This window comes from Nostoc sp., assembly GCF_036916975.1.
Lineage (GTDB): Bacteria > Cyanobacteriota > Cyanobacteriia > Cyanobacteriales > Nostocaceae > Nostoc.
The window spans coordinates 115343-164635 of record NZ_JBALFF010000036.1 but is presented as its reverse complement, the minus strand read 5'-3'; the positions used below and the strand labels follow the sequence as shown (position 1 = coordinate 164635).

The window sequence follows — 49293 nt, the reverse complement described above, 5'->3', positions numbered from 1 at the left end:
GATAAATTGCTCTAGCTCGTACATGGCTAGGCTTCTAGCTCGAACTAGCTTTGATGAGATTTTTTGTTTAGTCATTGGTTATTAGTCATTGGTCATTGGTCAGACGCGATGGCGTAACCGCCCAGCGTAGCTGATCGCACAAATCCCCCCATCCCCCCAGCCGCGATCGCACAAATCTCCCCATCCCCCCACCCGCGATCGCAAAACAAAACCGTCCTTACCACATCAGGCAGGACGGTTTTATTCAGATTCTTCTGGTTCACTGGGTCGCTGAGACTTACCCTCACTCGAAACTAAATTGTAAATTTCTTCCTCAAGCTCTTGAAGTTCTTTTCGGAACTCTTGCTGTTCCTCCTTAACATGATCAAGTTGAGATTCTAGGAGATGTTGATGAGCTTTGAGATGTGAAAGATGTCTATCCTCAATGCGCTTCAGGCGCTCTACGATTTTCCCAGGAGGATCGACTCTGCGTTTATTTGCTCTCCCAGAGATATCTTGCGTTGAGCAATCAGCCTGATTAAGTCTGATCTGTTCAATCCCATTGATTGCGCCTGAAGCTTGAAGTCCTCCCAATCTTTCTGACTGATCAAAAATGTCGCTCGAATTGAGTCTTCTGCTAGTTTCTTGGGTCTGGCCATTTTCGCATATCACAACAATACCCTCATTTTATTGTATGAACAAAACCTTTTTATATGAATAAAACGCTTGACAGGTTTCATTCATATAATATACTAAAAACAGTTATATATGAAAATAACTCGATTGACAAGACAGCTCCCCCCTGCGACCTTGCAGGGCATCCCAATAAACCGGAGCCAGCACCCGCGCCTTGTCCTTGCGCGGACACACCCTGTAATCACCTTGAACCGGGCGCGGAAACGAGTTTTCCGTGCGGTAATCTTTGATGTCTGCACACTTACCTAGAAAACAAAATGATCAAGGAAATATACAAATGAGTAAGCCCGTGGGATATTTCACGAGTTACACCCTAAATGATGGCTCCTTGCTGGAATCCCTCCAGGAGCAGTACGGTAGCACATTTGAATTGATGACCAGACACGAAAAGCTGTTTTTAATTTCTACTCTGGCGGCCCAATTGTGCGACGAGTCTCCCGGTAGATGCCGCGATGACATTTATGTGGTCGGTCATCAGATCAACAGTTCTTTACCTTTGTCCGACAGAGAAGGATTGCTTGAAGCGCTGACGGGTCAAGTCCGATGGGGTCGCAGTCTTAATGATACGGAGGTAGTGCCTATGGGATAATCCGCTCCTAAACACTGTGTACATGATTTTGATAGGGAATAACCAGCGTGACTGGTAACATTTGCGCTGGTGTTTTTTACACAATTAGGAATTTTATTTTATGAATTACCGGGATGAATTAAGACCGTGGGCAATTTTTCAACGCCTGCCCAATGGTCAAAGTGCTTGTGTTTATCGATTTCGTACCCGCACTGATGCCGATGCTTACACCAGCATCCTTCGTCAGGGAGGGGGGATATTTGAGGTAGTGTTCGATCAACCCCAGGGAGTTACCCAAGGATAGCTTAAATCAACTGCGATCGCGTTTTTGGGGCGCGATCGCAATTGATTAATCGATTCCAACAAGTAAAAAATAGCACATAGATTAACCGCCTGATGAATTGCAATTGATATTGCGATCGCGCTTGCCACGGCGCGGGCTACTTGACACAGTAGCCGAAACGGTGGAATCAACCACCGTCGCGGATTGTGTCCAAAACAATCAGCAAGTTAATTAGAGAAATTGCAGTGTTCAGAATGAATTGCGCCTTTAATATAAGGCGTTCCTCCCTTCATGCGCGGCACAACTCTAGTTAATTCCCCGAATGCGTTTACTCCTGAATCGCGCCCCTCTTATGGTGGGGCGTTAGGGTGATTCGTGCGCTATTAAGTTCGGGCTACTCAAGGGATGCCAGTCCCCAAAAAGCATCACTCATATCTCGCAGAACCATGAAAATAGAATTAACAATTTTGGGAATTGATGTTAGTAAATCAAGTGTAACAACTCACATTTTAACACAGTATCCCAAGGGAGGATTGCAAGCATATTGGAATAAAACAAGAAATAAAGCATCTACTTTATATCCGGCTTTTTACTCCAATCCTGATGCTAAGAATCAGCAAAAATCAGCTTTTGACTTTGCCGATTACCTAGCAGAAATTAAACCAGATTATGCAATCTTAGAACCAACAGGAAACCACTATTCAAGACTGTGGGCATCTATCCTCAATAAGTTAGAAATCAAAATGTTGTGGGTGGGTCATGTCGAATTGCGGCGTTATCGCGGAGGTAAAATTTACCAAATAAAAGTGACCCAGCTGATGCTTTAGCAATGGCCGCCTACGGTCACGATCCAGATCACCGACTGGAGACTGGCGAATTAAATCTGAGGTATTTCCTCATGCACCGCCCCGAACCGATTGATGAACTCCGCGATCTGTGCCAGCAACTTGAACACCTTAACCGGGTGCAATCGCCAATTGTGAACTATGCTAGACAGCTTCTGGCTTGGCAATTCCCAGAAGTGGCGCACACTAAAAGCGCATCTGGCAAGACTGGATTTTTACCGCCCCTTTGGGGATGGTTAGCTAAAAGGCTCGAAATTTCGCCCGCCGGGAAAACCCGAATCGAAAATCGCTATAAAATATCCATTGCCAAAGACTACGGAATTGAGATTGACCCAATCTTGGAACTACACGCCGAATGGATGTGTGATATCTCACTTTACGAGCAGCGCTTGGAAGCAAGAATCAGTGAAATGCTTTCCTGTTCAGCATTTACTCCTTACATGAGCGTGTTTAATAAGTTCGGTTTTGGTTTACGAGTGCGATCGCGTTTACTTACCAGGATTTATCCTTTTGAGTCCTTCCTGGGTGTTAACGGTAAGCCCGTTATTGAGTACGAGGTTCGGGAGGTAAAGAAAACGGAGCGGGAGCGCAAAGACGCACAAACCACTGTCCGGCGATTAGCCGGTGATACCAAGCGAATTAAACGCAACCGCAGCCGCGACACTTTCAAAATGCGTTTGGGTATGGGAACCGTTCTAGAACAGTCCGGGGATGGACTTGTTGAAAAACCAAGCGGTTCATCCTTGTGTAGAATTAGCCTCTGGCAGTATGTCCTAACTGGTGTAGAAACTGGAAGACTGCCAAGCAATGACCTAACCAAGGAATTGATTAACTATCGTGACTCACTCAAAGCTCACGTCACTGAGCAAGGTGAGAAACTGCTAGGTGGTAAGCACATCCAAGGCAAGCTGATGAGTAAAGTAGTAAACTTACTGTTCCAAGAATTATGTAAAATGACTCCCGTAGAGTGATGCGATTACCCCTTCATATAAATGAAGGGTTTCTAAATCTCTTAACTTTCAGTTACCCTGAATTTAATGTTTTTTGTAGCTGGGGTTGCAGTGGGCGATCGCTTTGTAAAACTATACCAGGGTGTTCCCAATTGATTACCTCTTGTTCTCCTGGTGAGGAAATATTTGGCCACATTATCCAGCGACTGCCTTGAGGAAGAGTAGCAAGGCTCAGGGAGTTTTGAGTTAGCCAAATCAAAGGATGGCTTTTAGGAATTACTGAACTGGCATCTTCTAGAGCGGTGGTTGCTGCTAAGGTTTCTAGAACAAAGCGTAGACCTCCGGGCTTGCCGTAGGCATCGCCTTTGATTAAATCTGTAGATGCTGTCCATAGTTGCACCTGTAATTGCTGTTGCTGTGCATAAAAGTACAGCGAAGCTGCGGCAATTACTGCTTGTTCAAAGTTTTCTTCTTCCCAATTGCTAGCACTGTCAAGGGCAATAACTATTTCTTGTCCACCTGTAACCATTTCTAACTCCCGTACCCTTAATTCCCCATAACGGGCGCTAGTCCGCCAGTGGATTAGACGGGTAGGATCTCCTACACGATAAGGGCGGAGCGATCGCACCAGCCCTGTTGTCGCTGTCTGCAAAGGTTTACCACGAGGATCGCCCCTTTTGCTTTCTTCTTGCCCCATTTCGTCTACTAGGGGGCAGGTAGCCAAGGGTAATACTGTAGGATAGACGATCGCTGTGGCAGCAGAATCACGCTGACGGCGACACCAAAATAATCCCAAAGGCGCACCAGAACCCAGTTCAACTGTGTGCCAACGATAAACTCCTCGGCGCACAGTAGGGTGGTAATATACCCAACGGTAACTACCTTTACTAGGAATTGTCTCGATGGCCTTTTGTACTGGTTTTCCTAAGACGAAGGGCAACATATCCTCAACTTGCAATAAGCTCACAGGCTGCTGTGTCTGATTGCGGATTTCTAATTCCACAGTTAGATCGTCGCCTGCTGACACAGGTTGAATGGGACGGCGGGTGATGGATAGATTTGTGAGCGATCGCGGCGGTAAGATGGCTGCTACACCCAAAAGGGCAAAACTGATGCCGCTAATGGCGTACAGCCAACCAGCCATCGTATTAATACCTGCGCCAAAAAAACAAATAGCCGTTGCTGCTAGTACCCAGCCGCCATAAGCAGGGGCACTGGCGCGGGTTTCTAACCAATTGGTGATGGGTTTGATAAAATTCATGTTTCTTTTTTAACCCAACACCAGCCTAAATTCACAGTGTCTCAGGAGTTTGCTAAAAAAGCTTTTTCAACGTTAGTTTGAGCAAAGTAGTCGGCAATTTCATTGATATCTCGGCTGGCAAGAATGTTGATGACGTAGCGACTCATGCTTGCGCCTGATGTCGTTGTCGAAACCGCTCTAAAATTTGGTTTACGAATGTCTCTCCATCAATAGGAGGCGTTTGATCTGAAGCTAAAATCGCCGCATCAATTTTTTCTCGCACATCTTCCACCCATTCAGCATCAGTGCGATCGTATTCATCAAGCAAACCGTAAGGCAATTTCAAGGGCTTCTTCTGCGGAGCGATATTTCCCAGACTGGAGCTTGGTTTGAATAAAGCGTTCTTGATCGGGTGTGAGACTGATGCTCATAGAAAACCTCTATTCAGATTATTCACCATTTTAAGTCAAAAAACGCACCCTGCTTTTTCGTTCAGTATTCAGGAAAAGCTTCGTAGTTACTGCCCAAGGCATCAATCACTACAACTAAACGTTTTTGCAATTTTGGTCGTTTGCATCTAGAAATTTATAATTGTATATCATTCAATTATGGAATGTAGGTAGAAGGTAAAAATATGACAATGACTACCAACTTAAAACAACTCTATGAAACCGATGATAATTTATGGTTAGAAGAAACTATTGAATTCTTAAAACAAAAACAGTTTCACCAACTTGATTTAGAAAACCTAATTGAGGAATTAATCAGTTTGGTTAAAAGAGATTTAGCTAAAGCCAAAAGTCTTTTAAGGCAAATTATTATTCATATATTATTACTCCAATATTGGCAGGTGGAATATGAAAGAAACTATCGTCATTGGATTGGAGAAATTAAAACCTTTAGATATGACTTAAATAATCATTTAACGACGAATTTAATAAACAAGTTGCAGGATGATTTAGAAAATATTTATCAAAGTGCCGTTGATTTTGTGAAAATTAAAACCGATTTAACTGTTTTTCTAGAAAAATGCCCTTACACTCTTGTACAATTATTAGATGAAAATTATTTACCTGAACTATAAAAATTGCTTTTTCTACACTAAAGGAATATGTCAATTTTTCCGATGTAACCAACCAAAAACTTCATCAGCAGAGAGGATAAAATTCAAATCTTTTAACACTGGTAATATATCTTGTCCTGCTAACAAATCTGGTAAAGAATTAGGCTGATAGACTAAAATACAGCGTTCACTTGGATCAATCAACCATCCTAGCTGACTGCCATTTCTCAAACAGTGTAAAATATTGCCAGTTACTTTAGTTTGACTTTGAGCAGGGGAAAGAATTTCTATTACCCAAGGGGGTGCAAAATCAATACCACTGCTAATAATATCACCGCTTTCATCCAGTGGTATTTGATTTGTGGAGATAACAACCACATCAGGAACTACCGAACGATTACCGCAGGTACAGCGCAATTCAGGAAAAGCTTCGTAGTTACTGTCCAACGTATCAATCACAGCAACTAAACGTTTTTGCAATAAACTGTGTTTGCCTCCTGCCATTGGTTTCTGAATTGCCTCTTTGTTAAGATATTCCCAAGCTGGTGACTCATCAATGTATGGAAGTTTTAAGAATTCGTCTAGAGTCGTACTTTCTGGAACTGTAATTTTTCCTTGCGTCAACCCAATATTTTTCATAATTCCGTTATAATCCCAAGTGGCTCGGCCGTTGGAACAAGTAGCATTTTGAGATCAAGATTGTTCATAGCGTTGTGTTGGGCTGCTGGCGCTGGGCGACCTGGATTAACAACCTTAATGCCTCATTAACTGCTTTATCGTTGGGAAAAGCTTGGGCAACATCGGGAGCTAAAAGTACTAGGTTGGTTTTTGTACGATACCGTTCAACATATTTACCTCTAACCCCGCTTGCCATTTGAGCGAAGTCGTACTCAGGACGTAATTCATCTTCCATTTCGTTTTCAACTTCCTTGTTCATAAAACCTCTTCTCTTGGCGAGTAGCATTTCGGCAATGGCGATCGCCGAATAGCCTATCGTAGACATCGCTTTCTGTAAGAATGCCTACTGGTTAGCGATGTCTATGCATTAAATCTCTCGACGAAATGCTCTAATAGCTTCTCCAGCATCAGTCTGAGCCATCAAAATGTAGCGTCTGAGTAAATCCAAATTGAGGTCATTGAGTCCGGGCAGTTGGCTGCGATCGACGCGTTCATAGCTGCCGTCATGGAGATGATAGAGCGTTAACAGCCCATCTTCCCAAAACCAGACTTCCAGTACTCCCAGAACTTTATAGCGTTCTAACTTGCTGATACCACCACTGGTAAAAACGACTTCGATGGACAAATCTGGAATCGATTTAACGCTACCAATGCAGTAGGACTCGTCGGCTTGAACGGAGACAACCCCTTCTTTTTCCTGGGTCATCGATCGGGTTGGCTGAAAAAAAATGCCTTTTTCGACGAGAAAGGTTGTCACTAAATAACCGATGATACTGGCAAAAATTTCATGTTCGCGTCCCGGCATGAGAATCTCGATTGTATCGTCATAGTAAAACAGTCGCACACCAGGAGAACCGTCAAAACCTTTTTGGATGAACTTGAACTGTTCCCACGTCCCATAATGGACAATGCGTTGGTCGGTAGTTCGGTCGAGTAGTGGGGGCATCGCGTTCACCTCTAGCAATCCCTGCCTGAATTATGACATACCCTTTGCCAGCATCACTATTATAAGCTTTGAAAATAATTGATTTGTTTGCGATCGCTCTTTCATGATTTGCTTTATTGCGACGCCGAATAGCCCGTCGTAGACATCGCTTTGTCTAAAAATGTCTGCTGGCTAGCGATCTGTCTTTACCAATAACTTGAGGATCTAACTTGACGCGGCGTTGATTATGCTGATTATAGATGAGTGACCGGAATTTGTTCGGTTATTTCAGGGGGTTTGGCTCCAGTTGCAACAGCATGAACCGCATGAAAAATATAGGCAGAATAGTACCGATTGTCACAGGTATCACAAACACCAATCGTCACATCTTCGAGGATGACAAATCCATCTCTATGTTTAAATGCCTCGCGCTTGACAATTCTAGGTTGAACAGTTCCTTCGCAATACTCGCATCTATATCCATACATACGGCTAGCCTTGAGCTTCAGTGACTTCATTATTATTCGCTTTCCTCGTTCTCACCTTCCTCAATTTCAACTTCTTCCAGAGACTGCCCATTACTACTGAGTAACTGCCAAATATCACGATAAAATAGATTGTCAATGGTCTGGATGTGTTGTGAAAGCAATCCATCCGTAATCATATTCGGACGAATATCGCAGTAATATACACCATCAAGTGGATTTAGTTTGATAGTGTAAGCTTTGAAGTGTCCTGGCAAAAACGTTGCATTAATGCCATAACGATTTTGCTGCTTTGCTTTTTTTCTCTGCACATCGTTCAAGAAAATTGCAATGTGAGGCAAAGCAGTGCTGGTTAGCTTGTTGTATAAAAACTTATCTACAAAAATTTTATCAATACGGTCTTTACTCGAAGTTTTAACCGAACCAATTATCTTGAGTTCGTCGTCTTTACTAATCAACAAGTCATGCTGATAGCTAGTATGAAATAAGATTGAGCCGTTCTCATCTCTAACCGGAACTTGTACTGTTCCAGAAACACAATCTACGTTGAGAGATACAATCAAAAGTCGAATTAGACGCTCGAAAAGATCCCCATTGACTTTACGAGCTTGGTTAGACTTTCCAGAAGGTAATGCGTCGAGGGCAGCCCCAATAGCTTGCTGAACTGTATAGATGGTAGAAATGAAAACCTGCCTCAATGAGTCATCAGGTAACTGCCTCTCTCGCAACTGCTCAAGAGCTTGTAAAAACTGATTAGAAGCAATATCAAATGTTTCTGACTCATACATTAAGTTAGTATTTATCGGGCGAGTAATGTTGTAATAACCATCATTTTGATATTGATAAAACTGGTAATGATTTTCATTTTGTGAAACAATTCTGGCTTGCAAGCCCTTCGTTATAAATTGTAGATAATTCCTACAAAAGGTAATGTAGTCTTGAATAGTTTGAAAACGTTGTTTGTCTACTGCGTGATTTACCAAATCCTGTAGACTCATCGGATAGACTCTCTTCTTTCTGCATTTTTACGATCAAAGGCTATCCATTCTTCCTTTGTCATACGACGGACATTTTCTAATCGTCTAGTTGCCCAACAGTTGTACTCAATATTTAGATCACAGCCCATCCAGCGACGGTTAAGTTGCTCTGCAACCACAAGAGTTGTTCCTGAACCTGAAAATGGGTCAATGACCAAATCTCCTTCTTTGGATGATGCAAGAACAAATTTTCTCAATAATTCTTCTGGCTTTTGAGTTGGATGGGGTGTTGTCTCACCCATACCATTACAAGTAGTAGGAATCTCTATAACGTCTTTGGGCTTTGCACCTTTTGGGTTAGGTGTCCAGTTATTATGTTTCTTGATTGCTCCCTTTCCGTAGGCGCTTGTCTCTGCTTGTGGGTGAGATGGATATTTTAATGTATGTGCGCCATAAGGAATTCGCACATCGTCAATACTTAGTTTAACGGCATCAGATTTACGAAAATGAATGATGCTTTCATGAGAACGTCCCCAATCACTACCTAAGTTAGCCTTGTTTTTATAGTGCCAAATTAACCAACGACAATTTTTGAAATATTTTGATGCTGGATGCTTTAAATCAGCCAAGATTTCGGAAAAACCACAAATATAAAAAGAGCCAGTTGACTTGAGGATACGTGAAGCTTGACTAATCCATTGAATTGACCACTCAATATATTTCTCTTGGTTCTCAAAGTTGTCCCAATCAGCTTTCTTAATGTTATAAGGTGGGTCAGCAAAAACTAGATCAACGCTTTGAGTATCAAGCGATGTAAGCCAATCAATTGAATTACCTTGATAAAGCTGTCCATGAGGATGTGTGTATTGCAGTTGAAATCCTTGTGTTAAAGGTTGCAACTCTTGTTTACTGACTTCTTGCTCTGAAACTCTAATATCTAGAGAAGTTTGTGGCATGTTCAATGCAGTATTAGTAGAACTGACCATTTTCGTTCATCCTCCGTTGCTTAAACAAACGTCCGGTGTCAAATTATATTACAGAAGATTACATCTGATCACTTAATCTTTCATAGCAAACCGAATCCCTAATTAGATAGGGAACTGTAAATAACAAAATAAAAAGCCCACATCAGTGGGCTTTCTAAATCAATTAAGTTATTGCTTTACTTACCGTTTCGCCAACTTCTTCGACATCTTCCGCAGACGAATTGATTGGGGTGTAACTTCCACCAATTCATCGGCCGCGATGTATTCCAAAGCACGCTCTAGGCTCATGTCTATCGGTGCTTGCAGTTGCACCAATTCATCGCCACCAGCAGCGCGGTGATTGGTTAATTGCTTGGTCTTACAGATATTCAATTCCAAATCTTGGGAACGAGTGTGTTCTCCCACGATCATGCCTCTGTAAACCTTTGTACCAGGAACAATAAAGAATGCTCCTCGATCTTCGGCATTTCTCATGGCGTAGAAGGTAGAAACGCCTTCTTCAAAGGAGATTAAAACGCCTTTGTTACGGGCTTCAATGTCGCCACTCAGTTGACGGTAGTCTAAGAAACTGTGGTTCATGATGCCTTCACCACGAGTCATCCGCATGAATTCACCCCGGAAACCAATCAAACCACGGGCGGGTATGACAAACTCTAACTGGGTGCGATCGCCACTACCTGGTTGCATATCTTGCATTTCGCCTTTGCGTTGTCCCAGGCGTTCAATACAGCTACCCACACCATCAGCAGGAATGTCTAACACCAAGAGTTCGTAAGGTTCGCAAGGTTGACCGTTGATTTCGCGGTAAATTACCTGTGGCTGAGATACCTGAAACTCGAAACCTTCCCGGCGCATGGTTTCAATTAAGATACCCAAGTGTAACTCACCACGACCAGAAACGAGGAATTTATCGGGAGAATCGGTTTCTTCGACACGCAAAGCAACGTTGGTTTCAAGTTCGCGGAATAGGCGATCGCGTATTTGACGGGAAGTCACCAACTTACCTTCTTGACCAGCAAAGGGCGAATCATTCACCCAGAAGGCCATTTGTAACGTTGGTTCATCCACTTTAATTAGTGGTAAAGCTTGCGGTTCGTTGGGGTCAGTAATCGTCTCCCCAATATAAGCATCAGCGAAACCAGCCACCGCCACAATATAACCTGCGGTTGCTTCTTCCATGTCTACGCGCTTCAGTCCATCAAAGCCCATCAACTTGGTAATTTTACCCTTGACAATGGTGCCATTTTCTGTTACTAAAGCAGCTTGTTGTCCTGAGCGGATAGTACCGTTGTGAATTCTGCCAATCACAATCCGTCCCAGATATTCAGAATAATCTAGGGTTGTAACTTGCAATTGCAGAGGCTTATTGCTGTCGCCTACTGGTGGTGGAACGTGTTGCAGAATCGCGTTAAAAAGAGGTTGCATATCTACCGATTCTGCTTCCAAGCTTTCTTTAGCGAAACCTGCCATACCGGAGGCAAACAGATAAGTAAAATCACACTGGTCTTCATCTGCCCCTAATTCCAAGAACAGATCCAAAACTTTATCAACAGCAACGTGGGGGTCAGTTTGTCCACGATCAATTTTGTTGATAATAACGATGGGGCGCAGCCCTTTTTCTAAAGCTTTTTTGAGTACAAAGCGTGTTTGGGGCATCGGGCCTTCATTGGCATCGACAATCAGAAGACATCCGTCAACCATGCCAAGTACGCGTTCGACTTCGCCACCAAAGTCAGCGTGTCCAGGAGTGTCAACAATATTGATTAGTGTTTCTTTGTAACGAACTGCTGTATTTTTCGACAGGATAGTAATACCCCGTTCCCGTTCTAGGGCGTTGGAGTCCATAACGCAATCCGGAACGTCTTCGCCTTCGCGGAAAATGCCGGATTGTTTGAGGAGTGCGTCAACCAGGGTGGTTTTGCCGTGGTCAACGTGGGCGATAATGGCGACGTTGCGAATTGGGAGCGTCATAGAAGCTTTTAGTGAACTCTAGAGGGGGTTTATAAGATTTACATTTGAATGCTAGGCTGTTTTAACAGAATTGGGGATGATCGGCAAACTCTGTAAAGAACCTTTAACAATTCTAGCGTAATCGTCACAATTGCGGTGAGGTTTGTCAAGGCTGCGTTGCGATCGCCTGAGTACAAGTCACCGTAAAATGATGCCAAAGTTTATCTACCTCTAACCAGTTCCTCAGAGCAATTTGTCTAGTTAATTGATATGGTAACTGGATTTACCTCGTGCTGTACTATAGTTAAAATGTACTACTTAAATAGATTTAAACTAAAATAATTGTAAGTGACCGTTAAAAATAGCTAGGATAATTAACCAGTCTTAATTTACGAGTCTGATTATGATTGATTGTCTAAATGTGGCTCGCTACTTCATCGTCAGAGCTTACGAAGACGGTATAGAAGCAGAAATGACCAACATGAAGGTTCAAAAGCTTCTGTATTACGCGCAAAGCTTACATTTGGCCATGTATGACGAGCCATTGTTTGAAGAAGAAATACAAGCATGGCGCTATGGGCCTGTTTGTCCTCCGGCTTACAGGTTTTACAGTGAATTTGAAGCTAAACAATTACCTATTCCAAGTCTTGAATTACTGTTAGAAATACCTGATGATAAAAGACAACTTCTAGAAGAAGTATGGGAATATTTTGGTGGCTACCATGTTTATCAACTTAGTGGTATGACGCACTTGGAGTTTCCTTGGAAAAAGGTTAGGTTAGGTTTGCTACCTGAAGCTAGCTCAACTAAGGCAATTCTTCTTGAAGACTTGAAAGCATTGGGATATCAGAAACTAGACCAAATAGAGCGTGACCATCCGGCCTATCAATTTGTAATGCAGGAAATTTTAAAGGACGCTTGTACTTCGGAATCATCAACTCGTATTCGGAAAGGAGAAGTGCGTAACTGGCTCAACTCCCTTCTGGATTGAAAAATCCGATAATTTTAACCGTTCTTTCAATAAACTGGCAAAAGCCTACAGATCGGATTTTGTTGAGTGTGTCGCAGAAGTTTTAGAAGATTTAATTGAAGACCAATATCCGATTAATTCTCGTAACGAACCTTTGCCTAGAAAGATTGAATTACCTCAAGGATGGTCATTTCACAAGCTAGAGTTCAAGGTATCCAAAGGCGCTTCGGGGCAAATTAGATTAATGTATTTAGTCAATACAACTGATTGTGTAATCAAGCTTGTGTGGATTTATAGCCACGAGCAATTTGAAAAACGCCCTACTGAGGTGGATTTAAAGAGCGTTCTTAAAGAAATCTTAGATTATTAATATTTTAATATTTTCAGGACTTACGCAAAAAGGTAGTCAAAGCCTTGATTTCTCGTAGGGGCAATTCATGAATTGCCCCTACATTTCGTACCTGATGCGTAAGTCCTAATTTTATCCGCCTGGGGATAGAACACAGATTGAAATATTATCTATCTAAAAGTATAAGAAGAGAAAATGTCACGAAAATTTTTGTTTATCTACCCTAAGTTGTGAGAGCGATCGCTCAAAAGAAAGATGGAATCTCCCTAATCTCTGTGTCAAGGTTATATCAAGTAAGAATTACGAACACTTTGCCGAGGAGAACACGGATGGTAGCTACTTTAGATGATACGAAACGCAATGCTATTGCTGTAAAACTTGCAAGTATCAAAGCCCTCCAACAGTTGGTTATCGAAAATGAGCAATCACTTTTGACGCAAGGACTAGATGCAGAGATTGGCGATCGCATCCGCAATTTCATCAAGGATGACGAAAAAAATCTTGGCATTCTAGAAACCGTAATTGGTCAGTATGGCATTCAGGCTGAACCCAAAAAAAATGTTACACAATTCATTGAAAAAGCTCGTGAATTGTTCAAAGGTTCTGAATTAAGCCTGTATGAAAAAGTATCTCAGCATGAATTGCTGAAACATCAAGTAGTAATGAGTGGCTTGATTGTTCACAAGGCTGCTCAAAAAGTTGGTGCTGATGTTTTGTTAGCGATCGCACCTTTGAATACGATTAACTTTGAAAACCGCGCTCACCAAGAGCAACTCAAAGGCATTCTAGAAATTCTCGGTGTCCGTGAATTGACTGGACAAGATGCAGATCAAGGAATTTGGGCGCGTGTTCAAGACGCTATGGCTGCGGTAAGTGGTGTAGTAGGTAGTGCTGTTACCCAAAGCAGTGACAAAAGCGATCTGAATATCCAAGATGTTATCCGCCTCGATCACAACAAGGTAAATACCCTATTTACCGAACTTCTGCAAAGCGACAATCCACAGAAGATCCAAGAATATTTCGGTCAAATTTACAAGGATCTTACTGCTCACGCTGAAGCTGAAGAGGAAGTAGTCTATCCAAAAGTACGTCCTTTCTACGGTCAAGATAACACTCAAGAATTGTTTGATGAACAAGCTCATGCGAAGCAGGCATTAGAGGAAATTAAGGCTATTAGCCCATCTTCACCTCAATTCAAAGATAAAGTCAAACAGCTGATGGATGCTATTGGCGACCATATTCGTCAAGAAGAAAGCACAATGTTTGCTGCTATTCGTAACAACTTGAGTACTGAACAAACCGAGCAACTGGCTACTGAATTCAAAGCCGCCAAGACCCGAATTCAACAGAAATTAGGCGTTGTTAGCGAATCGAATGTGTAGGATGCTTTCGAGCTTTCTATATCCGCTAAAAAAGGTTAATTAAACAAAAACTCCCAGCATATCAGGACTGGGAGTTTTTGTTTACAAATGTTGCTGACAGTATTTATAAGCGGTGTATGCCATAGTTACAACGCCGGTGATAATGGCAGATTCATCGACTTCAAATTGGGGATGGTGTAATGGGTGGTTAATCATTCTTTCTTTATAGCCGACACCCAAGCGAAACATAGAACCAGGGACATGTTCCAAATACATAGAAAAATCTTCAGCACCAAGGGAAGGTTCGGGTAAGACTTGAACGCGATCGCTACTCCAAGCTTCTTCTGCGGCTGATTGCAACAATTGCGTTAGGGTATAATCATTTTGGACACTGGGTACACCCTGACGATAATTGACTTGATACTTTGCTCCGTAGGTATTGCAAACATTAGATACAATGTTTTCAATCCAGTTTGGGAGATGGGCGCGAGTTTCAGGATGGAGCGATCGCACGGTTCCCAATAACTGCACTTTATCAGCAATTATATTCGGCGCTCTGCCACCATTAATCTTCCCTATACTCAATACTACAGGACGCAAGGGATTCTGCGTCCGGCTGATGGCTTGTTGCAGTGCAGTAATCACTTGGCAAGCAATCCAAATCGCATCAATCGCCTCATGAGGACGCGCCCCGTGTCCAGATTCTCCCATAATCAGAATTTCTAAATCATCAGCCGCGGCTGTCAAAGCCCCGTAACGCACACCAATAGATCCTGCGGGGATAGAAGGGAAAACATGAACCCCTAATACAGCTGAGACATTTTCCATCGCCCCATCTTTCATCATCCAGCTTGCCCCTTGAGCAATTTCCTCAGCTGGCTGAAATAAAAACCGCACTTTTCCACCCAACTCCTCACCCACTCGGGATAGCACCATTGCCGTTCCTAAGCCCACTGTGGTGTGGACATCGTGACCACAAGCGTGCATAATACCCTCTGCGCGAGAGGCATATTCTAAATTGGTGTTCTCTTGAATTGGCAAGGCATCCATATCGGTGCGAATTGCCAATAAACGGTTATTTTGGCTAGTGCCTTGCAGTTCTCCAATAACGCCCGTTTTACCAACTCCTTCTTGTACGTGCAGACCACTAGAAGACAAAACACCAGCCACAAAAGCTGCTGTTTGGTACTCCTGACCGCTCAGTTCTGGGTGAGAGTGGATGTGGCGGCGAATTTCAATTAAACGGGGCGCTAGTTTTGCTGCTAAGTCTTTAATATGGGTAAGCATGGATTCAATTAATCTACAGGCTTTTTTCCCATGATAAAGAATTGTTAACAAACAAAATGCTTTTGCTATACAAGCAGAAGCAAAGGGGCAGTTCTTGCTGGGGGAGATGAGGGAAAATAATCAATGCCCCATTCCCCACTCCCCAGTTTATTTTGAATAACAGGTTGTGCCTAAGGTATTTTCGGGTTTGAACTCGTTACATGCTCTAAGATTTTGATTCTCTAACGACCAGCTATAGGGCTTGTCGGAGGTAACGACACCATTGGCCATAGTTGTTAGTCGGAAGTTAGCCCCCCGAAAATTGGTAAACTGCAATTTGGCATTTTTTAAGTTTGCTGCTTCCAAATTGGCGCTGAGGAAACCGGCATTAGACAGATCGGCATTTTCCAGAGATGCTGCTTTCAAATTTGCACCTGTTAAGGAAGCACCACTGAGATTGACCGAATTCAAAACCGCAGCTTCTAAATTTGCACCGGTGAGATCGGCATTTGTAAGATTAGCTTGAGATAATGTAGCACCACTCAAGTCAGCCCCTCGCAAATTTGCTCCAGTTAGATTCAGTCGAGTTAGGTCAGCACCACTCAAATTACACCTGGGACAGGCACTTGTTGCCTTCAACTGATCCAAATCTAGCTGATTTGATGCAAAGGCTTGCTGTGCAAACCCGAAACACGCTAACAGTGCGACGGTAGCCACAATCTTGAGTTTCATATTTTTTACAGATATCCACAAAAATGATAAGTGACGCATATTGCGTACTGTCATACTTACATATACTGCCTCCCTAAGGAACAGCAGGGATGAAGCATTGATTAAGAAGCTGTAAAAATACAATGAATTCTAATAGTAAGACTACTCAAACCGAAGTATAGGCTATAGAATCGAGTCGTAAGGAACTATACCGAATCTCTTATAGACTACCAAATATGTGATCCCCCTAGCGCGATGAAAAAAGCGACTAGGGGGATCTTGTTTTTGGGTATTGGATTAACACAAAGGCAGAGGGCAGAAGGGATTTATAACCAATACGCCTGGTATTACTGTAAAGAAGACTGAACTTGGGTTTTAGTCCAGTTGAGTGGATAGTAGCTCTAATTTGCTAAAATTTATTTTTGGCTGGGCGATGATACTAATCGAGAATCCTGTAAAATCTTAGTTATTGCGGAATTTTATCTTATTGTTTATTGTAGTTGAAAATGGTTCTTTAGCAAGACAATAACCGATTAAATTTTCATTGCATTTACAGGCAATTGATTTATTTTTGTTGTAGTTACTCTTTCTTATAGTAGAAATAGTTATCTTGAAAAAAGAGTATCATATTGTACAAAAAATATTGACCTTGCCTAGCAGTATTAACTTGCCTGAAAAAGTTTAGACAAAATGCCAGCATTCCATAAATTTGATTGCTATATTAGATTCAATAACTATTCTGGCAAGGATTGAGAAGCTGTGCGGTATGATTTACAAGGCTTGGAAATTAGTCAGTATGAACTGCAAAGGCTGACTAATTTACCTGTCAATGAAAAACTTTTAATTATTACAAATCCTCTGAAAAATTTAGCGAAAATATACATCAAAAACATTAAAAGCTCGGAAGGGGCAACTGTAGTTTTTATTGGTTTTACTACATGTGTTTTTAGCTATCTTTTATTTGATATTTTTATAAAAATATTTTTATCATGGATAACAATTCCATCCTGGACATTATTAATAATCTTAGGTGTTTGGGTTGGAATTTTTACACAGACGGTATTATATTTAATATGGAAAAGTAGAAGCAAGGTTGTCAAATTTAACATGACAAATTCTTTGCAAATCTTATTAAGCGATGTTGAAAGATATAATAGTGTTATTAAAGCAATAGATATCAATGACCAAATAGAAGAAGCTGGTAATCCAGAAGTGCTTATAAAGGAAAGAGAGAGTGTTATCGAAGCGCTAAAACTCACTAAATCAGATTTACTTCGGGCTTTGAAGACAGAAAGAATTTTGAGAGAAAATAAGAGCTTTATCCTTAGTAATACAGAGCTATTCGTCAACAATTTAGCAGCTTTAACAGCCATGCAAGTAAATGAACAGGCTACTGAGCATGGAAGATTACTCAATGAAGCATTACAGATTGCATTAGATGTGCAACACGAAATGAAAAGGTTACAGACTCAGCGTTAAGTAGGTAGACAAGATAAAACCAAACTATGTAACGAAAAGTAAAATCTCTGTATTTGGCTCGTAGTTGCGCTTTAGCGCTAAAGCGCAACTACGAACCAGTGATGATTATTTGCGCCCACTTACTTAACATAATTCGTGATTCGTAATCATGCTTTCTAGGAGACGCTGCACTAAAGTAATTAAGTTTTGTAATGGGGATTTAGAAACTATTCCTGCATTCACTCAGTACTCAGGAAGAGTTGGAAAAAGCGTAGATGGTTTCGATAAGTCCATAGACGCTGCTGGATGGGTTGATTTCCAACCTACTCGCTAGATATACTCAATGGCTTTTTCCATAATCCTTCCCAGGGTTGCGATCGCCGATCTAACATAAAGAATATACAAGAAAGCGATCGCTTATCGGCATGGACTGGAAAGAAGTCAGAGGTAACTGGGTAATCATTCCCCGAAATCCCATAGGTATCATCCATTTTTTAGGAGGTGCATTTGTCGCCACTGCACCGCACATCACTTATCGCTGGTTACTCGAACAATTGGCAAGTAAAGGTTATGTTGTAATTGCTACGCCTTTCGTTAATACCTTGGATCATACTGCGATCGCAAAATCTGTGCTGCTAAACTTTGACCGCACCCTCGAACGCTTACACGATTCTGGGGCATTACGCAAGCTTTACTACCCTATCTACGGCATTGGACACAGTATGGGCTGTAAACTTCACTTGCTGATTGGTAGCCTCTTTAAAGTAGAACGCGCAGGAAACATTTTAATATCCTTCAACAACTACGCCGCTAAAGAAGCTATCCCCTTAGTAGAACAATTCAATTCTACTTTCAAAATCGAGTTTACCCCCTCACCATTGGAAACCAACCAGCTTGTCCAAGAGCGTTACGACATCAGGCGCAATTTATTAATAAAATTTAGCAATGACACCATTGACCAATCCGCAGCTTTAACCAAAATCTTACAAAAACGCTTTGATGAGATGGTGACAACACAAACGTTACCAGGAACTCATACAACACCTCTAGGTCAAGACATTAAATGGCAAACTGGAACATCTTTTACCCCCTTTGATGCTTTAGGGCAATGGTTCAAACAAGAAGCATACCGCGACTTGAACCAGCTAAAAAATACTATCCTCTTGTGGGTTAACCCTCTTGCACCCCCATAATGTTTTATGACTAATTAAAAACTCATAAATTCGACGAAAAAATAGAAATGAGTTAGTAGTTTTAACATACAGATGCTACTGACTCATTAGCTCATAAAATAATTTTATTTTCTATTTTTACAATGATTTATTAATTGGTATATAGTAAAATTTTTTATGTTTCAAATATTAATAATTGATGATGATTATTCAATAAGAATACTTCTCAAAAGGATACTGGAAAAACAGGGTTATAACATAGTTACTGCCAGTAGCGGTGAGGAAGGGATAGAAAAGGCACTGGCTTACCGTCCAGCACTAATTATTTGTGATTGGATCATGCCGGGGTTAACTGGTCTGGAAGTCTGCCACCACATTAAGAAAGATCCCCAATTTTCCACCACATTCTTTATTTTATTAACATCTTTAGATTCGGTTGCCGATTGCGTCAAAGGTTTAGATGCTGGTGCTGATGATTTTATCTCTAAACCTATCGAGCATAATGAATTACAAGCACGGGTAAGAGCGGGATTACGTCTGCATCAGTTGAGTAGAGATTTGCAGGCTCAAAAGTTGCTTTTAGAATCAGAAATGTCAGAAGCCGCAGAATATGTGCGATCGCTACTGCCTTTTCCCATGACTGAACCCTTCAATATAAATTTCCGATTTATTCCCTCACGGCAACTTGGCGGTGACTGTTTCGATTACTATTGGCTTGATGCTGATTATCTGGCAATTTACTTACTTGATACTGCCGGACATGGACTCAAAGCTACTCTTCCCTCTGTTTCAGTGCTGAATCTGCTGCGTTCCCGTGCGCTCAAAAGCCTAAATTATTATCAGCCTAGCGAGGTATTGAAGGCTTTGAATGATACCTTTCAGATGAATTATCAAAATGACAAATACTTTACGATTTGGTACGGAGTTTACAACCGAACCAACGGCCAGTTAATTTATGCTAGTGCAGGTCATCCACCAGCAGTTTTAGTAACTGGCACATCTCCACGAAAGTCTGAAGTTCAACTCTTGAAAACCCCCGGTATGCCAGTTGGGATGTTTCCAGAAGCAAAATATGTTGATGAATTTTGCAATATTGAAAAATTTAGTACACTTTACATTTTTAGTGATGGTGCTTATGAAATCACTAAATTAGATGGCATACTTTGGAGTTTGGATGCTTTTATCCAGCTACTAGTTAGCTTACAAAATCCGGTTGAGTGCCAACTCGATCGTGTTCTGAGTTATTTAGTCGCTCTCAACTCCAAAGATGCTTTTGATGATGATTTATCGATATTGCAAATTAACTTTGATTCATTAAGTCTTTGAGACTAAAACCTGATTAAATGCGTCTTGGCTAGGAAATATTTCAAATACTTTATCCATATTAGTCAGTTCAAATAATATCCTGACTTGCTCATTAATTGAGCAGAGGACAAGCTTACTATCCGCCGCTCGCAAGGTTTTAAAAGCTAATACTAAAGCCCCCAAACCTGAACTATCCATAAATGTTACATCTTGGAAATCAACTAACACAATTTTTGTACCCAATTTTAAAGTTTCAGTAATATTTTGTCGAAAATATTGTGAAGTTGTGGCGTTTAAATTACCGGTGAGCTTAATAATTTTCACTTGTTCTATCATAATTATGTCATGCTGATTTATGTAAATATGCTCTGATTTTGCTATTATATACCCATGAGATAAAATTTAAAAATCCTTACAAGTAAAAATCATATAATGCTGAATTTTTATTGAGAAGTAATACCATAACAAGTAAATATCAACTATATTTTTTATCTTATTGTTAATCAAAAGCTAATCTTTAGTTAAATAAAAATTGTCTCATCATTAGTAAACTAGCAAGTAAAAATAACGGAGATACATCTTATTTTTGGAGTCCAATATTAAACTACAACTAAAAGTTCCAGCTTTTCGGATGATTTGCTAAAGATTTTTGCAAAACTGAAATTTGTTCAATAAAAATTGGGAGCATCCCAAATGTGTAAGTTATATCAAAGGCAGCTTATTATATTGTCATTGCAAAATTGGAATCCTCCCTAAAAATTATCAAAATAGCCTGCAAAAGCAGGCTTTGTTTATGTAACACCAGACTTCCAGCCTTTTTTATGATAGTAATTAGCATTTACATTTATTTATGTCCGATTACTTACATAATTGCAATAATTTCTGTCTAGATTAAAAAACTTTAGCAAAAAAATTTGGTTTCAGCAGCAATATGGTTCGCATAAGCGGTTTTGTCGCCGAGACAGGGAGGAATTACGCGAACAAGTTATAAAAGCTTTGGAGGCGTTAGTGGAAGGCGAAAATTTGCCTTCTAGCTCTCTCTAAGAGGACTTACTTTAGCTCGATAAAGCAGCTTTTCACCTTGAAGGTAGCCCGTGTAGCGTACCTTGACTATTTCTCCAGATTGTGCAGTTCCCTCCATCAATTGGTGCAGTTGGGGATCATAAGGTAATTCTGCTCCCACGGGTGCGATCGCTTCTACCCCCCACGCCTGTAAAAGCTTTTCAAGAGGTTTTTGCACCAACGGTACTATTTTGACTGCTGCTAGCTGGGGATTTTCCTGTGCTTTTTGTGCTGCGGTTGGCCATTGCAATAATAAAGACTCCAGCAGTTGCAAACTCGACTGCTGGAGTTCTTGTAGTAATATCTCTCGCTGCTGTTTTATTTGTTGCTGCGATCGCTGGTACTCTTTTCTTAAATCTGCAATTTCTTCTAATAATTCCTGAGTAGGCGCTGCTTTCTCTGCTAACAACTCTACGGTTGAAAAAGTTGCGATTAATTCATTCAATGGCATCTGTAGCACTGGCGACAGCTTAAGCAGTATATCTACCCGCATTTGCTCAAGTTTTCCTTGGCGTAACCGCAAAAGTTGACGCTCTGAGACACCAGCAGTGCGACTCAGCGCTTTAAAACTAGGAATTCCCACCTGTTGCATTAAATCTTGCAACTTTTGGGAATTGGGCATTGGGAATTGAGAATTGGGCATTGGGTATTGGGTATTGGGTATTGGGTATTGGGTATCCCTTCGGCTTCGCTCAGGGCAAGTGGGTATTGGGGATTGGCAAAAAAAAATTAAGTCTTTATTAGTTCCTAGTCCCCAGTCCCTAGTAGTCTGTCAAATTCATTTTGACGGTTAGAGAGACGCGATAAATCGCCGTCTCTACTCTTAATTTATCCGTCAATTAGTTCTTGACAGACTACTAGTCCCCAGTCCCTATTCTTCCAGTAAACTTCTCAACATCCAAGCTGTCTTTTCGTGTACTTGCATCCGTTGAGTTAATAAATCGGCGGTAGGTTCGTCGTTAACTTCCTCTACCACAGGGAAAATAGAGCGTGCAGTTCGGACTACGGCTTCTTGTCCTTCCACTAGTAAACCGATCATTTCCACAGCTTTCGGAACTCCGGGAGTTTCTAGAATCGAACTCAGTTTGGCATATTCGCTGTAGGTTCCCGGTGCAGGATAGCCAAGCGCTCTAATTCTCTCGGCAATTAAATCAACTGCTAAAGCTAATTCTGTATACTGGGTTTCAAACATCAGATGCAATGTTTGGAACATCGGCCCCGTTACATTCCAATGGAAGTTATGAGTTTTCAGATAAAGTGTATAAGTGTCAGCCAACAGGCGAGATAAACCCTCGGCAATTTTAGCCCTACTCGCCTCGTCAATGCCTATATTTACATTTTTGACTGTTACTTTCGATGACATAATTTTCTCCTAATTAGGTTATATGTAATTGGGGATTGCAAATTGGGCATGGGGCATTGGGGATTGGGGATTGGGGATTGGGGAAAAACTTACTGCAACTTCTCCTCATCTCCCTCATCTCCCCATCCCCCATTCTCTATGCCAAGTGCATCTTTAAAACGCTACGGGGTGCTTTACGGACTCTGGCTAAAACGGTTTCTTTGCCTAAACGCTGGCAAGCCTCATACCGATGGCAACCAGAAAAGCCATAATATTGTCCATCTACTTCTAGGACATCTATAGGTTCTTGCTGCCCAATCTCCGCAATCGATTCCATTAAGGCTTGCACTTTATTTGGATCGTTTGCACGAGGCAAGGGCCGTTTTATCTGATTTAATGGAATTTCTTGGACTCTAACCATAAGGAGCTTATCCAACTAGTTCTGTTTTGTGTCTCTAAATAAATCATAGTCATTATGACTACGTTTTGCAACCAGTTTGGGCAAAACTGCTAATGGTATCATTGGAGCACTCATGCGACAAAAAAACCGCACTACAAAGCAATTGGAAAATCAGCTCCAACACCGCATTAAGGGGCAGAAGACGATCGATTACTCGCTATCGCACTTCTTAAAGAGGCTTTTGTTAGCTTGCTCCCCCGTAGGGGTTCGCTATCAGGTAGCTATGAAATTTTCACTTTGGCGTTTTTCCCACACTGTGCTGACCACATTTTGTCTATTGGGACTAACTGCTGCATCAGCGCCTGAGAGTAACATGCAGGGTATGGAACTGAAAATTGGGATTGTGCAGCGATTTGGCTCACAACCCGCTGCCAAGCTGCAATTAGAACCGACAAAAGGCGATCGCTTAAAGCTAAAATTTATTCTGGGCAATAAGCAGCAAACCCTAATTACCAAAAATCCTGTAAAGCTGGAAACAGTCATGCAAGCTTTACCCCAGCCAACAGTTGAGGAAGTGGTCGTTTTAGGCACATACCGCACCTTTGAAACTGCGGAAGACAGTGCTAATAAATGGCGTTCTCAAGGAATGGAAGTGGAAATAGCCCAGCCAGAACGCTGGCAGGTTTGGGCAAAACGCGATGTTTATAGCACTCCTTTACTGCGGCGGTTGCTATTGCAAAACATCCAAGCTTCTACCAAAGAAAAAGTATATCTTGATACTAAAGTTTTAAAACAAGTACCGCGAGTTAGTTGGGTGGTGGATGGTAAGCGCTATAGCCCAAATGATTTGGAAATCAGTACTGATAAAAACTTGATTCGGGTGAATAAAAGCGAAAAACAAGAGTTTGCTCGTCTGTATGCTGGGCGAATGAATTTGCAGCCAAATGCTTATGGCACGTACACTTTAGTTAATGAAGTTCCTTTAGAAACTTATTTGCGTGGGGTTGTGCCTTATGAAATAGGCGCAGATGCACCAACAGCCGCGCTAGAAGCCCAAGCAATTCTCGCTCGGACTTATGCTTTAAGAAATTTACGCAGGTTCGCAGCAGATAACTATCAGTTGTGTGCTGATACTCACTGTCAAGTTTATTATGGGCTGAATGGAGCAGGGGTGAAAACAGACAAAGCGATCGCCTCAACCAGGGGTAAGGTAGTAACCTATAAAAACGAACTAGTAGATGCCCTTTATTCTTCCACTACTGGTGGTGTTACCGCCTCCTTCAGCGATGTCTGGAATGGTGATGATCGTCCCTATCTGCGCCCTGTACTGGATGCTGCAACTACTTTTTGGAACTTATCTAAGCAGAGTTTAGCAGATGAAAAGAACTTCCAAAAATTTATTAATATCAAAGAAGGATTTAATGAAAGCAAGTGGGATATGTTTCGTTGGCATAAGGAAACCTCTTTAGAGGATATTACCAAGGACTTGCAGAAATTTTTGCAGGTTAAAAACAGTCCTTATGCCAAATTTAAGACAATTCAAGCTATGGCAGTAGTGAAGCGAAGCCAGAGTGGGCGTATCCTTGAACTTGCCGTTAAAACTGATAACAGCACCTTTGTTCTCCACAAAGACGAAGTTCGTAGTGCCTTTGCTGCTCCTAAAAGTACGCTATTTTACATACAACCCCTGAATAAAGGCAAAGCCGAACTGTGGGGATACGCCTTTATTGGTGGTGGATTAGGACATGGAGTCGGCTTGAGTCAAACTGGCGCTCAAAATTTAGCTAAATTAGGTTGGTCAAGTCCAAAAATTCTCCAATTTTACTATCCTGGTACTCAGATTCAGATTTTTAGCAAAGAGACAAAACTTTAAGCTAATCGGGAAATTTCATACTTAAAAAATCAAGCAGGAACACAGTAAACTTTGTGTTCCTGCTCAACATTAAATTAGGCTTTTTATCAAAGTCGGTTTATAGACACGGCATTGAGAAGGCGTTGACACTAAATGCGGTGCTTCTATTTTTTCAACATTATTTACTCTTGCAAGAGGTTTATTGTTGAGAGTCCTAACTCTTAGTAGAGTTCTTCTTCTTTGTGAGTTTCGATTGTCACATCAGAGGTAGGGTAAGCAACACAAGTCAGTACATATCCAGCTTCGATTTGATCGTCATCCAAGAATGACTGGTCACCTTGATCGACGGTACCCTTTACGAGTTTACCTGCACAGGTCGAGCAAGCACCAGCGCGGCAAGAGTAAGGCAGGTCAAGACCAGCTTCTTCGGCAGCGTCTAGAATATAGGTATCGTCATCAACATCAAGGGTTTGGTTCAGTCCTTCGGCCTCGTTGACTAGTGTCACTTTATAGGTTGGCATTGACTAATCCTCTCTTTTGCAAACGGTAGTATAAGTTATCTTTAGGCAAAGGTCACGGCTTTTCATCGAATTAGCCGCTTATTCAAATTTGCTTCAATTCTGATACTACGAGAAAAATTAAACGATGTAACTGGAAATTGAACCCGATTAGTAATGAAATTTAGTTGCTTAATCCTGATAAGTTTTATTTATATTATTTTTGGTCTTAGTCAGGCTGTAATTAGAAAAAATTATCTTAATGGATAAAAAATCTAGGTAGGATTAATGCCACCTATATTTTGTAGGATTTACGCAGAACAGATCCCCAACTTGCTTTCAAAATTAAGGCTGTTTCATTGGATATCTTAGAGATTTTCTCAATATCATGAGCAAGAAATAAGGCTGGAGTTAGTAATCTAAAGAATACCGTAGCAACTCCGTAAATTTAAGTGCGTTGGCGTAGCCTCTTTAAGAGTTGCCTTGCCGTACCCTTGTCTTAAGCTAGCTATGCGTAGCGCGTCCGCGCCAAAGACGTTGGTTGCGCGATCGCCTTGATTTTTTGTGGTTATAGTTTTGAAAACATGCCCTAGTACGAATGTTGTAGAGTCTAAACTGGTGAAGTAATGTGATTTTTGATGAAGAGACAATCTCACCACTAGAAGCGTGAAAGAATCAAAAATAGAACTAGTGAGGATCATGTATAATTCAGAAGCAGCTTTGGAAAAAGCAAAAGTGCGTGTAGGTTTGGTGGGTACTGGGTATGTGGCAAAGTTTCGAGCTGAGGCATTGCTCCATAATGAGGGAATGCGATCGCTCTTAGTCGCAGTTGTTGGTCATACCGCAGAAACAACAGCAACCTTTGCCAAAGAGTACGAAATTGAAGCGTTGAGTTCTTGGCAAGAGCTAGTAAAGCGTGAAGATATAGACCTGGTGCTGATTTGCACTATTAATCGAGCTCATGGTGCGATCGCTCGTGCAGCACTTACCAACGGCAAACATGTGGTTGTAGAATATCCGCTTTCGTTGGATGTAGTCGAAGCTGAAGAACTAATTGCCTTAGCCAAAGCACAACAAAAACTCCTGCACGTTGAACACCTAGAACTTTTGGGTGGTTTGCATCAAGCCCTAAAGCAAAACTTAGCCAAAATTGGCGAAGTGTTTTATGTTCGCTACAGCACTATCAATCCCCAAAATCCTGCACCCCGCAAATGGACTTATAACCACGAGTTGTTCGGTTTTCCCTTAATTGGTGCCTTGTCTCGCCTACATCGTCTTACCGATTTATTTGGTAAAGTATTGACTGTAAACTGTCACCAGCGATATTGGGAAATAGAACCAGAATATTACCAAACTTGTTTTTGCACTAGTCAACTCTACTTTACTAGCGGACTTTTAGCGCAAGTAGTCTATGGCAAAGGCGAAACTATTTGGCAATCAGAACGCAAGTTTGAAGTTCACGGGGAAAAAGGAGGTTTAATTTTTGATGGCGACACCGGATTATTCATCCAGCCAGGGGAAACAACACCTATAGAGGTTGCGCCTCGCCGGGGTTTATTCGCCAAAGACACGAGTATGGTTTTAGATCATCTTTTTGATGGCACTCCTTTGTACGTTACCCCAGAGGAGAGCTTGTATACCCTGCATGTTGCTGATGCTGCACAAAGAGCAGCACAGACAGGGTTAACTATGTTTATGAAAGATAGTTTAGATAAAAGTTAATGAAAACCGAACTAATTGTTATTTTATCCCAACGAGAATTAGACAAAATGCGTCAAGCTGGGCGTTTAGCTGCTAAACTTCTCCAGCATCTCGAACCGTTTGTCAAGCCTGGGGTTAGCACTCTTGAACTAAATGATGAAGCCGAACGTTGGACACAAGCGCATGGAGCAAAAAGCGCACCTCTTGGTTATAAGGGTTATCCTAAATCAATTTGCACCAGTGTAAATGAGGTAATTTGTCACGGCATTCCCAACGCCAAGCAAATTCTCAAGGATGGTGACATTATTAATATTGATGTAACGCCGATTGTTGAGGGTTATCACGGCGATACATCTAAGACATTCTTTGTTGGTACTCCTTCCCCAAAAACGAGAAAGTTGGTAGAGGTGACAGAGGAGTGTTTGCGCTTGGGTATTGCTGAAGTCAAACCTGGGGGACGCATTGGCGATATTGGTGCAGCCATTCAAGAGTATGCTGAAGCAGAAGGCTTTTCTGTAGTGCGAGATTTCGTTGGACACGGCATCAGTAACATTTTTCACACTGCGCCGGATGTTCCCCATTATGGTACACGCGGTAAGGGCAAGCGCCTCAGACCAGGGATGGTTTTTACTATTGAGCCAATGATTAACGAAGGTACTTACGAAGTCGAGGTTCTGGGGGATAAATGGACTGCTGTTACGCGCGATCGTAAGCTTTCTGCTCAATGTGAGCATACCTTAGCTGTAACTGAAGATGGCGTTGAAATTCTCACCCTACCTGAAGGGGAGAATTACTAAACTGGTAGATTTTTCTACTCCTTGATTAACATTATGGTTCAAACTCTTGCTGCGGAAAACGTCACACTTGAGCAACTAATATTGCTCTATGGATTAGAATTAGTTGATTCGGAAGAATTCTTTCGAGAGTGGCAAGATGAGCTACCAAAACTGACAAGTTTAGAAAAGCAGCTATTGGATCAAATAAAGGCAGGTTACATAAATTTACGAAACTATCCGCCTTTATTAGAAAATGCAGTTAACACGATTGTTTTATCGCCATTGCTATTCATTGGCAAGTTTTATTTACCTCCTTTTCACGTCAAATTAGAGAAATCTATCGAGATTGAAACAGAAGACAAGCAAACTATCATCAAAGGACGAATTGACTTCTTACTTCTAAATCAAAAATTCTGGGTAACAGTTATTGAGTGTAAACAGGTTGCTTATTCTGTAGAAGCAGGACTTGACCAAATTTTGGCATATATGCTAGCTGCTCCCCAGTCACAAGATGTAGTATTTGGGATGATTACTTCTGGTGGTAGTTTTATGCTCATTAAACTGCTCAAAGGTCATCCTCCTCGCTATGCCACTTCCGATATTTTTGATGTCCGTAATCGTGGGAATGAGTTATATAATGTACTCCAGATTTTGAAGCGTATTAGTCAATTGACTTTTGCCTGATCAAAGGTAGTCTCACATATTGCACCTAGTCCTGGCGATTAGAAATCGCGGCTATACAAACGAAGTCCACCTCCGTGGACAAACATATATGGAGGTAAGATTATGACCCAAGCGTTGCCCAAATTACTAACCTTCAATGAATTTATCGAATGGTATCCCAACGATGCAAAACGCTATGAATTGCACAAAGGAGTAATTGTTGAAATACCACCCCCAACCGGAGAACATGAGAAAGTTATTGGGTTTTTGTCGCGGAAATTAACCGTGGAGTTTGATCGTCTTAATTTACCCTATGGAATCCCCAAAACTGCATTGATCCAAACTCCTTCTGCCGAATCGGCTTATTTGCCTGATGTGTTGCTGCTAAATCTTGATAATCTCGACAATGAACCGCTTTTTCAAAAACAGTCAACAGTAAGCCAAGCAGCATCGGTTCCAATAGTCATCGAAGTTGTTTCAACCAACTGGCGAGATGATTACTACAATAAATTTAGAGATTATGAGGAAATGGGCATTACCGAATATTGGATTGCTGATTATGCTGCATTGGGTGCAAGAAAGTTTATCGGCAATCCCAAACAACCGACTATTTTTGTATGCGAATTAGTTGATGGTGAATATCAAATGACAGCGTTTCAAGGTAACACTGCCATTTCATCACCTACATTTCCCCAATTAAATTTAACTGCACAGCAGATTTTTAATGCGGCTAACTAATTTTTTATCTAGTATTATCTTCCCAACTTATTAGGAATACCTTCACAACCACCAGGAATAGTACCTCTAGTTTTTTCACCACCCCAAGCACAACAGTAGTTACGTGTAGACTCAGACATCCTCTGTAGATTGGTGAAATCGGCATTTTCCACCACAGCGCCAGTGTGTTCGCCGGTTTGATAATTTGGTGGTTGAGTGCGACTGCGAGGTGATGCTTTATCCACTACACCGTAAAATAGGCGAATCCCGTTCATATCCGCACCACTGAGATTAGCACTATATAAAATTGTGCGGGAGAGGTTGGCTTTTACTAAATCACAACCGCTCAGATTAGCGCGGACAAGATTAGCTTCGCTCAAGTCAGTCCAACGTAAATCAGTACCAGAAAGGTCTGCGGCGGCTAGGGTTACGCCTAAATCGATGACACGCACACCTTCTAGGCGGTCTTCTGCATATCCGCCACTCCCATCGAGAATGGCTCGACCTAATAGCCGATCGCGTTGTAAGGGTGAGAGCAACTTGGAACGTGAGAGAAAGCGGAGAATTTTCGCTTTACCACTGCCATCTACACTACTTAAAATTGCCGCAGTGCGTCCTTCAGCGATCGCTCTCTCTTGAGGCCAATCTTCTAATAATCCTTCTTGATCTAATACTAAGTCTGAAACGCCTTGGAAATAGGAATCAATTGTCTGTTGCTGGGTGATAATATTTTGCTGAACTGTGAGCAGGTTTTGCTGAATTGTCAAGTCTTTAGAAATAACATATTGTCGCCACGCCACGTAAACGGCGATGACAGCGATCAGAATTTGCCCCAATGCCCCAAACCATTCTGCTAGGGTTCCAGAAACGTCCCAGTTAATTTGACGTCCCCAAACAAGCAAGCGATCGCCTACACCTGTAAACTTGATCAAGCCGATGATCGCTACTATTAGTCCCAAAATGGCAACAAACAGGGTGCGTTCTTCGGGTGAAAACCACTCGTATAAGGCTTTTTGCAACCAAGGCAATAATATCGCTAGGGATAACAGCAAAGTTATCAGCGTTCCGATCATGCCGACGATCCAGTTATTGAGGATAACTCCAATGAAAGTGATGGCGATCGCTATTAAAGTAATTAGTAATGCCCTTGGCTTAACTAAAAATTGCTTGGTAGTAGGTTGCTGAAAGTCAGAATGGGCAAGTTTTAGAGCAGTTGTATATTGCGGAGATTTCAAAGATGCGATCGCAGCTAGTGCTTGTTGTGTCGCTAGTACTTCTGAGCTTAGGTTTTTCTCAGTTACGCTACCGTCAAAATCATCCGGCTGCAAATCCTTTTCGGGGACTGGTTCTGGGGTTGGTAGATTAGAGGAATTGGATTCAATCGTCATGTTTTCTATTTTGCCCCAGCAGATTCAGTTCCACATCTGTTTTATCAGAAATTGCACTAAACTAAAGACCTGTATTCCATAAGACTGAGAACGCAAAGCTTTACTAAGTTCAGATATAGCCCTTGCCCTAACTGGTTCCCAGAGGGCTGCCGCCTCCGCTCAGTTTCAGTCAGAGTTTAAATCCCCTTATGTAATAGATATCTTGCACGAATGCAAAACTAGCCCTCATCCCCCAACCCCGAATCCCAATTTTGGGATTCGGGGAGAGAATTTCAAAGTCCCTCTCCCAAGCTTGGGAGAGGGATTTAGGGTGAGGGCTTTTAATTCATGCAAGAACTTTGTTAGCGCAGGGCTAGCGAGTCCATGTACTCATACGTCGAAGCAAGCTAGCAAGAGCGTCTCTTAGAGAGCATCATTTTGAATTTTGAATTGTTAAGTATGGTCTACAGTTTGAATTGTCAGCATTTGAGGGGGCGTAGCATCAGGTGGGTAGAGAAAATCCACTTCTACCAATCGCTCTTGGCCAGGGGATATTTTTAATTGAGCAAGCGGTTCTCCCATCTGTCCCCGTTGTTGAACTAAATGCCAGTATTGGGTTCTAGGTAAGCCATTATCGTCATTGTAGCGAATACGAACTGTGCCACGGAAAAAGACAGATGGTTGGGGTGGTGAAAAAAAGCGAAGCCCTGGTTTACTTAACTCATCTTCTTTGATAGGCGTTTGGAAAAGTACCTTTATAGTTTGCGGCTTATGGGTATTATTAATTAATGGTAGAGAAATGTTGTATTCAATGCCGTAGTTGCCATGAGCTTCGTAAGCAGTACCAGGATAACGCGCCACTAGTTTAGCAGTTTGGTTTTGTCCAGTACCCATTTTGCCTGCCAAAAGTGTACTTAAACCGTAAGAAAAAGCTTGTCCTGATTCGGGAATTGTCAGGTATGAACTATTTTCGTTAGTAACTTGTACTTGCCAACGAGAGCCAATAGCTACCCCCGCTACCCGTCCGTAAATTTCTTTTGCCCCTGCAAGGTGATCTGGAGGACTGGGAGCCTGTTCACGCGGGCCTGCAAAATCACCATTTTCTAACAAATTCTCCCATTCTTCTAAAGTGGGCGCTCGTTCACTACCATCAGGATTGGGTTTGGCAAACATGGCTAGGTTCGCCATATAAACTGGACTATCACTATACAAACGTAACAAAGTAGAACGTCCATTCAATGGCGGGGTTAAAGAACGCACTGGAATTGGATGATTCATTAACATCCGGCTTTGTTTTGGTGGAATTACCAACTGGGCTGGCCATCCTGACTGTCGTCTGACTCGTAGCAGATCATTCATCACGCGATCGCCTGGTCCTGCATAAATGTCTCCCGAATTATTTGATTGCATGGCGGGAAGTTTGATAAATGGTGCATCAGGTTGACTAAGATAACTAGCTGCTTGCAATATATTGATAGTTGCAGAGCGATCGCTGGGATTATAAACAATCACCCCCAAATAAAGAGTCCGCAAATCATTTAGAGTCTCAATTGCTTTAGCAATATGGTGAGAAAATAAATCAAACCGTCCCTGAAATGGAAAGTTCAGGTGGGCGCTGGGTACTCTTTTGCCTTGAGGAGGAAATGTAGACAACAGAATTCCTTCACTCTGAACTACTTCTGGGTTATTACTGTTAAATACTGGTACTTCATCAAGATGTCCTGTTAAAGGTCTTGTTTGTTGGGGAACGAAGACTTCTTGCGGTGCTGGAGAAAGCGATGCTTGAGCCAAAAACAAATAAGAAATAAGATTAAGCATTTATTCAAAAAGCAATTTATCGCTCAAGTTAAGAATACAGCATACCTAATCTATACCTTCGAGGTGAATGAGTATTCGTGCCAATCGCAAATGGGGCGATACCCTGCGCGTACTCCGTTGGAGAACTCTTGGAGACGCGATCGCGTTTGCGTCTCCAAGAATTGCCCCTACAACATGGTCTATTTACTATCAAATGATAAATATATATATTGTGGGGTGGGCATCTTGCCCGCCCTGATTAATAAGCGTGCAGGATGTCCACCCCACAAAATTGAGTACTGTACTTGTTGGAATTCCCAGTCCTTTGCCCTCAATTAAGGTGCAAGGGCATTACCCCGAATTAGACTACCAATGGTTTTGGCAGTAATTTTCAATTGGGTGATAGGATTAGCAGGGACAACCGTCTTATACAGATAGCTATCAAATGTTAGCCGTTGCACATCGAGGTCATCGCACATTTCCACAAACGCCTCGCGGGTAGCGTCGGAACGATAGAACACACTTTGCAGAATATCCAGCACCTTGTAAGTGAGTCCGTATCTTTTATCCCAACGCTTCAGATAAACCTTCAAGTCGCCTTCTGTAGGAATACGGCTACCACTGTTAGATGTTTCGACAATAGTTTCCGCACACATCCGCCCAGATTTAGCGGCAAAATAAATCCCTTCACCAGAGGACTTGGTAACGTAACCAGCAGCATCTCCCACCAACGCGATGCGACCAACAACACGACGAGGACGGGGATGTTCAGGAATGGGGTGCGCTTCTACTTTGATGATTTTACCGCCTGCGAGCTTCTCGGAAGCACGGGCGCGGATACCAGCTTGTAACTGTTTGATGCTGGCCTTATTTATGTGCATTGTCCCAGTACCGACAGCTACGTGGTCATATTTGGGGAAAACCCAAGCGTAGAAATCGGTAGAAACGTCATCACCGACATACATTTCGGCGAGGTCGTTATAGTAGGCCATTTTGTCTTCGGGTAAGCGAATTCGCTCTTGGAAGGCGATCGCATAATTATAATCCCCAGCGTCCATTTCCTTAGCAACGCGAGAATTAGCCCCATCCGCCCCAATAACTACATCCACCTTCAGGGTTTTGGCAATCCCCTGTGATATCCCATCTGTATGGTCAATGTAATGAATGGTATAGGGATCAGTATTGTTTCCTGGTATATCGAGTTTATGAACAGTGGCATTAATTAAATTTGCGCCGACTTTTGCCGCGCGATCGCGCAAAAAGCCATCTAGCACTTCCCGGCGACACATTCCTATATATTCATCTTCATTTACCAGATTGATATCAACCTCACGATTGGAAGGTGAAATCATTTTCATCTTCCGTACCCGGCGATCGATAATCTCTGGTGGTAAGTCAAATTCACTCACCATACATAGAGGAATTGCACCCCCACAAGGCTTTGCATTGTCTAGCTTCCGCTCAAACAAGTAGGTTTCAATCCCAGAGGCTGCCAGTGTTTCTGCGGCAGATGAACCAGCAGGGCCTGACCCAATAACAGCAACCCGTAGTGTCAAAGGTCTTTCTCCCAATCTTCACATTTACCGAGAGCATACTACCACGGTCTTTCTAGTGATTTGGCGCTTTACCTTTAGGTTTATGCACAAATGCAATATTCCTTAATGTTTCGATACGAATTGGGAGTGGGAATTGGGGATTGGGAAAAATGAAGATAGCATAACTCATGATTGTGGTTCCCTAGATTGTGGTGCTGTTGATTGTAGTTCTCTAGATTGCAGTGGTGCTGACTGTAGCTTGCTCGATCGCAGTAGCTGCGGTAGCTAAATCTTATTCATGCATAAATAACGATATATGGTATATGTAGGACACGGTAATCCTACCAAGGATCTGTAGATTTACTTGCAGAGGTATAGCGGCAGTGGGTATAGTAGTTGAGAATGTCTCCAAACAATTCGGGAGTTTCAAGGCAGTTGATCAGGTCAGCCTGGAAATTAAGAGTGGTTCGCTAGTTGCATTACTCGGTCCATCGGGATCAGGTAAATCTACGCTACTACGGTTAATTTCAGGTTTAGAAATGCCAGATAGCGGCAAAATCCTGCTTACCGGTAAGGACGCTACATACCAAAGCGTGCAACAGCGCAATATTGGCTTTGTGTTTCAGCACTATGCCCTATTTAAGCATCTGACTGTCAAGCAGAATATTGCCTTTGGTTTAGAAATTCGTAAGGCACAGCCAAAGAAAATTAAGGGGCGAGTAGAACAGTTGCTAGAATTGGTGCAATTGAGTGGACTAGGCGATCGCTATCCATCACAACTTTCTGGTGGCCAAAGACAACGGGTAGCATTAGCCAGGGCATTGGCAGTAGAACCTGAAGTTTTATTGCTAGATGAACCCTTTGGCGCACTCGATGCGAAAGTTCGCAAAGACTTACGGGCATGGTTACGCCGCCTCCATGATGAGGTTCATGTTACCACAGTTTTTGTCACCCACGACCAAGAAGAAGCAATGGAAGTCTCCGATGAAGTTGTGGTCATGAATAAAGGGCGTGTGGAACAGGTAGGGACACCAGCAGAAATTTACGATAATCCAGCCACCGCATTTGTAATGAGCTTCATTGGCCCGGTGAATGTGTTACCCAGCAACTCGAAGATTTTTCAAAGTAGCGGATTTGATGCGCCACACCCAGAAGTATTTTTGCGTCCGCAAGATGTGATTTTACAAAAGGTTGCTAACGGTGCCACTACACCTGCGACAGTGAGCCGTTTGATACATTTAGGTTGGGAAATTCAGGTAGAATTAACTTTTGATGATGGGCAAGTGGTGATGGCGCATTTAACACGCGATCGCTTCAACCAATTAGAGTTAGAACCGAAACAACGCGTGTATGTGAAGCCAAAGGATGCCAAGTCCTTCCCCCTGTCTTATTCAATTTAGTTGGCAATATGAAAATATTTATGCTTGCTACTTGAGGTTACAGCAGAAAAGTGTTGCCAGAATATTTGCCTAATCCACCAGTAGCTAGTACCGCAAGGCGGAAGTCACGCATTCAAAAATCATGCATTCACGCCTGCTTTAATTTTGGGCATTCTGGCTGTAATCAAATGGTAGGTTTATTTTCGCCGAATTGTACTACTGAAATCGGAGATGCCGAGGAGATAGCTGCATAACAGTATACAAAAGCACCAGCACAGTATGATACTGAGGCTGGTGCGCTGGCTTTTCACTGATTTTTGTGAGGATTAATTTAATCCTCTAAACTTTAACTTTCTACATCGCACCGCTTATCCGCCTCTACTAACAAGGAGTCAAATTAAACTTAATTTTATAAGTCCCATTGAATCCAATTTGAGTTCGCTGCCCCGCAGCTACATTTGTGGCACGCGCTATCAAAGTTGTGTTGATGCCGAAAACCGAATTCACTGGGTTAGCACACGCGTTTATTGTATCTCCTGTAACAGATACATCTTTCAGCCATCCATTTGAAAAGCCAGCCGGGAAGTCTGCGTTTAAATTATTACTAGAATTGAGAACATCTTTCCCTTGAAATACTCCTCTAACCCTTAGGGCAGCACTCCCGCCCTGAGGCACATTTGTATAACCATAATACCTGAGGTTAATCGGCTGAACTTTGTAGCCCTTAGGCACATTAAGCCCAATTCTGAGACTGCAAGATTGTGATACAACCTTAGGAGATGCAGCTATAGCTTGAAATTGAGGAAAAGCTACAAACAGAGTATTTCCTGCCAAACTTATTTGGGCATTTCCCGACGGGCAGCCATTTCCGAAAACACTTACTAGAACATTTTGAAACTGAAATCCTTGTGTTTGAGCCTGTGCCTGAGATAAACCTACAATATTTAAACTCAGTAGCGTCAAACTGGAAATAAAAGCACCTAAAACTTTCATATGTTTCATCTCAAATAAGGAGAGCTTATCAGGTTTGTTGTCAATACTATGTCTCAAGACACGGAGTCAAAAATTTCTTCAGAGAGATTGGAAGAAATATTTCAATAAGTTGGTAAATCAACTTTAGAGGAAACAGCTTTTGTGAAAAATTAAATGCAAAACTGACTAGGCATTTAAAAAAACTTAACAAGGATTAAAAGCAAATTTGATTTGGAACAATACAGGACCGATTTCTGTATCTATTTTATCAATTCGGATTTTGGTTTGTTGATTTGCAGGTATATCTCTAGCTCTTGCCGTTAGATTTGTATTGATACCAAAAATCGAATTTACTGGGTTTTTACATGCATTTATTGTGCCTAATACAATACCTACATCTTTACTCCAAGTAGCTGAGAAGCCAGGCGCAAACGTTGCGTTTGGATCATCGATAGTTTGAAGTTCTTGACCTTCAAAAAGTATTTTCACGTTCAGGTTAGCACTGCCTCCTGTAGGCACATCTGCAAAGCCAAGATACTTAACGTTAATGGGCTGAACGTTCAATCCAGAAGGTACATTAAGACCGATCCGCAGATTGCAGGATTTTGATACAACCTTAGGAGGTAAAGCTAAAGCTTCAAACTCAGAAAATGTTATTGAAAGAGTATCTCGATTCAAAATTCCCTTTGCTGTTCCGTTTGGGCAACCATTTCCGAAAAGAGTTACTAGAACTTCTTGAAGCTCAAATCCTGCTGTTTGAGCCTGTACCTGAGATAAACCGACAACATTTAAACTCAGTAACGTCAAACTGGAAATCAGACCAGTTAAAACTTTCATCTAATAACTCCCCGAAAATCTGTAATCTCCTATGAATATTACATGGAATGTGAATCTCCTAATATACTTTTAGACCAAAAAATTTTACCTGGCAGACTCTTTGGGTTTTGGGGATTTCTAGCAATCATTAAATGTATGGAATACACTCTGGTTAAGAAAGACAGAAAGATGATAAAATAATCAATTTCTGACTTGGAAATTGTTTACCAACGTATTTGACTTATCAGAAAATAATTCAGGAGTCAGCACTTAGAATTCAGAATCGAATTCTGTACGAAAAAACAGATAACGCAGAGGTAGCGACTCTACCAGCAGATTAATAAATAAACGGGTTTAAGACCCCTACTAAATCTTCTCCTTTGGAGATGCACTCACTCGCGTTCGATTTAGCGCTCAAGAATAGAATGGTGGTATTGAACCCCCACTTTCTTGTTCTGACTCCTGAATTCTTACTTCTGAATTCTTCTTTAATTAAGAATTGCCCTCACAAGAAGTTTTACAAGCATTTTACCATCAAATAAAAATATATTTTACCTATCCAAAGACATATTTTTTTCCAAGTGTGATTTTGTTAGATTTATCAGCTACTTTGGCTTGACCCAATTATTTATTAAGACAGAGATTCAAAGCTTTATTCAGAGCGATTGAAAAAATCTTTCGATAAGTTGGTACAGCTTTACAAACAGCAGGTTTTGGAAAAAATTAAATACAAAAATAACTAGGCATTTAAAAAACTTAACAAGGATTAAATTCAAACTTGATTTGAAACAATACACGCCCGATTGTTGTGTCTATTTTATCAAATCGTATTTTGGACTTCTAAACGTCTAGGTACATTTGTAGCTCTTGCTATCAGAGTTATAAACCTATTTGACTTCTCAGAAAATAATTCAGGAGTCAGCACTTAGAATTCAGAATTTAATTCTGTGTAACTGGCAGATAGTCGAGCGTTAGCTACTCTACCACCAGATGAACAAATAGGTTTAATACCCCCACTAAATTTTCTGTTTTAGAGACGGACTCGCGTTTGATTTAGCGTACAAGAATAAAATATTTGAACCCTCCACTTTCTCGTTCTGACTCCTGAATTCCTGCTTCTGAATTCTTCTTCAATTCAGAATTGCCTTCATAATAAGCCTTGAAAAATTTAAAATCACAGATAAATATATTTTACCTATGCAAAGACATCTGTTTTGCAAATTGTGATTTCGTTAGATTGATCAGCTACTTTGACTTTACCTAACTATTTATCAAGACAGAGAGTCAAAGATTTATTCAGTTGGTAAACCAGCTTTATAGATAGGGAGTAGCTATTGGCAAAAAAAAACCTAACAAGGATTAAAATCAAACTTAATTTGGAATAATACAGGACCGATTGTTGTGTCGATTGTATCAATTCGGATTTGGGTTTCTAGACCTTTAGGTTTACTTGGTACATTTGTAGCTCTTGCTATGAGAGTTGAATTGATACCAAAAACCGAACTTACTGGGTTCTTACATGCATTTATTGTGTTTAATGTAATACCTACATCTTTGCTCCAAACATCTGAGAAGCCAGCATTAAACTTTTGGTTTGGATTATCGTTAGTTGGAACTTCTTGACCTTGAAAGAGTATTTTCACGTTCAGGTCAGCACTGCCTTTTGTAGGCACATCTGCAAAGCCAAGATATTTGACGTTAATCGGCTGAACGTTAAATCCAGAAGGTACACTCAGACCGATCCGCAGATTGCAGGATGCTGATACAACCTGAGAACGTGGAGCTTTAGCTTCAAATGCAGAAAATGTTATTGAAAGGGTATCTCCATTCAAAACTCCCTGTATTTTTCCCTCTGGACAACCACTTCCCGCAAAACTTACTGGAACATTTTGAAGCTGAAATCCTTGTGTTTGAGCCTGTACCTGAGATAAACCCACAACATTTAAACTCAGTAGCGTCAAGCTGGAAATAATGCCAGTTAAAATTTTCATATTGTTAGACTCCGCAAAAAGGTGTAATTTACTGTACAAATTAGCTGCAACTTAAAATTCCCTAAGACTTCCTTCTACACAAAAGAATTTTCACCACCAGCCTCTTTGGTGTTTGGGGACTTAGCAGTCTAGGACTTTTAAAATATCCTCTAAGAGGCATCAGCTTTTGTGAAAAATTAAATGCCGATTAGGCATTTAAAAAACCTAACAAGGATTAAAAGCAAACTTGATCTGGAACAATACAGGTCCGATTGTTGTGTCGATTGTATCAATTCGGATTTGGGTTTCTTGATTTGGAGGTATATTTGTAGCTCTTGCTGTCAGATTTGTATTGATACCAAAAATCGAACTTACTGGATTCTTACATGCATTTATTGTACCTAATACAATACCTACATTTTTGTTCCAAACATCTGAAAAGCCAGAGTTAAACGTTGCGTTTGGATTATCGTTAGTTGGAACTTCTTGACCTTGAAAGAGTATTTTCACGTTCAGGTTAGCACTGCCTCCTGTAGGCACATCTGCAAAGCCAAGATAGTTGACGCTAATGGGCTGAACGTTCAATCCAGAAGGTACATTCAGACCGATCCGCAAATTGCAGGATGCTGATACAACCTTAGGAGGTGAAGCTAAAGCCTCAAATTGATCAAATGTTATTGAAAGAGTATCTCCATTCAAAATCCCCTCTGCTGTTCCGTCTGGGCAACCATTTCCGAAAAGAGTTACTGGAACTTTTTGAAACTCAAATCCTGTTGTTTGAGCCTGTACCTGAGATAAACCGACAACATTTAAACTCAGTAGCGTCAAGCTGGAAATAATGCCAGTTAAAATTTTCATATTGTTAGACTCCGCAAAAAGGTGTAATTTACTGTACAAATTAGCTGCAACTTAAAATTCCCTAAGACTTCCTTCTACACAAAAGAATTTTCACCACCAGCCTCTTTGGTGTTTGGGGACTTAGCAGTCTAGGACTTTTAAAATATCCTCTAAGAGGCATCAGCTTTTGTGAAAAATTAAATGCCGATTAGGCATTTAAAAAACCTAACAAGGATTAAAAGCAAACTTGATCTGGAACAATACAGGTCCGATTGTTGTGTCGATTGTATCAATTCGGATTTGGGTTTCTTGATTTGGAGGTATATTTGTAGCTCTTGCTGTCAGATTTGTATTGATACCAAAAATCGAACTTACTGGATTCTTACATGCATTTATTGTACCTAATACAATACCTACATTTTTGTTCCAAACATCTGAAAAGCCAGAGTTAAACGTTGCGTTTGGATTATCGTTAGTTGGAACTTCTTGACCTTGAAAGAGTATTTTCACGTTCAGGTTAGCACTGCCTCCTGTAGGCACATCTGCAAAGCCAAGATAGTTGACGCTAATGGGCTGAACGTTCAATCCAGAAGGTACATTCAGACCGATCCGCAAATTGCAGGATGCTGATACAACCTTAGGAGGTGAAGCTAAAGCCTCAAATTGATCAAATGTTATTGAAAGAGTATCTCCATTCAAAATCCCCTCTGCTGTTCCGTCTGGGCAACCATTTCCGAAAAGAGTTACTGGAACTTTTTGAAACTCAAATCCTGTTGTTTGAGCCTGTACCTGAGATAAACCGACAACATTTAAACTCAGTAGCGTCAAGCTGGAAATAATGGCAGTTAAAATTTTCATATTGTTAGACTCCGCAAAAAGGTGTAATTTCCTGTACAAATTAGCTGCAACTTAAAATTCCCTAAGATTCTTCTACACAAACAAAAGAATTTTATCCACCAGCCTCTTTGGGGTTTGGGGACTTATGGCAGTTCTTAATTGTCTGCAATACGCTCTGGTTGAAGCAGACAGAAATAGGATAATAAATTTCTGGCTTTTAAATTATTTATCAGCGTATTTCATTTATTTAAGAATTGCCATTTGTTGCCAATACTTATTTTAAAAACAGAGTGCTAAAGATTTCTTCAGAGCAATTGCAAGAAATCTTTGGATAACTTTTCGTAAAGCAGCTTTAGAGGATGTTTTAAACCGGTATTTTCCTTTCGTGATAAAGCAAAGTAAATTATCTCAGTGCATAGCTGAAACCTTATTTTTTGCCGCACTTCACCTGAGCGAGAACGTGAAAACATACTTTTTGGGACTTTTAAAACATCCTCAAAGAGGCATCAGCTTTTGCGAAAAAGAAAAATTAAATGCAAAACTGACTATGCATTCAAAAAACCTAACAAGGATTAAAAGCAAACTTGATTTGGAACAATACAGGTCCGATTGTTGTGTCGATTGTATCAAGTCGGATTTGGGTTTCTTGATTTACAGGTATATTTGTAGCTCTTGCTGTCAGATTTGTATTGATACCAAAAATCGAATTCACTGGATTCTTACATGCATTTATTGTGCCTAATGTAATACCTACATTTTTGTTCCAAACATCTGAGAAGCCAGGGTTAAACGTTGCGTTTGGATTATTGTTAGTTGGAACTATTTGACCTTGAAAAAGTATTCTAACGTTCAGGTTAGCACTGCCTCCTGTAGGCACATCTGCAAAGCCAAGATAGTTAACGTTAATGGGCTGAACGTTCAATCCAGAAGGTACATTCAGACCGATCCGCAGATTACAGGATTTTGATACCACTTTAGGAGGTGCAGCTAAAGCTTCAAACTCAGAAAATGTTATTGAAAGAGTATCTCCAACCAAAATTCCCTCTGCTGTTCCCTTTGGGCAACCATTTCCGAAAAGAGTTACTGGAACTTTTTGAAACGTAAATCCTTTTGTTTGAGCTTGTGCCTGAGATAAACCGACAACATTTAAACTCAGTAGCGTCAGACTGGAAATAATGCCAGTTAAAATTTTCATAGTTTTGGACTCCGCAAAAAGGTGTAATTTCCTGTGGACATTAGCTGAAACTTAAAATTCCTAAGATACTTCTACACAAAGAAATTTTACCCAGCAGCATGTTTGGGGTTGGGGACTTTTACTAGTTCTTAAATGTGTGCAATACGCTCTGTTAACACATACAGAAACAGGATAAAACAATTAATTTCTGACTAGGAAATTAATTATTTATCAGCGTATGTCACTTATCAGACAAGAATTCAGGAGTTAAAATTGGGAATTTTAGAATTTAATTCTGTAAAACTGGCGGTAGCTAGTCTACGAGCGGATGAATAAATGGCTTTAATAAGGCGACTAAATAGAACGCAAGTGCGTCTTCAAAGGAGAAGATTTAGTAATCAATAACGGATAGGCGAGTCTCAATCGCCCACTAATTGATTTTGACTCCTGAATTCTGACTTCTGAATTTTTATATTGAGAATTGCTTTTACAACTAGTCTCGAAAAAATAATAATTTATATGAGAAATATTTTATATCTATCTAAAGGCATAGATTATGTAAATTTTAACAAATTATTACGGGAAAGCACGTAGATACGTAGCGGTGAGACAGCCCTCTTGGTAGGGTTTCGCTTGGTAAATTAATCTTTTAAAATCTGGATTTCATCAAGTTGATTAATCACCACATCTGCACCTTGGACGTTATCCGACTTACCCACCCAAGTGATACCAATACAACCTGCGGCTTTAGCATCACGCGCCATTTGCATATCACCAACGGAATCACCTACCATCAATGTAGTGCCTGGTTGGACTCCTAAAGCTTGGCAAGCTTGCAAAAATAGCACTGGATCTGGTTTAGTCGGACCTCCATCTACTCCCATTTCCAACTGGATGTAATCACTTAATTGGTGATTCTCTACAAACTTATGTACTTCATCGCTTGTTGCAGCTGAGAGGATACCGAGTTTCAAACCAGTTTTTTGTAGGTATTTCAACAAGTCTAAGCTACCCACAAACAGAGGTGAAGGAGTTTTTTCAATGTATTTTTCCGCTTCATCCAAAGCTTGACGGGCTATTTTTAAGGACTCAAACCATCCTCTTCCTGTTTCGGCAATATACGCCGCAGCCGCAACTTCTGTTTCACGGCGACTCGCTACTGATATTAAACCGGCGGGATCTAGAATATTCCCATTGATGCCAAACGCCATTAATAGGGGTTCCCCAATACCGGGAACTTGAGCGTCTATCAACCTAGCTGCTCTTTGTGCGAGCGATCGCAAATAGGTTTCTGAATCTTCTAGAGTACCGTTTTTGTCAAACAAAATTGCCTGGATATTATCAAAAGTGATGTTTCTACATTTAACAGTTGCCATAATATATATTTCATTCCATTTATTTAGTTAAAAGTGAAGAGTTATGAGTTTTTATCCTTATATTAACTCCTTAGTGTTAGCAATTCTCCACATAAAAAAAGAGGGGTTTCCCTCTTTTTTATATGATTTAATCCTCTTACTTAAAAATAAGTAAAACTATAAATGTATTATTCTTCAATAGCTGCTGGAATATCTTCTTCTGTTTCCGTCGCTGGTGGAATATCTTCTTCAAGTTCCGCTGCTGGTGGAATATCTTCTTCAAGTTCCTCTGCTGGTGGAATATCTTCTTCAAGTTCCGCTGCTGCTGCTGGTGGAATATCTTCGTCAAGTTCCGCTGCTGGTGGAATATCTTCTTCTGCTACAACTTCCGCAGATGCAGCCGCCGCAGCAGTAGCACCTTGTTGCTTGGCTAACAGCTGTTCACGATATTTAGCAGCCATTTCTTCTGCCTTATCGTAAACCAAATCCCGGTTTTTAATCATGTCGCCAGGTTCGGGTTCTAGCTGCTTGGTAGATAGGGAAATCCGACCCCTTTCTGCATCCAAGTCAATGATCATAACTTTTACTTCATCATTGACATTGAACACGCTATGAGGTGTATCAATATGTTCGTGGGAAATCTCAGAAATGTGTAGTAGACCACTGACGCCGCCGATGTCGATGAAAGCACCGTAGGGTTTGATGCCACGAACTGTACCAATTACTACTTCGCCGACTTCTAGGCGGTTCATCTTACGTTCAACCAGCGCCCGACGGTGAGATAGAACTAAGCGGTTACGTTCTTCGTCCACCTCTAGGAATTTCAATGGCAAATCTTCGCCTACCAATTCTTCTTTAGGTTTGCGGGTACTGATATGAGAACCGGGGATAAAGCCGCGTAATCCCTCAATCCGTACCAATGCTCCACCGCGATTGGTTGCAAATACGCCAGAACGGACAGTAGCATCTTCTGCTTGCAGCTGTCGCACGCGCTCCCAAGCCCGCATATACTCAATACGGCGAATTGAAAGGGTTAATTGACCATCTTCGTTTTCATCGGTAAGGATGAAAAATTCCCGTGTTTCGTTTGACTGTAAGACTTCTTCCGGGCTATCTACCCGGTTAATAGACATTTCTTGTATAGGAATATATGCTGCGGTTTTAGCACCAATGTCAATCAGAGCGCCGCGCGGCTCTATACTGAAAACTGTTCCTGGGACAACATCACCAGGGCTAAAATGATAATCGTATTTGTCAAGTAGAGCAGCGAAATCTTCGTGAGTGAATCCAATTTCTGTAGCGGTTAAATTCTGATTGACCATGCTGATTTGTTCCTGGTTCTAGTCTCCGTAAAGGTTGTGCGACAAGCGCGATGTGTTTTGCAAACACTTTTATGGCAGTTTACATTAACATCCATTTTCATCCTAGCGCAGAAAAGCTAGTATTAACACATATTTACTCCAAGATTGAAAATTATATCACAACAATTAGTCATTGGTCATTAGTCATTTGTAAATAGTGATAAATGAGACAAAGGACAAAGGACACACAAAATAATATCCGTTGCTACTAAGTATCGTAGCAACGGATATTAAGATTCAATCTGCTTAAAGGTCTGGTATATAGGATCTACTTATCTTTTGGTTTCTCAAAGCGAGGGGGTTCCCGAAATGCGATCGCAAAAAAGAGAGTACCTATACACAGAGTAAAAATTAAGATGTACGCAACGCTTTCCATATTACGATCTCCTGCCTATCCAGCTAGTAATGAGGGATTAGGGATTGGGTACTGGGTATTAGGGATTGGACATTGAAAAGAGGCAGAGGGGAGGGGTGCGGGGGCAGAGGGGAAAACTCCTTGCTCCCTGCTCCCTTGCTTCTTTCCCAGTCCCCAGTCCCCAGTCCCCAGTCCCCAGTCCCCAGTATTTTAAAGGGCTTCTTTCCGGCGGGTTGACTTGTCGCCCACTTTCTGGAATAGACCCCACTCAACTTGTTCTTCTAGATCGGCATCAACACCAGCAAATACGTCTCGGTAGATTGTCCGAGAGCCATGCCAGAGGTGACCAAAGAAGAACAATAGAGCAAATACTGCATGTCCAAAGGTAAACCAACCTCTAGGACTGGTGCGGAATACACCATCAGAGTTCAAGGTTTCTCGGTCAAATTCAAAGATTTCACCGCCTTGAGCTTTCCGAGCATACTTCTTCACATCAGCTGGTTCTGTAAAGGTCTTACCATTGAGATTGCCACCATAGAAGCTGACGGTGACACCAGATTGCTCGAAGCTATACTTAGATTCTGCCCGACGGAAGGGAATGTCAGCGCGGACAATTCCATCTGCATCGGTCAAAATCACTGGGAAGGTTTCAAAGAAGTTGGGGAGACGACGCACGGTCAATTCCCGTCCTTCAGAATCTTTGAATACGGCGTGACCTTGCCAAGACTGAGCAATGCCATCACCTTTAACCATCGGACCTGTACGGAATAGACCGCCTTTAGCGGGACTATTACCGACGTAATCATAGAAAGCCAGCTTTTCGGGAATCTGCGACCAAGCTTGTTCAAGGGTTGCACCTTGAGCAACATTTGTTTGGACGCGCTGCTGAATTTCTTGACGGAAGTAGCCTTGATCCCACTGATAGCGGGTTGGGCCAAACAATTCGATGGGAGTGGCGGCGTTACCGTACCACATAGTACCTGCAACAACGAAAGCAGCAAAGAAAACTGCTGCAATACTGCTAGAAAGTACTGTTTCAATGTTCCCCATCCGTAGGGCTTTGTAGAGCCGTTCGGGGGGTCTGACTGTCAGGTGGAATAAGCCTGCAATAATACCAACAACGCCAGCAGCAATGTGGTGAGCCACAATGCCACCAGGGTTGTATGGGTTAAAACCATCTGGTCCCCATTCTGGTGCGACTGCTTGCGCTGCTCCAGTTATACCGTAGGGGTCAGTAACCCACATGCCTGGCCCAAATAGTCCGGTGAGGTGAAAAGCACCAAATCCAAAACAAAGTAGACCAGATAAGAAGAGGTGAATGCCAAACATTTTTGGCAAATCTAGGGCTGGTTCACCAGTGCGGGGATCTCTAAAGAGTTCCAAATCCCAGTAAACCCAGTGCCAAACGGCAGCTAAGAACAAAAGACCCGAAAGAACGATGTGAGCCGCAGCAACGCCTTCAAATGACCAGAAGCCAGGATCGGTTGCTGGTCCACCAGTAACGTTCCAACCACCCCAAGATTGAGTAACGCCCAAGCGCGACATGAAGGGTAGAACGAACATCCCTTGACGCCACATGGGATTGAGAACCGGATCGCTAGGGTCAAAAACAGCTAGTTCGTAGAGTGCCATCGAACCAGCCCAGCCTGCTACTAAGGCTGTGTGCATTAGGTGTACAGAAATCAGCCGCCCTGGATCATTCAGAACGACTGTATGTACTCGGTACCAGGGTAGTCCCATCGACTACGCTCCTCCTCGATGAGTTAGTTTACAAAGCAATTTTCTTACTGAGATTCTAAGAAACGAAATTCGCCACTTAGAAAACTCTCTCTTGTTTTTTGTTATTGCCACAGCCAAAACCTTACCACAGCTTAGTCTTATAAGTTAGACGGCGTGGGAGATGAGGCAATGCTTACTCGCTTCGGGAGGTTTACCTTGTAGGGTAGCCATCACTAAGCAAAAATGAGAATGTTTTAAAAAGTGTAACTATTGATGGAATTGTTTGCAAGCGTGTAAATTGATGCGATCGCGTAGCATGTCCAAGTTTTTTCGCTACCAATCGCTGTCGGGGATTAAATTTGCTTATCTTTTCTTTACGAGGGGAGTGGGGAGTCGGGGAGATGAGGGGGATGAGGGAGATGAGGGGGATGAGGGACAAGAATTAATAACCAATGCCCAATAGACTTCGCTCAGTACAAGTGGCCAATGCCCCACTATCTACTGAACCACCAATTGGATGTTTTGCAGTTGACATTTCGTCTCAGCCGTACCCAGGCGTTCAATTACCTGTTCGGCGCTCATCAGACGCTTGAGTACTACTTGGCCTATGGTCTGACTGGCAATTACTGGTATTGTTGGCTTGACTTCCACGGTTAAAACGGCTTCTTCAACTCGATAAAGCCATAGCAATTCGTTTTCTTCAACTAAACAAATATTCATTCGCTGAATATCTGGTTGGCGTCGCCATGCGGTTATTTGCCAGAGTCCATCAGATGCCCAGACTCTAGCAACTGCCCATCCCTCAGATAGAAAGAAATATTTCACGCTTTTACTCTCACTATTAGACTTTAAATCTGCTGTTTAGGATATCGTATATTATTTGCTAATAATGTATAAATAATGATATTTTAACTTAAAGCTATTTAAATTATTATTGCCTACGTCTTATTAATAGGAAAAATACTGGTTTATCTCATTTAAATCAGTACCATAAATAAGAAAATTATAATAAGTAAGTGGGTGAAATTAAATATAAAACCTCACCCTGCCTCCGGCTTCCCTCTCCTTAGTAAGGAGAGGGATTGAGGGTGAGGTTTGATCTTATAATCTACTTACCTCCTTTTAAACTAATAAGTTTATTTTATTACCAAATTTACAAGAAATTTTTATATACTATGGTTAGAAAATGCCGAACATAATTGTATGAATATTTCAGGGAATTATGAACAAACCTATAAACTCACCATTTAGATATCCTGGTGGCAAATTTTATGCTCGTAATTTGATTCTTAATCATATTCCTTCTCACTCCTATTATGCTGAACCTTTTGCAGGGGGTGGTTCTATTTTTTTTGTAAAAAATAAAGTAAATATTAATTGGCTCAATGATATAGATGAATTATTAATAAATACCTTATTAATAATTCGAGATCAACCCGAAGAATTAATAAAATTTTTAGAAGGTGAATCTGCGACTAAAGAAAGACATACATATTACAAAAATCAATTTATACCACAAAATAAATTAGAACAAGCTGGTAGATGGTTTTACCTCAACAGAACCTCCTACTCTGGAATCATGAAGCATCAGAACTGTTATTGGGGATATGGTGAAAAATACAGTATGCGTCCAGAGAATTGGCCTAGAAATATACGCCGAACTTCTGAGAAACTTCAAAATGTTAAAATCACTAATCTCGACTTTGAAGAAGTTATAGAATCTGTACCTGATGGATGTTTTTTATTTATTGATCCTCCTTATTTCAATGCAGATCAAGATAAATTTTATGTTCATTCATTTTCTAAAGACGATCATTTTAGGCTATGCCAAATATTAAACAGACATAAGCAGAGAATAAAATTTCTTATAACTTACGATAATAGCAACGAAATTAGAAATTTATATGAATGGGCATTGGAAATACACGACAAAGAATGGAATTATACAATTAATAGAACCGACGATCAAAAAAATGGAAAAAGTAAACAAGATAACTTTAAAGGCGAACGATATAAGGGGAAAGAAATTTTTATATTAAACTACTCTTCTCTTGACTTTACTTTTCAAAATTTTGAACGGTCAAGTCTAACAGTTTGAATGATTCTATCGAAATAATTAATGTAAATTTAAAGTTTTAGAAGTAATTCATCTTTTAGCTAACTTAGACTCAATAGATATCGTTTTTGCTGTGTCTTTGTCATGTGTTGCAGTTTGTGTATTCATCATAGGCTTTGTTACAATCCATTTTTCATCAGGCAAAATTTGGTTTAATCGAGAGTATCTAGACTCTATAAAAAGTGGGTAAAGTAGTAACTAATTGTAAAAATTGCTATAAAACTAACGAATATATAGTAAAATCACTCACCGCTAATTACATAAAATTTAACTGTATGACCTGGTTTTCCTTGTCCGTAAAACGGTGGGGTCGGATTACACAATTCCTATCTTTATTCTGTCTATGTTTATTTTTAGTTGTTAGTTGCGCTCCTCGTCCACAGGTAACTACGACACCATCGGGTTCTGTGAATAGCGCTACAGGAGATGGTCGGATTACTATAGGTACAACAGCGAAACCAAGAACCCTTGATCCG

55 protein-coding genes (1 of these 55 running past the window's edge) are annotated in these 49293 nt (G+C 41.2%); 20 read left to right on the top strand and 35 right to left on the bottom strand.

The window, feature by feature from the left end; genetic code table 11:
* Positions 1-92: 92 nt before the first annotated feature.
* Together V7K73_RS08055 and V7K73_RS08050 are read right to left on the bottom strand one after the other, a co-directional pair.
* Complete coding sequence (locus V7K73_RS08055; protein ID WP_334878783.1) at positions 93-263, bottom strand: hypothetical protein; 171 nt, start codon at positions 261-263, stop codon at positions 93-95.
* Positions 241-651 carry a hypothetical protein gene (locus tag V7K73_RS08050; RefSeq protein WP_334878782.1) on the bottom strand — a complete coding sequence of 137 codons (411 nt, stop codon included), beginning with the start codon at positions 649-651 and terminating at the stop codon, positions 241-243. The genes V7K73_RS08055 and V7K73_RS08050 overlap by 23 nt, the downstream gene beginning before the upstream one ends.
* 301 nt (positions 652-952) lie before the next feature.
* On the opposite strand from V7K73_RS08050, the gene V7K73_RS08045 reads away from it, so the two are divergent.
* Together V7K73_RS08045 and V7K73_RS08040 are read left to right on the top strand one after the other, a co-directional pair.
* Entirely contained in the window at positions 953-1264 is a 312-nt protein-coding gene (locus tag V7K73_RS08045; RefSeq protein WP_334878781.1) for a hypothetical protein, read from the top strand.
* A gap of 100 nt (positions 1265-1364) precedes the next feature.
* Positions 1365-1547: a hypothetical protein gene (locus tag V7K73_RS08040; RefSeq protein WP_334878779.1), complete on the top strand. Its 183-nt coding sequence runs from the start codon at positions 1365-1367 to the stop codon at positions 1545-1547.
* Here the strand turns inward: V7K73_RS08040 and V7K73_RS08035 are convergent.
* The gene (locus V7K73_RS08035) at positions 1520-1717 is read right to left on the bottom strand and encodes a hypothetical protein (RefSeq protein ID WP_334878777.1); all 198 of its coding nucleotides are present in this window, start codon (positions 1715-1717) and stop codon (positions 1520-1522) included. The two genes, V7K73_RS08040 and V7K73_RS08035, sit on opposite strands and share 28 nt — an antisense overlap.
* Before the next feature lie 255 nt (positions 1718-1972).
* Between V7K73_RS08035 and V7K73_RS08030 the strand changes: the two genes are divergently transcribed.
* Both V7K73_RS08030 and V7K73_RS08025 read left to right on the top strand, forming a co-directional pair.
* Positions 1973-2353, top strand: a complete 381-nt coding sequence (locus tag V7K73_RS08030; RefSeq protein WP_334878775.1) for a hypothetical protein — start codon at positions 1973-1975, stop codon at positions 2351-2353.
* Between the two features lie 2 nt (positions 2354-2355).
* Positions 2356-3342: an IS110 family transposase gene (locus V7K73_RS08025; protein ID WP_334878773.1), complete on the top strand. Its 987-nt coding sequence runs from the start codon at positions 2356-2358 to the stop codon at positions 3340-3342.
* A 52-nt stretch (positions 3343-3394) separates the two neighbouring features.
* Here the strand turns inward: V7K73_RS08025 and V7K73_RS08020 are convergent, their stop codons facing one another.
* The 3 genes from V7K73_RS08020 to V7K73_RS08010 all read right to left on the bottom strand — a co-directional run bounded on the left by V7K73_RS08020 (position 3395) and on the right by V7K73_RS08010 (position 4992).
* Positions 3395-4582 (bottom strand): DUF58 domain-containing protein, encoded by a 1188-nt coding sequence (locus V7K73_RS08020; RefSeq protein WP_334878771.1) that lies wholly within the window; start codon positions 4580-4582, stop codon positions 3395-3397.
* Positions 4583-4724: 142 nt separating this feature from the next.
* Positions 4725-4907 carry a hypothetical protein gene (locus V7K73_RS08015; protein ID WP_334878769.1) on the bottom strand — a complete coding sequence of 61 codons (183 nt, stop codon included), beginning with the start codon at positions 4905-4907 and terminating at the stop codon, positions 4725-4727.
* Complete coding sequence (locus V7K73_RS08010; protein ID WP_334878767.1) at positions 4882-4992, bottom strand: ribbon-helix-helix domain-containing protein; 111 nt, start codon at positions 4990-4992, stop codon at positions 4882-4884. Before V7K73_RS08010 ends, V7K73_RS08015 begins: the two co-directional genes overlap by 26 nt.
* Positions 4993-5195: 203 nt before the next feature.
* Between V7K73_RS08010 and V7K73_RS08005 the strand changes: the two genes are divergently transcribed.
* Complete coding sequence (locus V7K73_RS08005) at positions 5196-5645, top strand: DUF29 domain-containing protein (RefSeq protein WP_334878765.1); 450 nt, start codon at positions 5196-5198, stop codon at positions 5643-5645.
* Between the two features lie 30 nt (positions 5646-5675).
* On the opposite strand, the gene V7K73_RS08000 is transcribed toward V7K73_RS08005, so the two are convergent.
* From V7K73_RS08000 to V7K73_RS07965, 8 genes are all read right to left on the bottom strand, one after another.
* A complete protein-coding gene (locus V7K73_RS08000) occupies positions 5676-6263 on the bottom strand; it encodes a Uma2 family endonuclease (RefSeq protein ID WP_334878763.1) in 588 nt (195 codons plus the stop codon).
* Between the two features lie 64 nt (positions 6264-6327).
* The gene (locus V7K73_RS07995) at positions 6328-6561 is read right to left on the bottom strand and encodes a hypothetical protein (RefSeq protein ID WP_334878790.1); all 234 of its coding nucleotides are present in this window, start codon (positions 6559-6561) and stop codon (positions 6328-6330) included.
* 108 nt (positions 6562-6669) lie between these two features.
* A complete protein-coding gene (locus V7K73_RS07990; RefSeq protein WP_334878761.1) occupies positions 6670-7248 on the bottom strand; it encodes a Uma2 family endonuclease in 579 nt (192 codons plus the stop codon).
* Positions 7249-7481: 233 nt separating this feature from the next.
* Complete coding sequence (locus tag V7K73_RS07985; protein ID WP_334878759.1) at positions 7482-7715, bottom strand: YgiT-type zinc finger protein; 234 nt, start codon at positions 7713-7715, stop codon at positions 7482-7484.
* 32 nt (positions 7716-7747) lie between these two features.
* A complete protein-coding gene (locus V7K73_RS07980; protein ID WP_334878757.1) occupies positions 7748-8710 on the bottom strand; it encodes a hypothetical protein in 963 nt (320 codons plus the stop codon).
* Positions 8707-9675, bottom strand: a complete 969-nt coding sequence (locus tag V7K73_RS07975; RefSeq protein ID WP_334878755.1) for a DNA-methyltransferase — start codon at positions 9673-9675, stop codon at positions 8707-8709. Before V7K73_RS07975 ends, V7K73_RS07980 begins: the two co-directional genes overlap by 4 nt.
* A 180-nt stretch (positions 9676-9855) precedes the next feature.
* A complete protein-coding gene (typA, locus tag V7K73_RS07970; RefSeq protein WP_334878753.1) occupies positions 9856-11646 on the bottom strand; it encodes a translational GTPase TypA in 1791 nt (596 codons plus the stop codon).
* A 38-nt stretch (positions 11647-11684) separates the two neighbouring features.
* Positions 11685-11843, bottom strand: coding sequence for a hypothetical protein (locus tag V7K73_RS07965; protein ID WP_334878751.1), 159 nt, complete (start codon positions 11841-11843; stop codon positions 11685-11687).
* Between the two features lie 185 nt (positions 11844-12028).
* On the opposite strand from V7K73_RS07965, the gene V7K73_RS07960 reads away from it, so the two are divergent.
* The 3 genes from V7K73_RS07960 (at position 12029) to V7K73_RS07950 (ending at position 14326) form a co-directional block, all read left to right on the top strand.
* Complete coding sequence (locus tag V7K73_RS07960; RefSeq protein WP_334878749.1) at positions 12029-12616, top strand: Panacea domain-containing protein; 588 nt, start codon at positions 12029-12031, stop codon at positions 12614-12616.
* Positions 12617-12749: 133 nt separating this feature from the next.
* Positions 12750-12965, top strand: a complete 216-nt coding sequence (locus V7K73_RS07955) for a hypothetical protein (RefSeq protein WP_334878748.1) — start codon at positions 12750-12752, stop codon at positions 12963-12965.
* 308 nt (positions 12966-13273) lie between these two features.
* Positions 13274-14326 carry a hemerythrin domain-containing protein gene (locus V7K73_RS07950; protein ID WP_334878746.1) on the top strand — a complete coding sequence of 351 codons (1053 nt, stop codon included), beginning with the start codon at positions 13274-13276 and terminating at the stop codon, positions 14324-14326.
* An 81-nt stretch (positions 14327-14407) separates the two neighbouring features.
* Here the strand turns inward: V7K73_RS07950 and V7K73_RS07945 are convergent, their stop codons facing one another.
* Entirely contained in the window at positions 14408-15592 is a 1185-nt protein-coding gene (locus V7K73_RS07945) for a M20 family metallopeptidase (protein ID WP_334878745.1), read from the bottom strand.
* A gap of 147 nt (positions 15593-15739) precedes the next feature.
* Entirely contained in the window at positions 15740-16303 is a 564-nt protein-coding gene (locus V7K73_RS07940) for a pentapeptide repeat-containing protein (protein ID WP_334878788.1), read from the bottom strand.
* Between the two features lie 738 nt (positions 16304-17041).
* Here V7K73_RS07940 and V7K73_RS07935 point away from each other — a divergent pair.
* The 3 genes from V7K73_RS07935 to V7K73_RS07925 all read left to right on the top strand — a co-directional run bounded on the left by V7K73_RS07935 (position 17042) and on the right by V7K73_RS07925 (position 20238).
* Positions 17042-17761 carry a hypothetical protein gene (locus tag V7K73_RS07935; protein ID WP_334878743.1) on the top strand — a complete coding sequence of 240 codons (720 nt, stop codon included), beginning with the start codon at positions 17042-17044 and terminating at the stop codon, positions 17759-17761.
* 404 nt (positions 17762-18165) lie between these two features.
* A complete protein-coding gene (locus tag V7K73_RS07930; protein WP_334878741.1) occupies positions 18166-18933 on the top strand; it encodes a DUF1350 family protein in 768 nt (255 codons plus the stop codon).
* 156 nt (positions 18934-19089) lie between these two features.
* A complete protein-coding gene (locus V7K73_RS07925) occupies positions 19090-20238 on the top strand; it encodes a PP2C family protein-serine/threonine phosphatase (protein ID WP_334878739.1) in 1149 nt (382 codons plus the stop codon).
* Here V7K73_RS07925 and V7K73_RS07920 read toward each other — a convergent pair.
* The 4 genes from V7K73_RS07920 to V7K73_RS07905 form a co-directional block, all read right to left on the bottom strand.
* Positions 20227-20553 carry an STAS domain-containing protein gene (locus V7K73_RS07920; RefSeq protein WP_334878737.1) on the bottom strand — a complete coding sequence of 109 codons (327 nt, stop codon included), beginning with the start codon at positions 20551-20553 and terminating at the stop codon, positions 20227-20229. The two genes, V7K73_RS07925 and V7K73_RS07920, sit on opposite strands and share 12 nt — an antisense overlap.
* A gap of 694 nt (positions 20554-21247) precedes the next feature.
* Positions 21248-21922 carry a nucleotide exchange factor GrpE gene (grpE, locus tag V7K73_RS07915; protein ID WP_334878735.1) on the bottom strand — a complete coding sequence of 225 codons (675 nt, stop codon included), beginning with the start codon at positions 21920-21922 and terminating at the stop codon, positions 21248-21250.
* Between the two features lie 228 nt (positions 21923-22150).
* Positions 22151-22642, bottom strand: coding sequence for a Dps family protein (locus V7K73_RS07910; RefSeq protein ID WP_292830243.1), 492 nt, complete (start codon positions 22640-22642; stop codon positions 22151-22153).
* 136 nt (positions 22643-22778) lie between these two features.
* Positions 22779-23042, bottom strand: coding sequence for a ParB N-terminal domain-containing protein (locus V7K73_RS07905; RefSeq protein ID WP_012410090.1), 264 nt, complete (start codon positions 23040-23042; stop codon positions 22779-22781).
* 112 nt (positions 23043-23154) lie between these two features.
* Between V7K73_RS07905 and V7K73_RS07900 the strand changes: the two genes are divergently transcribed.
* Positions 23155-24894 (top strand): SpoIID/LytB domain-containing protein, encoded by a 1740-nt coding sequence (locus tag V7K73_RS07900; RefSeq protein ID WP_442936743.1) that lies wholly within the window; start codon positions 23155-23157, stop codon positions 24892-24894.
* Positions 24895-25094: 200 nt separating this feature from the next.
* Here V7K73_RS07900 and V7K73_RS07895 read toward each other — a convergent pair whose 3' ends face one another.
* Positions 25095-25394 carry a ferredoxin gene (locus V7K73_RS07895; protein ID WP_334878730.1) on the bottom strand — a complete coding sequence of 100 codons (300 nt, stop codon included), beginning with the start codon at positions 25392-25394 and terminating at the stop codon, positions 25095-25097.
* A 675-nt stretch (positions 25395-26069) separates the two neighbouring features.
* Here V7K73_RS07895 and V7K73_RS07890 point away from each other — a divergent pair.
* The 4 genes from V7K73_RS07890 (at position 26070) to V7K73_RS07875 (ending at position 29248) form a co-directional block, all read left to right on the top strand.
* Positions 26070-27092, top strand: coding sequence for a Gfo/Idh/MocA family protein (locus tag V7K73_RS07890; protein WP_334878728.1), 1023 nt, complete (start codon positions 26070-26072; stop codon positions 27090-27092).
* The gene (gene map / locus V7K73_RS07885) at positions 27092-27868 is read left to right on the top strand and encodes a type I methionyl aminopeptidase (protein WP_334878727.1); all 777 of its coding nucleotides are present in this window, start codon (positions 27092-27094) and stop codon (positions 27866-27868) included. Before V7K73_RS07890 ends, map begins: the two co-directional genes overlap by 1 nt.
* A gap of 33 nt (positions 27869-27901) precedes the next feature.
* The gene (locus V7K73_RS07880; RefSeq protein ID WP_334878725.1) at positions 27902-28531 is read left to right on the top strand and encodes a restriction endonuclease subunit R; all 630 of its coding nucleotides are present in this window, start codon (positions 27902-27904) and stop codon (positions 28529-28531) included.
* A 102-nt stretch (positions 28532-28633) separates the two neighbouring features.
* Entirely contained in the window at positions 28634-29248 is a 615-nt protein-coding gene (locus tag V7K73_RS07875) for a Uma2 family endonuclease (RefSeq protein WP_334878723.1), read from the top strand.
* Positions 29249-29262: 14 nt separating this feature from the next.
* Here V7K73_RS07875 and V7K73_RS07870 read toward each other — a convergent pair whose 3' ends face one another.
* From V7K73_RS07870 to chlP, 3 genes are all read right to left on the bottom strand, one after another.
* On the bottom strand, positions 29263-30615 hold the full coding sequence (locus V7K73_RS07870) for a pentapeptide repeat-containing protein (RefSeq protein WP_334878721.1): 1353 nt from the start codon (positions 30613-30615) through the stop codon (positions 29263-29265).
* A gap of 432 nt (positions 30616-31047) precedes the next feature.
* Positions 31048-32412 carry a DUF3370 domain-containing protein gene (locus V7K73_RS07865; RefSeq protein WP_334878719.1) on the bottom strand — a complete coding sequence of 455 codons (1365 nt, stop codon included), beginning with the start codon at positions 32410-32412 and terminating at the stop codon, positions 31048-31050.
* 314 nt (positions 32413-32726) lie between these two features.
* Entirely contained in the window at positions 32727-33947 is a 1221-nt protein-coding gene (chlP, locus tag V7K73_RS07860) for a geranylgeranyl reductase (protein WP_334878717.1), read from the bottom strand.
* A 133-nt stretch (positions 33948-34080) separates the two neighbouring features.
* Here chlP and V7K73_RS07855 point away from each other — a divergent pair, with 133 nt between their 5' ends.
* On the top strand, positions 34081-34215 hold the full coding sequence (locus V7K73_RS07855; RefSeq protein WP_334878715.1) for a hypothetical protein: 135 nt from the start codon (positions 34081-34083) through the stop codon (positions 34213-34215).
* A 94-nt stretch (positions 34216-34309) separates the two neighbouring features.
* Positions 34310-35326, top strand: a complete 1017-nt coding sequence (locus V7K73_RS07850; protein WP_334878713.1) for a sulfate/molybdate ABC transporter ATP-binding protein — start codon at positions 34310-34312, stop codon at positions 35324-35326.
* A 360-nt stretch (positions 35327-35686) separates the two neighbouring features.
* Here the strand turns inward: V7K73_RS07850 and V7K73_RS07845 are convergent, their stop codons facing one another.
* The 11 genes from V7K73_RS07845 to V7K73_RS07795 form a co-directional block, all read right to left on the bottom strand.
* Positions 35687-36307 (bottom strand): DUF4360 domain-containing protein, encoded by a 621-nt coding sequence (locus tag V7K73_RS07845; RefSeq protein WP_334878712.1) that lies wholly within the window; start codon positions 36305-36307, stop codon positions 35687-35689.
* A 174-nt stretch (positions 36308-36481) separates the two neighbouring features.
* Positions 36482-37114 carry a DUF4360 domain-containing protein gene (locus V7K73_RS07840; protein WP_334878710.1) on the bottom strand — a complete coding sequence of 211 codons (633 nt, stop codon included), beginning with the start codon at positions 37112-37114 and terminating at the stop codon, positions 36482-36484.
* 1328 nt (positions 37115-38442) lie between these two features.
* Positions 38443-39084 (bottom strand): DUF4360 domain-containing protein, encoded by a 642-nt coding sequence (locus tag V7K73_RS07835; RefSeq protein ID WP_334878708.1) that lies wholly within the window; start codon positions 39082-39084, stop codon positions 38443-38445.
* 204 nt (positions 39085-39288) lie between these two features.
* Complete coding sequence (locus V7K73_RS07830) at positions 39289-39921, bottom strand: DUF4360 domain-containing protein (protein WP_334878706.1); 633 nt, start codon at positions 39919-39921, stop codon at positions 39289-39291.
* Positions 39922-40125: 204 nt separating this feature from the next.
* A complete protein-coding gene (locus V7K73_RS07825; RefSeq protein WP_334878704.1) occupies positions 40126-40758 on the bottom strand; it encodes a DUF4360 domain-containing protein in 633 nt (210 codons plus the stop codon).
* A gap of 541 nt (positions 40759-41299) precedes the next feature.
* A complete protein-coding gene (locus V7K73_RS07820) occupies positions 41300-41932 on the bottom strand; it encodes a DUF4360 domain-containing protein (protein WP_334878702.1) in 633 nt (210 codons plus the stop codon).
* Positions 41933-42552: 620 nt separating this feature from the next.
* Positions 42553-43287 carry an HAD family hydrolase gene (locus V7K73_RS07815; protein WP_334878700.1) on the bottom strand — a complete coding sequence of 245 codons (735 nt, stop codon included), beginning with the start codon at positions 43285-43287 and terminating at the stop codon, positions 42553-42555.
* Between the two features lie 167 nt (positions 43288-43454).
* Positions 43455-44588: a S1 RNA-binding domain-containing protein gene (locus V7K73_RS07810; protein WP_334878698.1), complete on the bottom strand. Its 1134-nt coding sequence runs from the start codon at positions 44586-44588 to the stop codon at positions 43455-43457.
* A 307-nt stretch (positions 44589-44895) separates the two neighbouring features.
* Positions 44896-45003: a photosystem II reaction center protein T gene (locus V7K73_RS07805; protein ID WP_084227385.1), complete on the bottom strand. Its 108-nt coding sequence runs from the start codon at positions 45001-45003 to the stop codon at positions 44896-44898.
* Positions 45004-45192: 189 nt separating this feature from the next.
* On the bottom strand, positions 45193-46722 hold the full coding sequence (gene psbB, locus V7K73_RS07800; RefSeq protein WP_334878696.1) for a photosystem II chlorophyll-binding protein CP47: 1530 nt from the start codon (positions 46720-46722) through the stop codon (positions 45193-45195).
* Positions 46723-47199: 477 nt separating this feature from the next.
* A complete protein-coding gene (locus tag V7K73_RS07795; RefSeq protein WP_334878694.1) occupies positions 47200-47526 on the bottom strand; it encodes a hypothetical protein in 327 nt (108 codons plus the stop codon).
* A gap of 397 nt (positions 47527-47923) precedes the next feature.
* Between V7K73_RS07795 and V7K73_RS07790 the strand changes: the two genes are divergently transcribed.
* A complete protein-coding gene (locus V7K73_RS07790) occupies positions 47924-48799 on the top strand; it encodes a DNA adenine methylase (protein ID WP_334878692.1) in 876 nt (291 codons plus the stop codon).
* A gap of 293 nt (positions 48800-49092) precedes the next feature.
* A protein-coding gene (locus tag V7K73_RS07785) for an ABC transporter substrate-binding protein (protein ID WP_334878691.1) crosses the window boundary here: on the top strand, positions 49093-49293 show its beginning. 1452 nt of this gene lie beyond the right edge of the window; only the first 201 of its 1653 coding nucleotides appear in the window; its start codon is at positions 49093-49095; its stop codon lies off the right edge, out of view.

Coding starts and splice junctions, on each gene's coding strand:
- V7K73_RS07845 (WP_334878712.1), bottom strand. CDS start 36,307: ATGAAACATATGAAAGTTTTAGGTGCTTTTATTTCCAGTTTGACGCTA.
- V7K73_RS07890 (WP_334878728.1), top strand. CDS start 26,070: ATGTATAATTCAGAAGCAGCTTTGGAAAAAGCAAAAGTGCGTGTAGGT.
- V7K73_RS08045 (WP_334878781.1), top strand. CDS start 953: ATGAGTAAGCCCGTGGGATATTTCACGAGTTACACCCTAAATGATGGC.
- V7K73_RS07790 (WP_334878692.1), top strand. CDS start 47,924: ATGAACAAACCTATAAACTCACCATTTAGATATCCTGGTGGCAAATTT.
- V7K73_RS08020 (WP_334878771.1), bottom strand. CDS start 4,582: ATGAATTTTATCAAACCCATCACCAATTGGTTAGAAACCCGCGCCAGT.
- V7K73_RS08000 (WP_334878763.1), bottom strand. CDS start 6,263: ATGAAAAATATTGGGTTGACGCAAGGAAAAATTACAGTTCCAGAAAGT.
- V7K73_RS07905 (WP_012410090.1), bottom strand. CDS start 23,042: ATGGTTAGAGTCCAAGAAATTCCATTAAATCAGATAAAACGGCCCTTG.
- V7K73_RS07835 (WP_334878708.1), bottom strand. CDS start 39,084: ATGAAAATTTTAACTGGCATTATTTCCAGCTTGACGCTACTGAGTTTA.
- V7K73_RS07825 (WP_334878704.1), bottom strand. CDS start 40,758: ATGAAAATTTTAACTGCCATTATTTCCAGCTTGACGCTACTGAGTTTA.
- V7K73_RS07895 (WP_334878730.1), bottom strand. CDS start 25,394: ATGCCAACCTATAAAGTGACACTAGTCAACGAGGCCGAAGGACTGAAC.
- V7K73_RS07975 (WP_334878755.1), bottom strand. CDS start 9,675: ATGGTCAGTTCTACTAATACTGCATTGAACATGCCACAAACTTCTCTA.
- V7K73_RS07805 (WP_084227385.1), bottom strand. CDS start 45,003: ATGGAAAGCGTTGCGTACATCTTAATTTTTACTCTGTGTATAGGTACT.
- map (WP_334878727.1), top strand. CDS start 27,092: ATGAAAACCGAACTAATTGTTATTTTATCCCAACGAGAATTAGACAAA.
- V7K73_RS07840 (WP_334878710.1), bottom strand. CDS start 37,114: ATGAAAGTTTTAACTGGTCTGATTTCCAGTTTGACGTTACTGAGTTTA.
- V7K73_RS07925 (WP_334878739.1), top strand. CDS start 19,090: ATGTTTCAAATATTAATAATTGATGATGATTATTCAATAAGAATACTT.
- V7K73_RS07815 (WP_334878700.1), bottom strand. CDS start 43,287: ATGGCAACTGTTAAATGTAGAAACATCACTTTTGATAATATCCAGGCA.
- V7K73_RS07995 (WP_334878790.1), bottom strand. CDS start 6,561: ATGAACAAGGAAGTTGAAAACGAAATGGAAGATGAATTACGTCCTGAG.
- V7K73_RS08030 (WP_334878775.1), top strand. CDS start 1,973: ATGAAAATAGAATTAACAATTTTGGGAATTGATGTTAGTAAATCAAGT.
- V7K73_RS07810 (WP_334878698.1), bottom strand. CDS start 44,588: ATGGTCAATCAGAATTTAACCGCTACAGAAATTGGATTCACTCACGAA.
- V7K73_RS07880 (WP_334878725.1), top strand. CDS start 27,902: ATGGTTCAAACTCTTGCTGCGGAAAACGTCACACTTGAGCAACTAATA.
- V7K73_RS08005 (WP_334878765.1), top strand. CDS start 5,196: ATGACAATGACTACCAACTTAAAACAACTCTATGAAACCGATGATAAT.
- V7K73_RS07870 (WP_334878721.1), bottom strand. CDS start 30,615: ATGACGATTGAATCCAATTCCTCTAATCTACCAACCCCAGAACCAGTC.
- V7K73_RS07940 (WP_334878788.1), bottom strand. CDS start 16,303: ATGAAACTCAAGATTGTGGCTACCGTCGCACTGTTAGCGTGTTTCGGG.
- V7K73_RS07830 (WP_334878706.1), bottom strand. CDS start 39,921: ATGAAAATTTTAACTGGCATTATTTCCAGCTTGACGCTACTGAGTTTA.
- V7K73_RS08010 (WP_334878767.1), bottom strand. CDS start 4,992: ATGAGCATCAGTCTCACACCCGATCAAGAACGCTTTATTCAAACCAAG.
- V7K73_RS07960 (WP_334878749.1), top strand. CDS start 12,029: ATGATTGATTGTCTAAATGTGGCTCGCTACTTCATCGTCAGAGCTTAC.
- V7K73_RS07910 (WP_292830243.1), bottom strand. CDS start 22,642: ATGTCATCGAAAGTAACAGTCAAAAATGTAAATATAGGCATTGACGAG.
- V7K73_RS08040 (WP_334878779.1), top strand. CDS start 1,365: ATGAATTACCGGGATGAATTAAGACCGTGGGCAATTTTTCAACGCCTG.
- V7K73_RS08025 (WP_334878773.1), top strand. CDS start 2,356: ATGGCCGCCTACGGTCACGATCCAGATCACCGACTGGAGACTGGCGAA.
- V7K73_RS07875 (WP_334878723.1), top strand. CDS start 28,634: ATGACCCAAGCGTTGCCCAAATTACTAACCTTCAATGAATTTATCGAA.
- V7K73_RS07900 (WP_442936743.1), top strand. CDS start 23,155: ATGCGACAAAAAAACCGCACTACAAAGCAATTGGAAAATCAGCTCCAA.
- V7K73_RS07820 (WP_334878702.1), bottom strand. CDS start 41,932: ATGAAAATTTTAACTGGCATTATTTCCAGTCTGACGCTACTGAGTTTA.
- V7K73_RS07985 (WP_334878759.1), bottom strand. CDS start 7,715: ATGTATGGATATAGATGCGAGTATTGCGAAGGAACTGTTCAACCTAGA.
- V7K73_RS07920 (WP_334878737.1), bottom strand. CDS start 20,553: ATGATAGAACAAGTGAAAATTATTAAGCTCACCGGTAATTTAAACGCC.
- V7K73_RS07930 (WP_334878741.1), top strand. CDS start 18,166: ATGGACTGGAAAGAAGTCAGAGGTAACTGGGTAATCATTCCCCGAAAT.
- V7K73_RS07865 (WP_334878719.1), bottom strand. CDS start 32,412: ATGCTTAATCTTATTTCTTATTTGTTTTTGGCTCAAGCATCGCTTTCT.
- V7K73_RS07990 (WP_334878761.1), bottom strand. CDS start 7,248: ATGCCCCCACTACTCGACCGAACTACCGACCAACGCATTGTCCATTAT.
- V7K73_RS07980 (WP_334878757.1), bottom strand. CDS start 8,710: ATGAGTCTACAGGATTTGGTAAATCACGCAGTAGACAAACAACGTTTT.
- V7K73_RS07945 (WP_334878745.1), bottom strand. CDS start 15,592: ATGCTTACCCATATTAAAGACTTAGCAGCAAAACTAGCGCCCCGTTTA.
- grpE (WP_334878735.1), bottom strand. CDS start 21,922: ATGCCCAATTCTCAATTCCCAATGCCCAATTCCCAAAAGTTGCAAGAT.
- V7K73_RS07950 (WP_334878746.1), top strand. CDS start 13,274: ATGGTAGCTACTTTAGATGATACGAAACGCAATGCTATTGCTGTAAAA.
- psbB (WP_334878696.1), bottom strand. CDS start 46,722: ATGGGACTACCCTGGTACCGAGTACATACAGTCGTTCTGAATGATCCA.
- typA (WP_334878753.1), bottom strand. CDS start 11,646: ATGACGCTCCCAATTCGCAACGTCGCCATTATCGCCCACGTTGACCAC.